Here is a 57671-nt window from a genome sequence, read left to right on the forward strand (position 1 = left end):
ATGGTACTGCAGGGGGGACCCTGTGGGAGAGTAGGACGCCGCCGAACAAATATTGAAAGGGTTGGATCCTGAACTTCGGTTCGCGGTCCAACCCTTTTTTGTTGGGCGTCACTTGAAGTTCACATTGCGCAATCACCATCCGAGCATGGGTACTGCTGCAATGCTCAGGGCCGCAGGCGTCGGACTCGGTGACGAGGTCGTCGTGCCGGCGTTCGGGAACGTGGAAGTCGCCGAGGCCGTCACTCTCGCGGGTGGGCTGCCGGTGTTCGCCGACATAGATCCGGTGACCTACTGCCTCGACGCGTCCGCTGTCGAAGCGGCCGTAACTCCGCGTACCGCGGCGATAGTTGTCGTACATCGCTTCGGTCGGTCTGCTGATGTCGCGCGGTTGCTCGGTGTCGGGCAGCGGCATGGGCTGCTGGTGCTGCAGCAGGGGGAGTCCGAGGCGCCGTACGACGAGGTGGCTCAGCGGCGGGAGCGGGCTTCCTATCTTGATGCGAAGTTGCGTGGGGTGCGGACGCCCGATGGTGGGGACGGGCACACCTACCAGCAGTACGTCGTGCGGGTGCCGGGGAACGGGCGGCCGGATCGGGATGCCTTCGCTCGGGCCGTGCGCGGTAGGGGAGTTGAGTGCCGGGTGCCGGTGAAGACTCCGGTGCATAGGCTGCCGGAATTCCGGCGGTGCGTGGCTCTGCCCGAGACCGAACGGGCTGCGGACGAGACGCTCGCGCTGCCGGTGGACGCCTCGTTGACCAAGCGGGAGATGCAGCGGATCGTGTCCGCGTGCAACGCGCTCGGGGGACTGTTGCAGCCCGCTTTCTGACCGAGTCGGAGTCGGGCTGCGGTGGTTGGGCGCACGGGCCTGTTCGGGGTATGATTCTTTTCGTCGCCGCGAGGGAAACCTTGGGAAAGCGACAGGCCCTCTTAGCTCAGTCGGTAGAGCGTCTCCATGGTAAGGAGAAGGTCAACGGTTCGATTCCGTTAGAGGGCTCCAGTAGTTGAAAGGCCCCGCCCAATTGGGCGGGGCCTTTCGCGTGTTCGGGGTCAGTCCTTCTGGAGGCCCGGGACCCGCATGGCGAGGATGGCCATGTCGTCGGACGGGGCGTCCGACGCGAATCGTTCGACCGCGCGCATGATGCGGGCCGCGACTGCGCCGGCCGTCAGGCCCGTGCAGGTGGTGAGGACGTCGGTGAGGCCGTCGTCGCCCAACATGCGGGTGCCTTCGCGGCGTTCCGTGACGCCGTCCGTGACGCACAGGAGGACGTCGCCGGGGTCGAGGGTGACTGTCTGCTCGTAGAGCTCCAGGTCGTCCATGACGCCGAGGAGGGGCTGGGGTTCGGCGGCCGGTTCGACTGTGCCGTCCTGGCGTAGGCGGAGCGGGAGGGGGTGGCCGGCGCAGACGACCTTCAGCTTGGCGCTGCCGTCCTCCTGGGGCCACAACTCGCCGTAGAGGAGGGTCAGGAAGCGGCTGCGGGCGCCCTCGTCGAGGATCGCGGAGTTGAGGCGCTCCAGGACGGCGGGGCCGCCGAAACCCTCTCTGGCGAGCAGGCGGAGGGCGTGGCGGGCCAGGCCGGTGACCGCCGCTGCCTCGGGGCCGGTGCCGCAGACGTCGCCGATGGCGAAGCCGTAGACGCCGTCGCGGATGGGGAACAAGTCGTAGAAGTCGCCGCCGACTTCGTTGCCCTCGCCGGCCGCGCGGTAGATGACCTCGACCTCTACGCCCTCGATGTGCGGGAGGTCGGGGGGCAGGAGGCTGCGCTGGAGGGACTGGCTGATGGCCGTGCGCTCCGAGTACAGGCGGGCGTTGTCGAGGGCGAGGGCGGCTCGGCGGCTCAAGTCCTCGGCCAGTTCCAGGATTTCCTGGCGGAAGTGTTCGTCGGTGGGCTTGCCGAGGGTCAGCATGCCGATGACGCGGTTGCGGGCGACCAGGGGGAGGACCACTGTTTCGCCGCCGACTGCCGAGGCAGTGGCGAGAGTTGGGCCGATGCCCGAGCTGACGCGGCGGGTCGGTTCGCCGAGGCCGAGGCTGCGCATGGAGGTGCGCAGGGCCGCCTGGTGGGCGGCCTCGGCGGGGGCGGCCCAGACGCGGGCGCCGGGGGTGGGTACCGGGTCCGGAGGCGCGATCTTCGAGAGCAACGACTTGATGCCGTCGATGAGTTCCTCGTCCTCGTGCAGGACGTACGAGAGGTACGGGTCCGAGGCCTGGTCGGCGATCGTGTAGACCGCGCACCAGGTGGCCAGGGTCGGGACCGTCATCTGGGCCATCAGGGCCAGGGTTTGATCGCGATCCAGGGTGCCGGCGAGGAGGTCGGAGGCCTCGACCAGGAAGCTGAGTGAGCCGCGGCGCAGGCGTTCCAGTTCGCCCAGGCGGGCCGACTCGACCGCCAACGCGATGCGGTCGGCGGCGAATTGGAGCCGTAGCGCTTCTTCGTTCGAATACTTGTTGGGGCCTTCGGCGGCGACTCCCAGGGAGCCGGTGAGGCGGCCTTCCACCTTCAGGGGGACGGTGACGACCGAGCGCATTCCGGTGCCGCTGAGGAGCGGTACGGCGCCCGGGACGGCCTGGAGGTCCTCGTGGACGGCCGGCATGCGGGCTGAGCCGTAGCGGCCGGGGCCCGCTTCGACGGGCACGCGCGCGAAGCGTTGGCGTGCGGAGGGCAGGCCGGTGGAGGCGCGGACCTCCAACTCCGTTTCGTCGTCGGTCGCGAGGAGGAGGAAGGCGGAGTCTCCGTCGAGCATGTCGCGGGCGCGCTCGACCGTGCGCTGGAGGAGGCCGTCGAGGTCGTCCGGCGCGGGGGAGCCGATGAACACCTCGAAGGGGTCGGTGTTCTGGCCGTCCGGGGTGGACGCCGCGTCGGGGGCGGGGCCGCGCAACGGGGTCTGCAGAACCGCGCGTTCGTGGTCCCTCACCAGAAGGCACACGGTTGACGGCTCGCCGCCGGTGTCGCGGACGCGGAGGTGGGAGGCGTACACGGGGATCACGCGGCCGTCGGCGCCGCGGATGCCGTAACTGCCCTCCCATCGGGAGAGACGCAGTGCCTCGGCGATGCCGGTGCTGGTGCCCGGGGTGTGCGGCCAGGCCGCGAGGTCGGTCAGGGGCTTGCCGGTAACCTGCTCGGGGGCGTAGCCGAAGAGTTCCTCGGCGTCCTCGTTCCAGGACGCGATGGAGCCCGTACGGTCGATCTGGACGACCGCGACGCGGACCCTGCCGTCGGCGAGCGGGAGGAGGGCGGCCGGCAGGGACGGGCCGGCCGCGCGGGTGCCCACCGGGCGGGCGGGGAGGTCGAGTTGGAACCAGACCAGTTTCTGCGTGGGGGTGTAGTCGACGCCCCAGCGGCTGGCCAGGGCCGCGCACAGCTGGAGGCCTCGGCCGCCCTCGCGGTCCGGGCTGCTCATGGTGATCGCGGCCCCCTGGAGGGGGATCTCGCGCTCCGGATAGTGGTCGGCGACCTCGATCCGCACACCGTCGTCACTCCGTAGGCACAGAACATCCGCAGCTGTGCCCGCGTGGACCACGGCGTTGGTCACCAGCTCGCTGGTGAGGACCACGGCGTCGTCGACGATGTCGGCGAAGCCCCAGCCCTGCAGGGTGTCGCGGACGAACGACCGCGCGGTGGCGACCGATCGTCCGGCGGGCTCGAAGCTGGCTGCCGCGCGCGCGGTGATCACAGAACTCCTCGGCCTGTTGTCGGCGGGCAGGGGCCCATGGCCGATCGGCGCCTGCCGGGGCAACGGCTGGTTCCCGGTCGGCGGGGGATCCTGGGGCGTTCCTCCAGGATGCAGTCCGGTGGTCATGGTGCGGTGCCCCTCCGATGCCTGCCCGCTCGTGCTCGTGCCACCGCCCAGGCCGGACGGAACCGGCGCGGCTGGACAGCCGCATGCAAGGTTACTTACCTTCACCGTCCATGCGGATGCCGGTCCGCAGTGTTTCCGTCCTCAGGGTGTGCGGACCGTGTGCGAAGCTGCCGAACTGTTATGGCCTGGTTCAGGCAGGGTGAAACACTGGGCAGGATTCTGGTGACGGTCCGGGCAGGCCGGGTGTCTTCTGTGTACTGCGGGCAGCAGGCCTTGTTGAAGGCCGGTAAACCGGGCAGAGATACGCGGCAGTGACTGATACGCCGAGCAGTAGCACCCAGCACAGCAGTAGCAGCAACGGTCGACCCCTGCGGGAGGGACACAGTGGAGTCTGGCGCAGCGACGCGGGCCACCAGGACGCGCGCGAAAGGCGGACAGTCCCTGAAGGACCAGCGCAAACCGCGCAATGGGACCACGGAAGTGGACGCGGCCTCCTTGGACCGGCTGCTGACCGCTCTGGTCGCCATGCGGGACGGGAACTTCCGCAAGCGGCTCACGGTGTCCGGCGACGGCGTGATGTCGGAGATCGCCGCCGTGTTCAACGAGGTGGCCGACCGTAATCTGCACCTCACGGGTGAGCTGTCGCGGGTGCGGCGCATGGTGGGACGTGAGGGAAAGCTCACGGAGCGGCTGGAGGCGGGCGCCTACGAGGGTTCCTGGGCGACCGCCATCGACGCCTCCAACGCGCTCGTGGACGACCTCGTACGGCCCGTCTCAGAGGTCGGACGGGTGCTCTCCGCGGTGGCGGAGGGTGATCTGTCGCCGCGCATGGAGCTGCGGACGCAGGCGCAGGACGACGGGAACGGGCATCCGCTGCGCGGGGAGTTCCTGAAGGTCGGGCGGACGGTCAACAATCTGGTCGACCAGCTGTCGACGTTCACCGACGAGGTCACCCGCGTGGCCAGTGAGGTGGGCACCGAGGGCAAGCTGGGCGGGCAGGCACGCGTGCGTGGCATGTCCGGCTCCTGGAAGGACCTCACGGAGTCCGTCAACACGATGGCGTATCGGCTGACGGCCCAGGTGCGGGACATCGCGCTGGTGACCACGGCGGTTGCCAAGGGTGACCTGTCGCGGAAGGTCACCGTCCATGTCGCCGGCGAGATGCTGGAGTTGAAGAACACCGTCAACACGATGGTGGACCAGCTGTCGTCGTTCTCCTCCGAGGTGACGCGAGTCGCCCGCGAGGTGGGCACCGAGGGCGAGTTGGGCGGCCAGGCGCAGGTGCCGGGTGTGGCCGGGGTGTGGAAGGACCTCACCGACTCGGTCAACATCATGGCCGGCAACCTGACGGCCCAGGTGCGCGGGATCGCCCAGGTGACGACGGCTGTCGCCAACGGTGACCTGTCGCAGAAGGTGACCGTGTCGGCGCGGGGCGAGGTCGCCCAGCTCGCCGAGACGATCAACCAGATGACCGAGACGCTGCGCACCTTCGCGGACGAGGTCACGCGCGTGGCCAACGAGGTCGGCGCCGAGGGGCAGCTCGGCGGGCAGGCGAACGTGCCGGGTGCGGCGGGGACGTGGAAGGACCTCACCGACTCGGTGAACACGGTCTTCCGGAACCTGACGATCCAGGTGCGGGACATCGCCGCCGTGACGACCGCCGTGGCCAGTGGTGACCTGTCCCAGAAGGTCACCGTGAACGTGGCCGGCGAGATGCTGGAGCTGAAGAACACCGTCAACGGGATGGTTGATCAACTGTCCTCGTTCGGTGCCGAGGTCACGCGCGTGGCGCGCGAGATCGGTGTCGAGGGCGAGTTGGGCGGCCAGGCGCAGGTGCCGGGCGCGGCCGGTACATGGAAGGACTTGACCGACTCGGTCAACACTGCATTCCGCAACCTCACCGGCCAGGTGCGCAACATCGCCCAGGTGACGACGGCCGTGGCCAACGGCGATCTGTCGCAGAAGGTCACCGTCGATGTCTCCGGCGAGATGCTTCAGTTGAAAAACACCGTCAACACGATGGTCGACCAACTGTCGTCGTTCGCCGACCAGGTGACCCGCATGGCCCGTGACGTGGGCACCGAGGGCCGGCTCGGCGGCCAGGCGCGCGTGGACGGCGTCTCGGGCACCTGGAAGGAACTCACCGACTCCGTCAACTCGATGGCCGGGAACCTGACCTCCCAGGTGCGCAACATCGCCCAGGTGACGACGGCGGTGGCCCAGGGCGACCTGTCCCAGAAGATCGACGTGGACGCGCGCGGGGAGATCCTGGAGCTGAAGAACACCATCAACACGATGGTTGATCAACTCTCCGCGTTCGCCGACCAGGTGACCCGGGTGGCCCGCGATGTGGGCACGGAGGGCCGGCTCGGCGGACAGGCGCAGGTGCCCGGTGTCGCCGGTGTGTGGCGCGACCTGACCGACTCGGTGAACGGCATGGCCGGCAACCTCACCGCCCAGGTGCGCAACATCGCGCAGGTCGCGACCGCGGTGGCCCGGGGTGACCTGTCCCAGAAGATCACCGTGGACGCGCGCGGCGAGATCCTGGAGCTGAAGAACACCCTGAACACGATGGTGGACCAGCTGTCCTCGTTCGCCGAGGAGGTCACGCGCGTGGCCCGCGAGGTGGGCACCGAGGGGCAGTTGGGCGGTCAGGCCGAGGTGCAGGGTGTCTCCGGCACCTGGAAGGACCTCACCCAGTCGGTGAACTTCATGGCGAACAACCTGACCATCCAGGTGCGCCAGATCGCCGAGGTCACGACCGCCGTCGCCAAGGGCGACCTGTCCAAGAAGATCACTGTTGACGCGAAGGGCGAGATCCTTGAGCTCGTCACGACGGTCAACACCATGGTTGATCAACTCTCGTCGTTCGCCGAGCAGGTGACCCGGGTGGCCCGTGAGGTGGGCACCGAGGGCATCCTTGGCGGCCAGGCGCACGTACCGGGCATCACCGGCATCTGGAAGGACCTCAGCGGCAACGTCAACCTGATGGCCAACAACCTGACCATGCAGGTGCGGAACATCTCCCAGGTCGCGGCGGCCGTCGCCAACGGCGACCTGACCCGGACGGTGACGATCGAGGCGCGCGGCGAGGTCCAGCAGCTCGCCGACACCTTCAACACCATGGTGAAGACGCTGAGTTCGTTCGCCGACCAGGTCACCAAGGTGGCCCGCGAGGTGGGCACGGACGGCATCCTGGGCGGCCAGGCGCATGTGCCGGGGGTGGCGGGTACCTGGAAGGACCTCACCGACTCGGTGAACGGCATGGCGTCCAACCTGACCGGCCAGGTGCGCAACATCGCGATGGTCACCACGGCCATCGCCAAGGGTGACTTGACCAAGAAGATCGACATTGACGCCCGCGGCGAGATCCTGGAACTCAAGACGACGATCAACACCATGGTTGATCAGCTGTCCAGTTTCGCCGAGGAGGTCACCCGCGTGGCCCGCGAGGTGGGCACGGAGGGCCAGCTCGGCGGCCAGGCACGCGTGCGTGACGTCGACGGCACCTGGCGCGACCTCACCGAGTCGGTGAACGAGATGGCCGGGAACCTGACCCGCCAGGTGCGTGCCATCGCGCGCGTGGCGACCGCGGTGACCCGGGGCGACCTGAACCTGAAGATCGACGTGGACGCGTCCGGGGAGATCCAGGAACTCCAGGACTACATCAACAAGATGATCGCCAACCTGCGCGACACCACGATCGCCAACAAGGAGCAGGACTGGCTCAAGGGCAACCTCGCCCGCATCTCGGCGCTGATGCAGGGCCGCCGCGACCTGGACGACGTCGCCTCGCTGATCATGAGCGAACTGACACCGGTGGTCTCCGCACAGCACGGCGCGTTCTTCCTCGCGCTGCCCCTGGCGGACGCGGAGGGCGAGGAGGCGTACGAACTGCGCATGCTCGGGTCCTACGGCTACTCCATGGGCTCCATGCCGACGTCGTTCAGGCCCGGTGAGGCGCTCATCGGGACGGCCGCCCAGGAGCGGCGCACGATCCTCGTGGAGAACGCGCCCAGCGGCTATCTGAAGATCTCCTCGGGGCTCGGAGAAGCACCGCCCGCGCAGGTGATCGTGCTGCCGGTGCTGTTCGAGGGGAAGGTGCTCGGCGTCATCGAGCTGGCCTCCTTCACGCCCTTCACCCAGATCCAGAAGGACTTCCTCAACCAGATCGCCGAGATGATCGCGACCAGCGTCAACACCATCTCCGTCAACACCAAGACGGAGCTGCTGCTGAAACAGTCCCAGGAGCTGACCGAGCAACTCCAGGAGCGGTCGGACGAGTTGGAGAACCGGCAGAAGGCACTCCAGTCGTCCAACGCCGAACTGGAGGAGAAGGCCGAGCTGTTGGCCCAGCAGAACCGGGACATCGAGGTCAAGAACACCGAGATCGAGGAGGCCCGGCAGGTCCTGGAGGAGCGCGCCGAGCAGCTCGCCGTATCGATGCGCTACAAGAGCGAGTTCCTCGCCAACATGTCGCACGAGCTGCGCACACCGCTCAACTCGCTGCTGATCCTGGCCAAGTTGCTCGCCGACAACGCGGAGGGGAACCTCTCCCCGAAGCAGGTCGAGTTCGCCGAGACGATCCACGGCGCGGGGTCCGACCTGCTCCAGCTGATCAACGACATCCTCGACCTGTCGAAGGTCGAGGCAGGCAAGATGGACGTCTCACCGACGCGCATCGCGCTCGTCCAACTCGTCGACTACGTAGAGGCCACTTTCCGTCCGCTGACCGCGGAGAAGGGCCTCGACCTGTCCGTACGGGTGTCGCCGGAACTCCCCGCCACGCTCCACACCGACGAGCAGCGGCTGCTCCAGGTGCTGCGCAACCTGCTGTCCAACGCGGTGAAGTTCACCGACTCCGGAGCGGTCGAACTGGTCATCCGGCCGGCCGGCGCGGATGTGCCGGTGGCGATCCGGGAGCAGCTCCTGGAGGCCGGTTCGCTGCGTGACGCGGACGCCGACCTGATCGCGTTCTCGGTGACCGACACCGGGATCGGGATCGCGGGCAGCAAGATGCGGGTCATCTTCGAGGCGTTCAAGCAGGCGGACGGTACGACCAGTCGCAAGTACGGCGGTACCGGCCTCGGGTTGTCGATCTCCCGGGAGATCGCGCAGCTGCTCGGCGGTGAGATCTTCGCGCAGAGCGAACCGGGACGGGGTTCGACGTTCACGCTGTATTTGCCGCTGCACCCGAGCGAACTGCCCCCGCAGGGCTACCAGCAGCTGCCCGCACTGGAGGCGGGCGATCTCGTGGCGTCGTCCGCAGCGGAACTCGCCGAGCTGTCGGAGCGGAGCGAGGTGGACATCGAGACGCCGGCCGAGGTGAAGTCGTACCACGAGACGCAGAACGGTGCCGCCGCGCTCTTCAGGAGGCGTCGTAGGGCCGTCGAGCAGTCCGCCCTGCTGGGGCAGACCGTACGGGACCAGTGGGCGTCCGAGGAGGCTGCGCCCCCATCGCGCCAGGGGATCCGGTTCAACGGGGAGAAGGTGCTGATCGTCGACGACGACATCCGCAACGTCTTCGCGCTGACGAGTGTCCTGGAGCAGCACGGGCTGTCCGTGCTGTACGCGGAGAACGGCCGTGAGGGCATCGAAGTCCTGGAGCAGCACGACGATGTGACGGTCGTTCTGATGGACATCATGATGCCCGAGATGGACGGATACGCGACGACGACGGCGGTCCGCAGGATGCCGCAGTTCGCCGGGCTGCCGATCATCGCGCTGACCGCGAAGGCGATGAAGGGCGACCGGGAGAAGGCGATCGAGTCCGGCGCCTCGGACTACGTCACCAAGCCGGTCGATCCCGATCACCTGTTGTCGGTGATGGAGCAGTGGATGCGTCCGGAGTGACGGAAACGACCGGACCTGACGGGAAAGCAGTGGGAACGGTGCGGGGAACGTTCGGCGTGCACGGGGAGTTGCTGACTCACTGTGTCCGAAGCCGTGTAGAAGCACGGGATTCGGGGAACCTTCTGGTCTCCCGCTACGTTTCTGCTTCGTGCACAGTGACATCGCGGTGACAGGGTGTGGCGACAGGCGGGGTGCGGCTACCATGACCGGCACAAGGACGGGCGGCGCAAGAGAGTCGTCCTCTGGGGCGGCGCCCGGTGCACATCCGGGGCGAGGAGGGCGGGCCATGGTGCAGAAGGCCAAGATCCTCCTGGTCGATGACCGGCCGGAGAATCTGCTGGCGCTGGAGGCCATCCTCTCTGCGCTCGATCAGACACTGGTTCGGGCATCGTCCGGGGAGGAAGCGCTCAAAGCACTGCTCACGGACGACTTCGCGGTCATTCTGCTGGACGTCCAGATGCCAGGCATGGACGGTTTCGAAACCGCCGCGCACATCAAGCGACGGGAGCGGACCCGGGACATCCCGATCATCTTCCTCACCGCGATCAACCACGGCCCGCACCACACCTTCCGGGGTTACGCGGCGGGCGCGGTCGACTACATCTCCAAGCCGTTCGATCCGTGGGTGCTGCGCGCGAAGGTCTCGGTCTTCGTCGAGCTGTACATGAAGAACTGCCAACTGCGGGAGCAGGCAGCCCTGTTGCGGCTCCAGTTGGAGGGCGGGGGCAAGCCCGCGGTCGGTGCGGCCAAGGAACCGGCCGGACTGCTCGCCGAGCTGTCGGCGCGGCTCGCGGCCGTCGAGGAGCAGGCGGAGGCGCTGTCCAAGCAACTCGACGACGAGTCGGCGGACGCGGCGGCCGTGGCCACCGCGGCCCATCTCGAACGCAAACTCACCGGGCTGCGCCGGGCACTCGACGCCCTGGAGCCGGGCACCGGCACCGGAGCACCTTCGCTCCCGTCGCAGAACTGACGTCCGCCGCGGGCGCAGTTGTGCGTGAGTGGGCGTCAGTTCCCCGTCCCGTACGGGCGACACGAACGGGTGAAGCAGTGGGCACACGTGTCCCCTGCGCTCTCCACAGGTAACCTCACACCTATGGCCTCACGTCCCTCCGCAGCCAAGAAGCAGCCCGCCAAGAGGGCTGCTCCGGCGAAGGCTCCGGCGAAGAAGGCCGCCGCGAAAAGGGCTCCGGCGAAGAAGGCGGTCGCCAAGAAGACCGCCCGCCCGGCGCCCAAGCCCGCGCCCAGCCCGACCGGTGGCATCGTCAAACTCGTGCGCGCCATCTGGCTGGGCACCGCGCACGCCGTCGGCGCCGTGTTCCGCGGCATAGGGCAGGGTGCGAAGAACTTGGACCCGGCCCACCGCAAGGACGGCGTCGCGCTGCTCCTGTTCGGCCTCGCGCTGATCGTCGCCGCCGGCACCTGGGCCGACCTGCGCGGCCCGGTCGGCGACCTCGTCGAGATCCTGGTGACGGGCGCCTTCGGCCGGCTCGACCTGCTCGTGCCGATACTGCTCGCGGTGATCGCCGTGCGCTTCATCCGGCACCCGGAGAAGCCCGAGGCCAACGGCCGCATCGTGATCGGCCTCTCCGCGCTCGTCATCGGCGTCCTCGGTCAGGTCCACATCGCCTGCGGCGCGCCCGCCCGCAGCGACGGCATGCAGGCGATAAGGGACGCCGGCGGCCTGATCGGCTGGGGCGTGGCGACCCCGCTGACGTACACGATGGGCGAGGTGCTCGCCGTACCCCTGCTCGTGCTGCTCACGATCTTCGGGCTGCTGGTCGTCACGGCCACGCCCGTCAACGCCATCCCGCAGCGCCTGCGGCTGCTCGGGGTGAAGCTGGGCATCGTCCACGACCCCGAGGACGAGGACGAGTTCGGCGAGGACGACGAGCGCTACGACGAGCAGTGGCGCGAGGCCCTGCCCGCGCGCCCCCGCAGGCGCGGGAGCGACCCCGAGGCGTACGACCCCGACAGCGCGGAGCAGGAGGCCCTCACCAGGCGCCGGAGCCGCCCCCGGCGTTCCGCGGTGCCCCAGCCCGACATGCACCGCCCCATGGACGCCGTGGACGTCGCAGCGGCCGCCGCAGCCGCGCTCGACGGGGCCGTCCTGCACGGCATGCCGCCCTCGCCGATCGTCGCCGACCTCACCCAGGGCGTACGGGTGGGAGGCGACCGCGAGGACACCACCCCGACGCCCGTCCCGGCCCCCGCCGCGCGCCCCAAGCAGGAGAAGCTCAAAGGCGAGGTCATGGACCTCACGAAGGCGCCCCCGGAGGAGGTCCGCGACCTCCCGCCGCGCGCCGAACAGCTCCAGCTCTCCGGCGACATCACATACTCGCTGCCCTCACTCGACCTCCTCACGCGCGGAGGCCCCGGCAAGGCACGCAGCGCCGCGAACGACGCCGTGGTCGCCTCCCTGACGAACGTCTTCTCCGAGTTCAAGGTCGACGCCGCCGTCACCGGCTTCACGCGCGGGCCCACGGTCACGCGCTACGAGGTCGAACTCGGCCCGGCCGTCAAGGTGGAGCGGATCACCGCTCTCACGAAGAACATCGCCTACGCCGTCGCCAGCCCCGATGTGCGGATCATCAGCCCGATCCCCGGCAAGTCCGCGGTCGGCATCGAGATCCCGAACACGGACCGGGAGATGGTCAACGTAGGAGATGTCCTGCGCCTCGCGGACGCCGCCGAGGACGACCACCCGATGCTCGTGGCGCTCGGCAAGGACGTCGAGGGCGGCTACGTCATGGCCAACATGGCGAAGATGCCGCACATCCTGGTGGCCGGTGCCACCGGCTCCGGCAAGTCGTCCTGCATCAACTGCCTGATCACGTCGATCATGTGCCGCGCGACCCCCGAGGACGTCCGCATGGTCCTCGTCGACCCCAAGCGCGTCGAACTGACCGCCTACGAAGGCATCCCGCACCTGATCACGCCCATCATCACCAACCCGAAGCGGGCCGCCGAGGCGCTCCAGTGGGTCGTACGCGAGATGGACCTCAGGTATGACGACCTCGCTGCCTTCGGGTACCGGCACATCGACGACTTCAACCAGGCGATCCGCGACGGAAAGCTGAAGACTCCGGACGGCAGTGAGCGGGAGCTCAAGACCTATCCGTACCTCCTGGTGATCGTCGACGAGCTCGCCGACCTGATGATGGTCGCGCCGAGGGACGTCGAGGACTCGATCGTGCGCATCACGCAGCTCGCGCGTGCGGCCGGCATCCACCTGGTGCTCGCGACACAGCGCCCCTCCGTGGACGTCGTCACCGGTCTGATCAAGGCGAACGTGCCCTCCAGGCTCGCGTTCGCCACCTCCTCGCTCGCCGACTCCCGGGTCATCCTCGACCAGCCCGGCGCGGAGAAACTGATCGGCAAGGGCGACGGGCTCTACCTGCCGATGGGTCAGAACAAGCCCACCCGTATGCAGGGCGCCTTCGTCACCGAGGACGAGATCCACGCCGTCGTACAGCACTGCAAGGACCAGATGACCCCGGTCTTCCGGGAGGACGTCACCGTCGGCACCAAGCAGAAGAAGGAGATCGACGAGGACATCGGCGACGACCTCGATCTGCTGTGCCAGGCGGCCGAGCTGGTCGTGTCCACGCAGTTCGGGTCCACCTCGATGCTCCAGCGCAAGCTGCGCGTCGGCTTCGCCAAGGCCGGGCGGCTCATGGACCTCATGGAGTCCCGGGGCATCGTCGGACCCAGTGAGGGGTCCAAGGCCCGAGACGTCCTTGTGAAGGGCGACGAGCTGGACGGCGTGCTCGCGGTGATCCGCGGGGAGTCCGAGGGCTAGGAGCGGGTAGGCGGTTCCCCGAGGGGGTGCGACCGGCCGTGACTCACCCGTTAGAGATCGTCGGGCAACCGTTTCCCTTTGCCGTACGTCAAGTTGAGCGAGAGGACAGATGGGGCTCCCACCATGGGGTCCGTGTCTGGCCCGCCATCGGCCTGTCCGGCCATACCGATGGCGTACAAAGTCCCACCGCCCGGTTGCCCCACCCTTTCATACCCCCCCTAGACTGAACCTCCAGCACAGGCGGCTACACGCTCGAAAGGCGCCCCCGTGTCCATCGGCAACTCCCCTCAAGACGAGCGTCCGTTCGAAGACGGTCGCTCCGAAGACGGTCATGAGGAAGCAGCCCGCCCTTCCGTCGGCCGAGCCCTGCAGCAGGCACGTATCGCCGCCGGGCTGACCGTCGACGACGTCAGCAGTGTCACCCGCGTCCGCATCGCCATCGTGCACGCCATCGAAGCCGACGACTTCACGCCCTGCGGCGGTGACGTCTACGCCCGCGGGCACATCCGGACCCTCGCCAGGGCCGTACACATCGATCCCGCCCCGCTCCTCGCGCGCTACGACGACGATCACGGCGGACGCCCGGCCCCGACGCCGGCGGCACCTCTCTTCGAGGCGGAACGTATCCGTCCGGAGCGGCGGGGCCCCAACTGGACCGCGGCCATGGTCGCCGCGATCGTCGCCGTGGTCGGCTTCGTCGGATTCACCGCCTTCAAGGGCGGCGACAGCGACACCGACGCCAAGTCGCAGGTCGCCCAGGGAGCTTCGCCCAGCGCCAGCAAACCCGCCAAGCCGACGCCCTCGAACACCGATTCCGCCGCCCCCAAGTCCGACCCCTCCGACAGTGCCATCGCCGCCGCGCCGCAGGACAAGGTGACGGTCCAGGTGACCGCGGTCGACGGCCGCAGCTGGATCTCCGCCAAGAACCACAACGGCCGGATGCTCTTCGACGGACTCCTCAAGAAGGGCGAGTCCAAGACCTTCCAGGACAGCTCGAAGGTCAACCTGATCCTCGGCGACGCCGGCGCGATCCAGCTCTACGTCAACGGCAAGAAGATCGAGGACGACTTCCAGCCCGGAGCAGTGGAGCGTCTCACGTACACGAAGGGCGACCCCGAGGTCGGATGAGCGGACCGGTAAACGGTCCTACGGGGTGACTGTTCAAGGGGTTGGCCAAGATCGGCCAACCCCTTCGACGTGGGGTGTCAGTGGGACGAAGTAGTCTTGAGCCCATGCCTGAACGCCGTACCGTCGCACTCGTCACTCTTGGCTGCGCCCGTAACGAGGTGGACTCGGAGGAGCTCGCAGGCCGCTTGGAGGCGGACGGCTGGCAACTCGTGGAGGACGCCGAGGACGCGGACGTCGCCGTCGTCAACACCTGTGGCTTCGTCGAGGCCGCCAAGAAGGACTCCGTGGACGCCCTCCTGGAGGCCAACGACCTCAAGGGTCACGGCAGAACGCAGGCCGTCGTGGCGGTGGGCTGCATGGCCGAGCGATACGGCAAGGAACTCGCCGAGGCGCTCCCCGAGGCCGACGGAGTGCTCGGCTTCGACGACTACGCCGACATCTCCGACCGCCTGCAGACCATCCTGAACGGCGGCATCCACGCCTCGCACACCCCGCGCGACCGCCGCAAACTGCTGCCGATCAGCCCCGCCGAGCGGCAGGAGTCCGCCGCCGACGTCGCGCTGCCCGGCCACGGCCCGGTCGACCTCCCGGACGGCCTCGCGCCCGCCTCGGGCCCCCGCGCGCCCCTGCGCCGCCGCCTGGACGGCTCCCCGGTCGCCTCGGTGAAGCTCGCCTCCGGCTGCGACCGGCGCTGCTCCTTCTGCGCCATCCCGTCCTTCCGCGGTTCCTTCATCTCCCGCCGTCCGAGCGACGTCCTGAACGAGACGCGCTGGCTGGCCGAGCAGGGCGTCAAGGAGGTCATGCTGGTCTCCGAGAACAACACGTCCTACGGCAAGGACCTGGGCGACATCCGCCTCCTGGAGACGCTGCTGCCCGAGCTGGCGGACATCGACGGCCTGGAGCGCGTGCGCGTGAGCTACCTCCAGCCGGCCGAGATGCGCCCCGGCCTCATCGACGTGCTCACCTCCACGCCTAAGGTCGCGCCCTACTTCGACCTGTCCTTCCAGCACTCCGCGCCCGATGTGCTGCGCTCCATGCGCCGCTTCGGCGACACCGACCGCTTCCTCGAACTGCTCGACACCATCCGCTCCAAGGCCCCGCAGGCCGGCGTGCGCTCGAACTTCATCGTCGGCTTCCCCGGCGAGACCGAGGCCGACCTCGCCGAACTGGAGCGCTTCCTGAACGGCGCCCGCCTGGACGCCATCGGCGTCTTCGGCTACTCCGACGAGGAGGGCACGGAGGCGGCGACGTACGACAAGAAGCTCGACCAGGACGTCGTCGACGCGCGGCTCGCGCACATCTCGCGGCTCGCCGAGGAACTCGTCTCGCAGCGCGCCGAGGAGCGCGTCGGCGAGACCGTGCACGTGCTGGTGGAGTCGGTGGACTCCGAGGACGGCGCCTACGGCCGCGGCGAGCACCAGGCGCCGGAGACGGACGGCCAGGTGCTCCTCACGAGCGGCGAAGGCCTGAGCGTCGGCCGTATGGTCGAGGCGAAGGTGGTCGGTACGGAAGGTGTCGACCTGGTGGCCGAGCCGCTCCTGGGCTCGCTCGCGTGTAGTGAGGAGGCGGGCAGATGACCGGAGTCCCGGCATCGGCGGCGGGCGGCACCTCCAGCGCGAACGGCGCGCCCGCAAGCGCGGGTTCCGGTGCGGCCTCCGGTGGCGCCCCTTCCGGCGCGATGTCGGGCAGTGTCTCGGGTGGCACCCCGTCCGGTGCTGTCCCGGCCGGCGCCTCCGGTGTGCCCGGTGGCCCGAGGCCGGCGCGCGGTGCGAAGGTCGTCGCCGCCGCCGTCAACCAGGCGAGCGTCTGGAACATCGCCAACCTGCTGACCATGCTCCGGCTGTTGCTCGTCCCCGGCTTCGTCGCCCTGATGCTGGCCGACGGCGGGTACGACCCGGCGATGCGCTCGTTCGCCTGGGCGGCGTTCGCCATCGCCATGATCACTGACCTGTTCGACGGCCATCTGGCGCGCACCTACGATCTCGTCACCGACTTCGGGAAGATCGCCGACCCCATCGCCGACAAGGCGATCATGGGTGCGGCGCTGATCTGTCTGTCCTCGCTCGGCGATCTCCCGTGGTGGGTGACCGTCGTCATCCTCGGCCGGGAACTCGGGATCACGCTGCTGCGTTTTCTTGTCATCCGGTACGGCGTCATTCCCGCGTCGCGCGGCGGCAAGTTGAAGACGCTCACGCAGGGCATCGCCGTAGGGATGTATGTGCTGGCGCTCACGGGATGGCTGGCGACCCTGAGGTTCTGGGTGATGGCGGCGGCGGTCATTTTGACCGTGCTGACCGGGCTCGACTATGTGAGACAGGCCATTGTGTTGCGCAGGCAGGGAATCGCCGAGCGCAGGGCGGCGTCGGAGGAGACGGAAGCGTGAGTTCCACGGCCACTGAAGTGGTGCGACTACTGACCGTGAGCGGTGCGACGCTCGCTGTCGCCGAGTCGCTCACCGGTGGTCTGGTTGCGGCGGAGATCACATCGGTGCCCGGGGCCTCCAAGGCCTTCCGCGGTTCGGTCACCGCCTATGCCACCGAGTTGAAGCATCAGCTGCTTGGTGTCGATGCTGCCCTGCTGGCCGAGCGGGGTGCCGTAGATGCGCAGGTCGCGGCCCAGATGGCGGCCGGTGTGCGGAAGGCGCTGGGTGCCGATTGGGGCATCGCGACGACCGGCGTGGCGGGCCCGGAGCCGCAGGACGGGCAGCCCGTGGGCACCGTTTTCGTGGCCGTGGACGGCCCCTTTGGACCGGATTCGGATGCCGCCGGTGGCGGGAAAGTGGCCGCGCTGCGGTTGAACGGCGGCCGGGCGGAAATTCGTATGGAGAGTGTACGGAGCGTACTCGCGCTGCTTTTGGAGCGGCTCGTGAGCGAACAGACCGGGAATGAGCGGGCACAGGATACGGAACAGAACGGGGGGTTTTGATGTTTGCAGCCCTGAGTGAACACGACATCGCTCCCCGCACGGCCGCGGCGCAAGGCGGTACGGTGGGGCGAGAAGGATGCGGCTACGCGGTCCGAGGAGGGAGCCACCGATGATTCTGCTCCGTCGCCTGCTGGGTGACGTGCTGCGTCGGCAGCGCCAGCGCCAGGGCCGTACTCTGCGCGAAGTCTCCTCGTCCGCCCGAGTCTCACTCGGCTATCTCTCCGAGGTGGAGCGGGGGCAGAAGGAGGCTTCCTCTGAACTGCTCTCCGCCATCTGCGACGCGTTGGACGTACGGATGTCCGAGCTCATGCGGGAAGTGAGCGACGAGCTCGCTCTCGCCGAGCTGGCCCAGTCTGCTGCGGCCACCGGTTCTGTGCCCACGTCGGTACGTCCGATGCTGGGTTCCGTGTCGGTGACCGGTGTGCCACCGGAACGGGTGACCATCAAGGCCCCCGCCGAGGCGGTGGACGTGGTCGCCGCGTGAGGCTCACGCTGGTGTAGTCCGATGGGACGCCGACCGGCGTCGAGAATGTGTGCGAGCCCCGACCGGGGCCTTTCCGGGAAGACCTGGAGAGGTGCGGTCGGGGTTTTTCGCGTCTCGGGCGCCTGGTGAGTGGGGGAGCGGTCCGTTTGCCGGTGTGGTCCGGTGCGGTCATGGTTGAGGCGGGTGGTGCGTCCGTGTGCCGTCGATGCGCCCTCCTCGCGGGTGACCGCGGTGGCTTAGCGTCCGGCTGGAGGTGGTGGCGGCCATGGCGGGGCGGATAGCGCGCTGGGGGGCTGCGCTGGGACTCGGGGCGCTGTGGTGGTGGGCCGTGCTGCGGCTCGCCCTGGCGCCGCACGCGGGCGCTCTGGAGGGGGCGGTCGCGGCCGGGGGATGGGGGCTGAGTCTGCTCCCGGTGCACTGCATGCCCAAGGCGCGGGCGGCGGGAGCCGTGGCCGCGGGGCGGTGGAGGGAAGCCTGGCGGACGTCGGCCGCTGGGGAGGTGTCCGTCACCAGGGCATCGCCACGCCCCCGTTCGGACGGAGGATCTGACCCGTCGTGAACGACGACGCGTCGGACGCCAGATACAGCACGGCGTGCGCGATGTCCTCCGGCTCACCTACCCGGCCCAGCGGCGACAGCCGGGCCATCATCGCCTCGGTACGGGCCTGCGCCTCGCCCTCGTGGTGATCGGTCATGGGTGTACGTATCCAGCCCGGCGCTACGGCGTTGACGCGGATGCCGTGCCGGCCGACCTCCGTCGCCAGCGTCTTCGTCAACTGCACGACGGCCGCCTTCGCGGCGCTGTAGCACAGCAGCCCGGACCCGCCGGTGTCGATCGCGCCCGAGGCCATGGTGACGATGCTGCCGCTGGTGCCGCGGTCGAGCATCAGCCGGGCCGCCTCCTGGCAGGCGTACAGCACTCCCTTGAAGTTGACGTTCAGCACCCGGTCGAGATCCTCCTCGCGAGTCTCCAGCACTGTGCTGCTGTGCATGATCCCGGCGACCGCGGCCATCACATGCAGCTCCTCGCAGGACTCGACGGCCTGCCGGAGCTGCGCGCGATCGGTGACGTCGAGGTGGTGGGTGCGGGCGGTGCCGCCCTTGTCCTTGATCAGGGTCGCCGTCTCGTGCAGGCCCTGCGGGTCACGGTCGGCGCAGTGCACGGTGGCACCCGCCTCGGCGAGCAGCACGGCGGACGCGCGGCCGATGCCGCTGGCGGCGCCGGTGACGAAAGCGGTGCGTCCGGTGAGGTCGTACGCCTTGACGGGCATGAAGCGACGGTACGAGGGTTTCTGACGGGTCGTCAATTAGTCGTACGGTGCTGACTTCCGCGAGGTGGGGAGGCGCCCGGCGCCGGTCCCACCTGGCAGGTCGGGCACCAGTAGGTGGGGCGCTCGCGGGAGCCGTCGCCCTGGTCCGCCGTGCGGATCGGGGTGCCGCAGCGCAGGCAGGGGCGGGGTGCGCGGCCGTAGACGAACAGGTCGGGGGTGTGGGGGCCGCCTGTGGGGCGGTTCGTGGAACCGTTCGCGATGTTGCTTGTGGTGTTGCGGACGGGGCGGTCGCGGTTGGCTTCCAGGAGTCGCTTGGCGATGGCGGGGAGCTTCGTGGCGCGGTCGGCGGGGAGGGCGCCGATGGGGAGCCAGGGGGTGGCGCCGAGGAGGAAGCAGAGTTCGCTTTTGTAGATGTTGCCGATACCGGCCAGGTTGCGCTGGTCGAGCAGGGCCTCGCCGAGGGGGCGGGAAGGATCGGCGAGGAGGTTTGCCAACGCCTGCTCGGGGTTCCAGTCGGGGCCCAGGAGGTCGGGGCCTAGGTGACCCACGGCGCGGTGTTCGTCGGAGGTGCGGAGGAGTTCCAGGACGGGGAGGCGGTAGCCGACGGCCGTGCGGTCGGCGGTGCCGAGGATCGCGCGGATCTGGTGGGCCGGGCCGCCACCGCTCCAGCGTCGGCCGTTGGCGTACACCCGCCAAGTGCCGTCCATGCGCAGGTGGGAGTGGAGGGTGAGGCCGCCCTCGATACGGGTCAGCAGGTGCTTGCCCCGAGCTGTCACGTCCAGGACAGTGCGGCCGGTGAGGTCGGCCGTGGCGTACTTGGGGACCCTGAGGTCGCTACGGGTCAGCACCTTGCCCGCGAGGGCCGTGTGGAGGCGTTTCGCGGTCTGCCAGACGGTGTCGCCTTCAGGCATGGGGCAAGGGTGGCATGGGGTGGTGGGGGTCGGTTCGGTTCATGCGCGCAGGCGCAGGCCGCGCGGTGTCGCGATGAAGCCCGCTCCTTCCAGCAGGGTGCCGATGGGGGAGGTCAGGGCCGAGGCGCCGTTGACGCGTTCCACCGTGACAGTGCCGAGCGAACCGGCTCGGGCCGCTGCCGCGAGGGCTTCGGCGGCCCCTTGTAGGCGTGGGTCCTCGGTGGCCGTGGTGTCCGGCGCGGAGGGCCAGGCGAGCAGGGTCTTGCCGCCGCGCTCCATGTACAGGGTCAGTTCACCGTCGACGAGTACGACGAGCGACCCGGCCTTCCGCCCCGGTTTGTGCCCGGCGTCGGTCGGCGGCTCGGGCCAGGGGAGGGCGGCGCCGTACGCGTTCGCCGGGTCGGCGGCGGCCAGGACCACGGCCCGGGTGGAGAGGGACGGGCGGCGGGGGTGGTGGCTGGCGTAGGGGGAAGTGGTGTTGCTGCGCGGGGCCGGGGTGGGGAAGTCGCGGGGTGAGATGTAGTCGCCCGGAGACGGGGGGTGGGAGGAGGGGGAGCCCTGGAGGCGTGAGGTGGGCCCGGCCGGTGTGCCTGTGTCGTCGAGGTCGTCGAGGTCGTCGAAGTCGGTGAACGGGCCGAAGGCGTCGGCGAAGTCGTGGACTCCGGAGGGGGTGGGTGCGTGCGCGTCGGATGCGGTGTGCCGACCGCGGTTGTTGGGGGAGTCGTAGGTGGTCGGGGTTGATGTGAAGCGGTCGGTGGAAGCGGAGGGCGGCGTGGGTGAGCGGTCGAGGGCCCCGAAACCGTAGGGGTCGTTGTCCATGGCATCCGGTGTGGGCAGGTCGTCGCCCCGGTCGCGGGCGTTGGCGACCGCGCGGAGGCGGTCCACCGCGCCGTCCATCGCGAACTGGGCGGCGCCGAGCCCCTCCACGACATAGCCGCGCCGCGCCTGACCGCTCTCCTCGAAGACTGACAGGACGCGGTACGTCGCCGAGAAGCCGCCCTCCACGCCCTCCGCGGCGACCGCGCCCCGGGTCACCACTCCGTGTCGGTCGAGCAGGGTGCGGGCCAGTGCGTGGGCGCGCACGGTCGGGTCCGGTTCATGGGCGGGGAGCAGGGACCAGCGGCCCGCCACGGTCGGTGGGCCGGTGCGGGAGGCGGGGCGGGCGGCGGCGGTGAGGGAGCCGTAGCGCCCGCGCGGGACCGTGCGTTTCGCGCGGTGGGCCGTGGAGCCTGCCGTACGGCCGGAGCCCAGCAGGGAGCGCATGGGGGCGAGCGTGTCGTTCGTGAGCCGACCGGACCAGGCCAGGTCCCAGATGGCGTCGGCCAGTTGGGGGTCGGTGGCGTCGGGGTGGGTGGTCGCGCGGACCTGGTCGGCGATCTGGCGGAAGAAGAGGCCGTAGCCGCCGGAGAGGGTGTCCAGGACAGACTGGTGCAGTGCCGTGAGTTCGAGCGGGTGCGGGGGCGGGAGGAGCAGGGGTGCCGCGTCCGCCAAGTAGAGGGAGATCCAGCCGTCCTTGCCGGGGAGGGAGCCCGCGCCAGCCCACACCAGCTCGCCGGCGGAGGTGAGTTCGTCGAGCATGGCGGGAGCGTAGTTCGCCACGCGGGACGGCAGGACGAGCTTCTCCAGGGCGGACGCGGGCACGGAGGCACCCTGCAACTGCTCGACGGCGCGCACCAGTCCGTCGATGCCGCGCAGTCCGTGGCCCTTGCCGATGTGCTGCCACTGGGGGAGGAACTGTGCGAGTGCCGTCGGCGGCACCGGCTCCAGCTCGTGCCGCAGCGCGGCCAGGGAGCGGCGGCGCAGGCGCCGCAGCACCGTCGCGTCGCACCACTCCTGACCGATGCCGGCCGGGTGGAACTCCCCTTGTACGACACGGCCGTTGGCCGCGAGCCGCTGCAACGCGCCGTCGGTGACCGCCACGCCCAGTCCGAAGCGGGCTGCTGCCGTGGCCGACGTGAACGGGCCGTGGGTGCGGGCGTGACGTGCGAGGAGATCGCCGAGCGGGTCCTTGACCGGTTCGGTGAACGCCTCGGGGACACCGACCGGCAACGCCGTGCCGAGCGCGTCGCGCAGTCGGCCCGCGTCCTCGATCGCCGCCCAGTGGTCGGCACCGGCGATACGGACCCGGATCGCGCGGCGGGCGGAGGCCAGGTCGTGGGCCCACTCCGGTGCGGCGCCCCGCTCGGCCAACTCGGCGTCGGTGAGCGGGCCGAGCATCCGCAGCAGGTCGGCGACGCCTTCGACGTCCTTGATGCGGCGGTCCTCGGTGAGCCACTGGAGCTCCCGCTCCAGCTCGGTGAGTACTTCGGCGTCGAGGAGTTCGCGCAGCTCCGCCTGGCCGAGCAGCTCGGCCAGCAGCCGGGAGTCCAGGGACAGGGCGGCGGCGCGGCGCTCGGCGAGCGGTGAGTCTCCCTCGTAGAGGAACTGGGCGACGTACCCGAAGAGGAGGGAGCGGGCGAAGGGGGACGGCTCGGGAGTGGTGACCTCGACGAGGCGGACCTTGCGGGACTCCAGGTCGCCCATCAGCTCGGTGAGGCCCGGGACGTCGAAGACGTCCTGGAGGCATTCGCGGACCGCCTCCAGGACGATCGGGAACGAGCCGAACTCGCTTGCCACCTGGAGCAGTTGGGCCGCCCGCTGGCGCTGCTGCCACAGCGGCGTGCGCTTGCCGGGGTTGCGGCGCGGCAGCAGCAGCGCGCGGGCGGCGCACTCGCGGAAGCGGGCCGCGAACAGGGCCGAGCCGCCGACCTGGTCGGTGACGATCTGATTGACCTCGCCCTTGTCGAAGGCGACGTCCGCCGCGCCCACGGGGGCCTGGTCGGCGTCGTACTCCGTGCCGGCCTTCATCGGCTCCTGGTCGAGCAGGTCCAGGCCCATCAGGTCGGCGTCGGGCAGCCTCAGGACGATGCCGTCGTCGGCGTGCATCACCTGGGCGTCCATGCCGTAGCGCTCGGAGAGGCGGGCGCCGAGGGCGAGCGCCCAGGGCGCGTGGACCTGGGCGCCGAAGGGGGAGTGGATGACCACGCGCCAGTCGCCGAGTTCGTCGCGGAAGCGCTCCACGACGATCGTGCGGTCGTCCGGGATGTGGCCGCAGGCCTCGCGCTGTTCGGCCAGGTACGACAGCACGTTCTCCGCGGCCCAGGTGTCGAGGCCCGCGGCAAGGAGGCGCAGCCGCGCGTCCTCCTTGGGCTGGGAGCCGACCTCGCGCAGGAACGCGCCCACCGCGCGGCCCAGTTCGAGCGGGCGGCCCAGCTGGTCGCCCTTCCAGAAGGGGAGCCGGCCCGGGACACCCGGCGCGGGGGAGACCAGGACGCGGTCGCGGGTGATGTCCTCGATCCGCCAGGAACTGGTGCCGAGCGTGAAGACGTCGCCCACCCGGGACTCGTAGACCATCTCCTCGTCCAGCTCGCCGACCCGGCCGCCGCCCTTCTTGGGGTCGGCGCCCGCCAGGAAGACACCGAAGAGACCGCGGTCGGGGATCGTGCCCCCGGAGGTGACCGCGAGACGCTGCGCGCCGGGGCGGCCGGCGATCGTGCCCGCGATGCGGTCCCACACCACGCGCGGACGCAACTCGGCGAACGCGTCGGACGGATAGCGGCCCGCGAGCATGTCCAGCACCGCCGTGAACGCCGACTCCGGGAGCGAGGCGAAGGGCGCGGCGCGGCGGACCGTGGCGAGCAGGTCGTCGACCTGCCAGGTGTCCAGCGCCGTCATCGCGACGAGCTGCTGGGCCAGCACGTCCAGGGGGTTGGCGGGGACCCTCAGGGACTCGATGGAGCCCGTGCGCATCCGCTCGGTGACCACGGCCGCCTGGACGAGGTCGCCCCGGTACTTCGGGAAGACCACGCCCGTGGAGACCGCGCCGACCTGGTGTCCCGCGCGGCCCACGCGCTGGAGGCCGGAGGCCACGGAGGGCGGGGACTCCACCTGGATGACGAGATCGACGGCTCCCATGTCGATGCCCAGCTCCAGGCTGGACGTGGCCACCACGGCGGGCAGTCGGCCCGCCTTGAGATCCTCCTCGACCTGGGCGCGCTGCTCCTTGGAGACCGAGCCGTGGTGGGCGCGGGCGATGACCGGGGGCGCGCCCTGGGCCGCGCCGGAACCGCCCATCAGCTCGGCCGGTGCGTGGTGCTCGTCCAGGGGCTCGCCGGTCGCGCGCTCGTAGGCGATCTCGTTGAGCCGGTTGCACAGACGCTCGGCCAGGCGGCGGGAGTTGGCGAACACGATTGTTGAACGATGGGACTGGACGAGGTCGGTGATGCGCTCCTCGACATGCGGCCAGATCGACGGTTTCTCCGCGCCCTCGCTGCCGTCGGCCACCGGGGAGCCGCCCAACTCGCCCAGGTCCTCGACCGGGACGACCACGGAGAGGTCGAACTCCTTGCCCGACTTGGGCTGGACGATCTCCACCTTGCCGCGCGGGGAGAGATAACGGGCGACCTCGTCGACCGGACGCACCGTCGCCGACAGGCCGATACGGCGGGCCGGCCTCGGCAGCAGCTCGTCCAGCCGCTCCAGGGACAGCGCGAGATGCGCACCCCGCTTGGTCCCCGCGACCGCGTGCACCTCGTCCAGGATCACCGTCTCGATGCCGGTCAGCGCGTCACGCGTGGCCGACGTCAGCATGAGGAACAGGGACTCCGGGGTGGTGATCAGGATGTCCGGCGGGCGCGTGGACAGCGCTCGGCGCTCGGCGGGCGGTGTGTCGCCGGAGCGGATGCCGACCTTCACCTCGGGCTCGGGCAGGCCCAGGCGGACGGATTCCTGACGGATGCCCGTGAGCGGGGAGCGGAGGTTACGCTCCACGTCGACCGCGAGGGCCTTCAGCGGAGACACGTACAGGACGCGGCAGCGCTTCTTCGGGTCGGCGGGCGGGGGAGCCGCGGCGAGCTGGTCCAACGCGGCGAGGAACGCGGCCAGGGTCTTGCCGGAGCCGGTCGGGGCGACCACCAGCACGTCCGAGCCCTCGCCGATGGCCCGCCACGCGCCCGCCTGGGCCGCGGTGGGCGCGGAGAAGGCCCCCGTGAACCAGCCGCGGGTCGCGGGGGAGAAGCCGTCGAGGGCTCGATGCGCGGAGCTGACCATGCGTCCATCCTGCACCCGACCACTGACAATGCGTCTGACCTGCGGGAATTCTCCGGCGACGGTTTGCAGGACGGTTTCTGTGCCTGCTGCCCGCGTGGCGGAGAATGGTCGTATGGCAGGCACGGGCGAGCTGGCGAGGCACTGGCAGTACACGGAGCTGCCGGGGGTCGACCTGCTCCGCGCCCGGTACATCCGCAAGACGTTCGTACGGCACACGCACGAGAATTTCGTCATCGCCGCCATCGCGGACGGCGTCGAGGTGTTCCACCACGGTGGGGGCGACGTCTCCGCCGGGGCGGGGGCCCTGGCACTGGTCAATCCGGACACTCCGCACACCGGACGGGCGGGCGTGCCCGAGGGCTGGCGGTACGGCGCTGTCTATCCGTCGCCCGAGGTGGTGGCCGCGATAGCCGCCGAGACGACCTCCATCCGCGGTACTCCCGGCTTCGCCAGACCCGTGCTCGACGACCCCTACACAGTCGGGCTCATCCACCAGATCCTGCGTGCGGCCGAGGAGGGCAACGCACTCGCCGCCGACACCCTGCTGCGGGTCGCCGTCACCAGACTGCTCCGGCTGAACGGTGGATCGCTGCCGCAACGCGCCGTGCCCACGGCGGGCGGCCGGGTCGCCGCACGCGCGCGTGCCGTGCTGGAGGACCGGATGGTGGATCCGCCCACCCTGGAGCAGCTCGCCGGGGATCTGGGAACCAGCCCGTTCGCGCTGCTGCGCGCGTTCCGGGGCGCTTACGGGATGCCGCCCCACACCTGGCTGACCGACGCCCGGGTGCGCCGGGCACGCCGGCTCCTGGACGCGGGTACGGCTCCCGCTGATGCCGCCGTAGCCGTCGGGTTCACGGATCAGCCGCACCTCAACCGGCACTTCGCCCGGATCGTGGGCGTGCCCCCGGGCGCGTACCAGCGGGAGCGCAAGAACGTACAAGACGCGGGACGGCGACTCCTCCTACCGTCCGACGTGTGCCAGAACAGATCGCTTCAGACGACATACGCACCCGAGCGGGAAGAGAACCGGACACCGAGGCCGGGAGCAAGCCGGACTCCGCCGTCGTACGGGACGCCCTCGGGGTCGGGATCGCCGTAGGGCTGTCGGGGTTCGCCTTCGGGGTGACCTCGGCCGGTGGCGGGCTCACCCTGCTCCAGACCTGCGCTCTCAGCCTCCTGGTGTTCACCGGCGCCTCCCAGTTCGCGCTCGTGGGAGCGCTCGCGGCCGGCGGCAATCCACTCACCGCGGCGGCGGGAGCCTTCTTCCTCGGAGTGCGCAACACCTTCTACGGGTTGCGTCTCTCGCAGTTGCTGGCCCTCCCGCGCGCGGTGCGGCCGTTCGCCGCCCAGTGGGTCATCGACGAGACGACTGCCGTCACCCTCGCCCAGCCCACGCGGCGTGCCGCACGGATCGGGTTCACCGTCACCGGGCTCACCCTGTACGTGCTGTGGAACCTCACCACGCTGCTCGGCGCGCTGGGTGCCAAGGCCATCGGGGACACGGAGGCCTGGGGTCTCGACGCGGCAGGGCCCGCGGTCTTCCTGGCACTGCTCGCGCCCATGCTCACGACCACCACGGAGCGCGCCGTCGCCGCGCTGGCGGTCCTGCTGGGGCTGGGACTGCTGCCCGTGCTGCCGGCCGGAGTGCCGGTCCTGGCGGCGGCTCTCGCGGCGCCGATCGTCCTCTACGTAGAAGGCCGTCGGCAGGGCGGAACACGTAATGACGCACAGGAGGAAGACCGTTGACCGTCTGGATCGCGATCGCAGCGACCGCCCTCGGCTGCTACGTCGTCAAGCTCGCCGGACTCCTGGTACCCGCCGGTGCTCTGGAGCGTCCGCTCGTGAAGCGGCTGGCCGCCCTGCTGCCCGTCGCCCTCCTCGCCGCGCTCACGGCCCAGCAGACGTTCGCCGACGGGCACGCGCTCGTGCTCGACGCCCGGGCCGCGGGGCTCGCGGCGGCCGCCGTGGCGCTGGTGCTGCGGGCACCCTTCCTGCTCGTCGTCGCGGCGGCCGTGCTGGTGACGGCGGGTGTGCGGGCCATGGGCGGCTGAGGCCCCGGAGTCAGCCGACAGAGCGGCCGTACGCCTTCAGGGTGCGCAGTGCCTGGATCGTCACCATGGGGCGTGCCTCCAGGGCGATGCCCGGCGCCCACTGGCGCCAGCGGATCGGCCAGCCGCCGTCCTCCCGCTGGCCGGCCGACAGATGGTCCAGGGAGCGGGCCATCTCGTCGTCCGTGAACCACGCGCGCGCGAGGGAACTCGGCGTCTTCGCGTAGTCGTACGGGAAGTGGTGCTCGCCCGGCGCGTATCCGGGGGCGACCGGGTAGGCCTCCAGGTGGTCCGGGTCCAGGGCGGCGAGGCGATGCTCGCGCACCAGGCGGCCGAGCCGGTCGGCGGCGGCCTCCGCGCGCGGGCGGTCGGGCGCCGAGTCCAGGAAGGCGACGGCGGCCTCGATCTCGTAGGGGTGCGACTTCTCCAGGGAGTCGACGGCCTGCCAGCAGAAGTCGGTGGCCCGGAACAGCCAGGCGTGCCACACCTCGTTGCGGTGCAGGAGGCCCACCACCGGCCCGGTGGCGAGGAGTTCACTGGGCGGGTCGTCCACGATCGGCACGAACGGCGCCGTCGGATAGCCGCGCTGGCCGGGAAGGATCGCCGGCAGGGCGCCGTCGGTGGTGGAGACCGAGGTCAGATAGCGGCACACGCGCTCCACCCGCTGCCCGCCGCAGCGCCCGATGGAGTCCAGGACGCGCAGTGCGTGCCCGGTGTGCAGCGGCTGGCTCACCGGGCCGCGCAGATCGGGTTCCAGCGCGTGCCCGTAACCGCCGTCCTCGTTGCGGTAGGCATCCAGCGCGATCTCCACAGGATCGGGCTCGCCGTTGAGGAAGTGGTACGCGAAGAGGCGCTGCTCCAGCACACGCGCGGTGAGCCAGACGAAGTGCTCGCCGCGGAAGAGCGGGGAGTGCGCCGGGGGCGTCGGGGGGAGTGGGGAAGCTCCTGTTTCGGCCATGCGTCAGACCGTAGGACGGAAAGCGGTCTCGGCAGGCGGTCCCGGCCCGGGCCCACTCTCAGGGGCGGGATACTGGTGTCATGCGGTTGACGGTCTTCTGGCAGCGGATGACGGAGCACTTCGGCGCGGGGTCCGCCGAGAGCTTCGCGCGCGATCACGTGATGACGGAACTCGGCGGGCGGACGGTGCACGAGGCGCTGGACGCGGGCTGGGAGGCCAAGGACGTGTGGCGCGTGGTCTGCGCGGTCATGAACGTTCCGCAGGAAAGTCGCTGATCGGTCACGAAGATCGACGACGGTGACCGGTTGTCAGTGACGTAGGCGAGACTTGCCCCGTGGCATCCACTGACGAGAGCGGGCACGACGCCCCGCAGGCATCCCCGTTCGGTACGACGCCGCCGACCCGGCCCCCGGCCGACGGTGCCCCGTCGGGCACCGGCATGCCGCGCTGGCTGCCGCGCGCCATGGTGCTGGCGCTCGCCCTCGTCGCCGTGTTCCAGCTGGGCAGTTGGGCCTTCCACCAGCTCATCGGGTTCCTGATCAACATCCTCATCGCGTTCTTCCTGGCCCTCGCCATCGAGCCCGCGGTGAGCCGGATGTCCGCCTACGGCATGCGCCGCGGGCTGGCCACCTTCCTGGTCTTCCTCGGTCTGCTGATCGTGAGCGCCGGGTTCGTCACCCTGCTCGGCTCGATGCTCGCCGGCCAGATCATCAAGATGATCGAGGACTTCCCGAACTACCTCGACTCCGTCATCAACTGGGTCAACATGCACTTCCACACCGACCTGAGACGGGTCGACATCCAGGAGGGGCTGCTCCACTCCGACTGGCTGCGCAAGTACGTCCAGAACAGCGCCACCGGCGTGCTGGACGTGTCCACCCAGGTCCTCGGCGGCCTCTTCCAACTGTTGACGATCGGCCTGTTCTCGTTCTACTTCGCCGCCGACGGGCCGCGACTGCGGCGCGCCCTGTGCTCCGTGCTGCCGCCCGCCCGGCAGGCCGAGGTGCTGCGCGCATGGGAGATCGCCGTCGACAAGACCGGCGGCTACATATACTCCCGCGGTCTGATGGCGCTGGTCTCCGGAGTGGCGCACTACATCCTGCTGCAGGCGCTGGGCATCCCGTACGCGCCCGTGCTCGCCGTCTGGGTGGGACTGGTCTCCCAGTTCATCCCGACCATCGGCACGTATCTCGCGGGCGCCCTGCCCATGCTGATCGCCTTCACCGTGGACCCCTGGTACGCCCTGTGGGTACTGATCTTCGTCGTGGTCTACCAGCAGTTCGAGAACTACATGCTGCAGCCCAAGCTGACCGCGAAGACCGTCGACATCCACCCCGCAGTCGCCTTCGGCTCGGTCATCGCGGGCACCGCGCTCCTGGGTGCCGTGGGCGCGCTGATCTCCATTCCGGCCGTAGCCACGCTTCAGGCGTTCCTCGGGGCGTACGTGAAGCGGTACGCCGTCACGGACGACCCCCGGGTGCAGGGGCACCGGACCCGCGACTCCGGCGGACCTGGCCTGCTGGCACGGGTGGGAAGGCTGTGGGAACGGCGGCCGGGGGCGACGGAGCACACGGCGGCCGACTCCACCGGGACAGCCGGTTCCGGGGCGACCGGTTCCGAGTCAGCCGACTCCGGACCGACTGATTCCGGGGCGACCGACTCCGGGGCGACTGGCTCCGGCCCCAAGAACTCCGGGCCGACCGACCCCGACCCGAGGGACTCCGGAGAAGGCTCCTCCTGAGGGATGACCCCGCGCGAGCACCAGGGCGTCGAGATCAGTACGTGAGCGCGGCCCACACTCCGGCTCCGGCCACCGCGACGGCGTAGCAGCCGACCGCCACCGCCACGGTCCGCAGCCGTACCGTCTCGCTCCAGGACGTGCGGGACAGCAGCCAGGCCAGGGTCGGCAGGACCAGGACGGCATGCAGGCTCACCCCGTGCAACGGCTTGAGCGGGGCCGTCGACTGGTAAGCCGCCTCCTGGTGACCTGTCCGGGCGAGGACGACCCCGCGCGCGATCATTGCGGCGCCCGAGGCCAGTGCGACGAGCAGGATCGCGAACCCGGAACGCACCGCGAGCGCCATCCCCGTGGGACCCGTCGGCCGGTGCCGGAAGGACGCCACCGCGAACACGGTGAGCAGTACCACGAGGACACCGCCGCCCACTGCGAGCGTCATGGACACCGCCGTGTCGAAGGGCGTCTCCATGTCGAGGTGCGACGGCACCCGGCGCCACGCCTGAAGGGTGATACCGCCGACCTCGACCACGCAGTCGGCGGCGAACACGACGAGCAGGACGGTGCGCAACCGGGCCCCGACTCGCAGATAGGACGTCACCCAGGTGACCGCGATCAGCGTCGCCCCGAAGGAGAGCCCGAACGTGACGGGCTTGCGCCAGGAGACGGGCCCGTACCAGGCGCCGCCGTCGACCGCGAACACCACCAGGTGCACCAACCCGGAGAGGATCAGCAGGGCACCGGTCGCATGGCAGAGACGCTCGGCAGGGCGTACGTGGCTCTTCATGGCCCGAGTCATGGCCCGAGCCTCGCGGGAACTCGCCGCGCAGTCGTCGTACGACCGAAGGCACCAGCCGTACGCCGACGGAAGTAGGGCTCCCCGGGGCGTGGCTACGAGTTCCCGACGACGCGCCACCCACCGCCGGGGTGACCTTCCTGAACTGCGATGTGGCCGAGGCCGTCCGGATCGGGGTGGAGGCCGTCGGCGACGACCACTTGGCCGCGGTGAACGTGCGCTGTCGTCGGTCGCGACAGCCGGAGTTGGGTTCGGTGTGATCGGACGGCACAGATGGCGTGAGTGCCGCGTGGTGCGCTTGACACGAAAATCGAACATCCATTCTCATGGAAGCTCCGGCGAGGCCATGACGGGCATTTCGACAGGCCTTTGATGGTGAAGTGCCCGAGTTATCCACAGGCTGGACGGGCGTCGGGGCGCATTGTCAGTGGCAGGCGTTAGCGTCTTTGACGTGAAACGATCGACTCAAGCAAACCGGGTGGAACCCATGGCAGGAACCGACCGCGAGAAGGCGTTGGACGCCGCACTCGCACAGATTGAACGGCAATTCGGCAAGGGCGCGGTGATGCGCCTGGGCGAGCGGCCGAACGAGCCCATCGAGGTCATCCCCACCGGGTCGACCGCACTGGACGTCGCCCTCGGTGTCGGCGGCCTGCCGCGCGGCCGAGTGGTGGAGGTCTACGGTCCGGAGTCCTCCGGAAAGACGACCCTGACCCTGCATGCGGTGGCGAACGCCCAGCGGGCCGGCGGCCAGGTCGCGTTCGTGGACGCGGAGCACGCCCTCGACCCCGAGTACGCGAAGAAGCTCGGCGTCGACATCGACAACCTGATCCTGTCCCAGCCGGACAACGGCGAGCAGGCCCTGGAGATCGTGGACATGCTGGTCCGCTCCGGCGCCCTCGACCTCATCGTCATCGACTCCGTCGCGGCACTCGTCCCGCGCGCGGAGATCGAGGGCGAGATGGGCGACAGCCACGTCGGTCTGCAGGCCCGCCTGATGAGCCAGGCGCTCCGCAAGATCACAGGCGCGCTTCACCAGTCCGGGACCACCGCGATCTTCATCAACCAGCTCCGCGAGAAGATCGGCGTGATGTTCGGCTCCCCGGAGACCACGACCGGTGGCCGCGCGCTGAAGTTCTACGCCTCGGTGCGACTCGACATCCGCCGTATCGAGACCCTGAAGGACGGCACGGACGCGGTCGGCAACCGTACCCGCGTCAAGGTCGTCAAGAACAAGGTCGCCCCGCCCTTCAAGCAGGCCGAGTTCGACATCCTCTACGGGCACGGCATCAGCCGCGAGGGCGGCCTGATCGACATGGGCGTGGAGAACGGCTTCGTCCGCAAGGCCGGCGCCTGGTACACGTACGAGGGCGACCAGCTCGGCCAGGGCAAGGAGAACGCGCGCAACTTCCTGAAGGACAACCCCGACCTGGCCAACGAGATCGAGAAGAAGATCCTGGAGAAGCTGGGCGTGGGTGTCCGTCCGGAGAAGGAGAAGTCCACCGCCGAGCCGGTCGCGGACGCGGCGGTCTCCACCGCCACGGACGACGCCGCCAAGACGGTGCCCGCTCCGGCTGCGGCCAAGGCAACCAAGCCCAAGGCCACGGCAGCCAAGAGCTGACCCGTGACACGACGAACGGACTGGGCCGAGTACGCGTATCCCGGCGCCCCGCAGGGGCGCGGGGGAAACGGTGACGGCCCGGCCTACGGTGCGGACGGCGTACCGGAGGAGCCGTACGGCGTGGCCGGGCCGTACGGCGACGAGCCGGGCGGCGACTGGTCGTCCGGCGGCTTCGACGGTGAGACCGGTTCGCCTTTCGGCGGCTCGGAGCCCGGCGACGGTCCGGCGGGCACCGGTCGGCCTTTCAGAAGCTCGCCGCCTGGCGGCACTTTGCCCGGCGGCGAGTCCACTGACGACGACGCACCCGGCCGCGGTTCGCGCCGCAGCCGTGGAGCGCGCGGCGGAGGCGGCGGGGACGGCTCATGGGAAGGCAGCTCACGGGAGGGTGGCTCACGCGGGGGCACGGCGCGTGGTGACGGCGCACGGGGTAGGCGTGGGCGCCGTGGCCGCGACTTCGGAGAGTCGTCCGGAGAGAACGGGGGTGACTTCTCCTCGTCGAGGGCCGAGAAGGAGGAGCCGCCGGCGGACCCGGCTGAGCGGGCGCGGGGCATCTGTCTGCGCCTGCTCACCGGGAACCCGCGCACCCGCAAGCAACTCGCGGACGCCCTGCGCAAGCGGGAGATCCCGGACGAGGTCGCGGACGAGGTGCTGTCGCGGTTCGAGGAGGTCGGACTGATCAACGACGGTGCGTTCGCGGACGCCTGGGTGGAGTCCCGGCACCACGGCCGGGGACTGGCGCGACGCGCGCTCGCCCAGGAACTGCGCACCAAGGGCGTCGACTCCACGCTGATCGACGAGGCCGTCTCCCAGCTCGACTCCGAGCAGGAAGAGGCGACGGCACGCGAACTGGTGGACCGCAAACTGCGGTCCACCCGGGGCCTCGACCGCGACAAGAGGCTACGGCGCCTCGCGGGCATGCTGGCCCGCAAGGGCTACTCCCAGGGCATGGCCCTGAGGGTGGTCCGCCAGGCGCTGGAAGAAGAGGGCGAGGACACGGAGTTCCTCGGGGACGAGGGGTACTGATCCGAGTTCCTGTCCGGGTTTCCATCCGGGTTCCTGCCCGGTTCCGGCTTCTCGGTGGTGCACACGGCCTGAACACGGTGGACGCGCGGGGGCGCCGACCGCGTTCAGGCGGGCACCGGCCGATGCCTCAGGTAGGGCTAACCCCCCGTTGAAGACGCCGGATTGCCGCAGTGCACAGACACCTGTGCACAAACGACTGTGTACGCATGGCACAGGAACCCCGCACACCTGGCGCGGAGACACCCACCGAGCAGACCTCGTCGACACCCGCGCCGGTCGAGCTCTCCGACCTCGCCACGCTGAAGGCGCTCGCACAGCCCCGTCGACAGCGCATGCTCCAGCACCTCACCCTGCACGGCCCCGCGACCTCGGCCACACTCGCCCGCGCACTGGGCCTGAACACCGGCTCCACCAGCTACCACCTGCGTGAACTCGCCCGCTACGGCTTCGTCGAGGAGACGGTGGCGGTGGCTGGGGCTGGGGCAGACGCGGAATTGGCGGCGGGACCGGAAGGGGAGACGGCGCGCGCACCCGGTCACAGTCACGGTCGCGAGCGCTGGTGGCGGGCTGTTCCCGGTGACCGGCGCTTTCCGCCGCGCAGTCGCCAGAGTGCCGAGATGCGGCACGTCATGGACGAGCTCAACCACCATGCGTACGCCGCCGATCTGGAGCTCTTCGAGCAGTTCCAGCGGGACGCCACCGAGACCGGGCCGTGGGCGGACGCCTTCCCTTACTCGCGCGGCACCATCCGGCTGACGCTGCCCGAACTCGGGGCGTTCTTCGAGGAGTACATCGCCCTCCTCAACCGCTACAAGCGGCCCGAAGCCGAGACGCCGGCCGACGCCCGCACCGTACTCACCCGATTCCTCGCCTTCCCGGCACCCCTCGCCGAAGCCGAGCCCGAAGCTGACCCGGCGTGCAACGGAAAAGAGACCGAGCCCTCATGATGCTGCGCTACGCCTTCCGGTCCGTCCGCGCCCGCAAGGCCGGTTTCCTCGGAGCCTTTCTCTCCCTGATGTGCGCGGCTGCCCTCATCACGGCCTGCGGCACTCTCCTCGACACCGGCCTGCGTGGCACCATCCGCACCGAGCGCTACGCGGCGAGCCCCGTCGTGGTCTCCGCCGATCAGAACGTCCACCGGACCACCGTCAAACACAAGAAGGGCAAGACCAAGGTCAAGCACAAGGCGAAACCGATCGCCGAGCGCGCCTGGCTCCCCGAGAACCTGGAAACCACGCTCGCACGCACCCCGGGCGTTGCCCGTGTCATCCCCGAACTGACCTTCCTGGCCCAGCCGTTGACACCCGCCGGCACCGGCGGCCGGACCGCCTACGGACACGCTTGGGACTCCGCCGCGGTGACGCCGTACCGGCTCGTCACCGGCAGCGCCCCGCGAGCCGCCACCGATCTCGTCATCGACCGCGACTTCGCCGGGCGGGCCCGGCTCCGGCCCGGCGACCGGCTCACCGTCCAGTCCACACAGGCCCCGCGCGTCTACCGGATCACCGGAATCGCCGCTCCCGCCACGGCCGTACGCCATCAGACGTCGCTGTTCTTCTCCGCAGAAGAGGCCCGCCGTCTGGCCGCGCACCCCGGGCAGGTCACCGCGTTCGGAGTGCTCCCGGCCAAGGGCACAAGCGTGGATCGGCTGCGGCAGGCCGTCACCACAGCCCTCCGCCGAACCACCACGCCCCCCTCACCCCCGGACACTGCAACCTCGCCCAGCCCCACCGTTCAAGTCACCGCCGGCGACGCCCGCGGCCCCGTCGAGTTCCTGGACGCCGCCACCGCCAGGACCAGGCTGGTCAGTATCGGGGGTGCGATGGGCGGCACCTCGTTGCTCGTGGCGGTTCTCGTGGTTGTCGGCACCTTCGTGCTCTCCGTCCAGCAGCGTCATCGCGAATTCGCCCTGCTCCGCGCCGTGGCCGCCACCTCCGGCCAGATCCGCCGACTCCTCGGCCGCGAGGCCCTGATCGTCGGCACGGTCGCCGGTGTCGCGGGCGCTCTGCTCGGGCTTCCGCTGGGCGCTTGGCTCTACGACAGGTTCGTCGCCCTGGGGGCCGTCCCGGCCACCCTCCAGCACACCACTGGTGTTGTCCCGCCGCTGGCCGCCCTCGTCGCGACCGCTCTCGGTGCCTGGACCGCCGCCCGGGTCGCCTCCCGCCGTATCTCCCGGATCCGCCCGGCCCAGGCACTGGCCGAAGCGGAAACGGGAGCAGGAGCAGGAACCGAAGCCGAGGCCAAGTCCGCGCGCACCCGCCTCACGGCACGCGCCGGACTCACACGCGGTCGTCTCCTCGCCGGGCTCGTCCTTCTCGCGGGCGGTGTCGTGCTGGTCGCCGTGCTCAGCAAGCTGCGTACCGAGCCCGCCTCAACACCCGTGACCTTCCTGGCCGTTGTGGTCCTGTCCACCTCCGTAGCCCTTCTCGGGCCGCTCCTCGTCAAGGCAGCCGTCCTTGTCCTGCGCGGTCCCCTCCGGCGCAGCGGTCCGAGCGGTCGGCTGGCCACCGCCAACCTCCGAGGCAACGCCGCTCGCATGGCCTCCGTTGTCACCCCCCTCACCCTGCTGATCGGCATGACCTGCACCGTCCTGTTCGTCCAACCCACCCTCGGCGACGCCGCCCGCGCCCAGGCCCGTGAAGGTGTCCGTGCCGACTGGGTCGTCGCCTCCCAAGGACCCGGTGTCCCGGCCGAGGCCGCACGCCGACTCCGCGCGCGGCACGACATCGTCACCGAGGTCGTCCGTACGACCGTCCGTGTGGGCCTCGACAAATACGCGGCCCAAGGCGTCACACCCGCCGGGCTCACCCGCACCTGGGACCCCGACGTCACCGCCGGATCGCTCGACGGACTCACCGAGCACACCGCGGCCGTAAGCGAACTGGCCGCGGACCAGCTCCACTTGAAGCCCGGTGGCATCCTGAAGCTCACACTCGGCGACGGCACGCCCGCCGCGCTCACCGTCGTCGCCGTCTACGCCAGGGGTCTCGGCTTCGGCGATCTCACCCTCGCGCACGATCTCGTCGCCCGGCATGTCGACAACCCGCTCGCCTCCTCCGTCCTCGTCAGCACGCCCCGTACACAGACACAACTCGCGACTACCCTCCGTGAGTTCCCGGGCATCCGTGTTCTCGCGCCGGCCGCCGCCGACTCGCTCCAGGCGCAGCGGCAGCAGGCGAACGCCGAGGTCAACTACCTGGCCATGGGCCTCGTCCTGGCCTTCACGGCCATCGCCGTGGTCAACACGCTCGCCATGTCGGTCGCCGAGCGGATCCGGGAGTTCGCGCTGCTGCGTCTCGCGGGCGCCACCCGCCGTCAGGTGCTGCGGATGCTGCGGATCGAGACGCTGTCGGTTGCGCTGCTCGCCACGGCGCTCGGCAGCGGTGTCGCCCTCGCCGTCCTGACCGCGTTCAGCATCGGGATGACCGGCCGGGCCGCGCCGTCGGTCACCCCTCTCGTGTACGTCACGGTGGTGACGGTCGGCGCGGCGCTCGCGCTCGTCGCCACGGCCCTGCCGGGGCGGGCGGCGCTTCGGGTGCGGGCGGTGACGGTGGCGACGGCGAGGGAGTAGCCACTGGGTGCGACTCACTGTTTCCCGGTCGCCGGGGGTACGTGTTGCGCATGCTTAGTGTGCGGTCCGTGAAGGGTTCGCATGTTTGGTGCGGGAGTAGCTTCTGCTGCCGTCACTCCCCGGCCCTCCCGCCTGCTGAGCCGCAATCAGGCCCGCCTGAGCGTCTTCAGGCCGTTCCATCGGCCGATCCTTCGCATGTCATGAAAGGCGGCCCCCTTGTTCCCGCCCGCGCACCACCGAAGATCGCTGGTGGCCTCCCTGGTCGGTGTCGGCCTCTCACTGAGTGGCTGCGGTCTCGAATCGAGTGCCACGCCCGCCGACGACGGGCCGATCACGCTCGGGTTCGTCAACGGCGGCAGTACCGAGTTCCACACCTGTCTGCAGGAGTCGATCGCGAACACGGCCAAGAGCAACTTCGCGAAGCTCGTCACGGCCAACTCACATCAGGACGCCGCGCAGGAACTCTCCAACATCCAGACCATGATCGCGCGCCATGTCGACGCGATCATCGTGCAGACCGTCAACACCGACGCGCTCAAGAGCGACATCGCCAAGGCCAAGAGGGCGCACATTCCGATCTTCCTGACCTCGGTCAGTGCCGATCCGTCCGACATCCTCGGAGCCGTCGTCGTCGACCTGAAGGCGGTGGGCAAGCTCGACGCCGACTGGATCGAGGACGACGCCGCCGGTCGTCAGGTGCAGGTGGCGGTCATCGCGGGTGCGCCGGGCGCCGCCTCCGACCTGCTCGTCGGCGGATTCACCAAGGGGCTGCCGGCGAACGTGAAGGTGGTCGCGAACCAGCCCGCCATGTTCGTCGCCGCGAAGGCGAAGACTGTCGCCGAGAGCATGATCAAGGCGCATCCCGGTCTGGACTACGCCTTCGTCGCCAACGAGGAGATGGCGTTCGCCGCCCGCAAGGCGTTCGACGCGGCCGGCGCCAAGGGCGTGAGGATCGTGACGGTCAACGGCACCGACGAGGCCCTCGCCGCCCTCAAGGACGGCCGCTTCGCCGCCACGGTCTCCAACTCGGCCAAGGACACCGGCGAACTGGCTGTCACCAACGCCATCAGCCTTCTCCGTAAGGAGAAGGTGGAGAAGATCGCCACGACCCCGGCCCGCCTGGTCACGAAGGCCAACGCGGACACCGCCCCGCTCTACTGCCCCTCCGACGGACTGTGAGCCGAGGCGGGAGCCGGACTGTCACGTGGTAGACACTGTGTCTACGACGTGACAGGCAGTCCCGCTGCCTTCCAGGCCTGGAAGCCGCCGACCAGGTCCGTCGCGCGGTGCAGGCCCAGTCGGTGCAGGGACGCGGCGGCCAGGGTGGACGCGTAGCCCTCGTTGCAGATCACCACGACGCGCAGGTCGTGGCCGGTGGCCTCGGGGGAGCGGTGGCTGCCCTGGGGGTCGAGGCGCCACTCCAGTTCGTTGCGCTCGACGACCAGGGCGCCCGGGATGAGACCGTCCCGCTCGCGCAGGGCCGCGTAGCGGATGTCGACCAGGAGAGCCGTGCCGTCGCGGGCGGCGTCGTAAGCCGCCCGGGCCTCGATCCGCTGATAGTCCGCGCGAACCCCCTCCAGCAACTCGTCTATGCCGGGCGGCTGTTCGCGTACGGCACTCACTGCCAGTCCTCCGGGCGCTCGACCTGCTCCAGGCGCAGCACCGGGCCGGTGCGGCTGTAGCGGCGGATCTGCGGCAGCGGCGGGTAGTAGGCGTGGACGGAGATCGCGTGCTCTTCGGCGGACTCGTTGAGCACCTCGTGGACGTGGTGATGGCCGAAGGCGCGGCCCTTGCCGGTCGGCAGCCGCCGCTCGCGGTCCACACCCTCCTCCAGTTCGAGGGTCTTCCAGCCGTGGCTCGGGAGCCGGGCGGCGAGCGAGTTCTCCTTGAGCTCGCCGGCGGCGGTGAGGAAGGCGCCCACCGAGTCGGCGTGGTCGTGCCAGCCCGTTCCGCTGCCGGGCGGCCAGCCGATCAGCCAGGCCTCGCTGCCGCCGGGCCCTTCGAGCCGCACCCAGGTACGACCCTCGGGGTCGAGGGGGAGCGAGGCGATGAGCTCGGTGTCGGCGGCCGTACGCCGTACGAAGTCGAGCAGGTCCGCCTGTGTCGGAGCCGGGGCGGGCGCGGCGGGGGACGCTGAGGCAGAGGAGGAGACAGACACGTGCACCGTCCTGATGAGTGTTCGCGAGGGCACGCGCGGACCCACAGAAAGGGCGCGCGCGAGTGAGAGAGATGCGAATTCAGCAGGAGACGTGACAGACACAGCCCACGTAGCGGACGAGGTCCAGATGGACCTTCCGCCAGAGGTGGACAGAGGTGTCGGTCATGATCCGGAGTACAGCACGACGGTGCATGCGGGTCAACTCAGCGTCACTATGTGGACAGTTAACGTACGGAGGCCTCAGCGTGAGCCGGCCGTGGCCTCCGTCTTCGCCGGGCCGCCCAGGGTCGCTTCGGCCGCCGCGTACAGATCGGCCGGCCGCACCCCGCTCAGGGCGGTGACCAGATGTCCGTCGGGCCGTACGAGCAGGACCGTGTGGGCGGCGGCGCCCGGGTAGCTCTCGGCGACCAGCAGCTCGGCCGGGTGCGGCAGCGCCGTCACCGCGGCTGCCAGGCGTGGCATGACCCCGGCGGTCACCCAGTGCTTGCGCTCCCACACGCCCGTGCCCGGTGCGACCAGGACGACCAGCAGGGCACCCCGCCCGAGGCGGTCCCGCAGCCGTACGAAGGAGCCGTCCTCCGCGGTGACCCGGACATCGATGACCGGCGCACCGGGCGGGGTGTCGACGGGGACCTCGCCCTCGATGTGCCGGGGCGCGAGCGGCGAGTCGGCGTACGCCCCAGGCGCACCGAGCGCCCCGCGCCCCAAGTGACCGTCCGTGAGCAGCGAGTCGTGGCCACGGGCCGAGCCGGGCACGACCGCGCGCAGCCCTGCACCGCCGCGCACCAAGGGCAGCGCCTGGTCGGCGGCGCGCAGCCGGGCCGCGACGACCGCCCGCCGCTCCGCCTGATAGCTGTCGAGCAACGCCTCGTGCGGCCCGTGGTGCCAGGACAGCGCCAGCTTCCAGGCGAGGTTGTCGGCGTCCCGCAGCCCCTCGTCCAGCCCCTGCGTACCGAGCGCCCCCAGCAGATGCGCCGCGTCCCCCGCGAGAAACACCCGCCCCACCCGCCACCGGCGCGCGAGCCGGTGGTGCACGGTGTGCACGCCGGTGTCGAGCAGTTCGTACGGCGGTGTCGGCCCCTCGGTCCAGCCCGCGAGGGTCTCCCGGATACGGGTGAGCAGCAGCTCGGGCGTGACCAGGTCCTTGCCCGGCGGCAGCAGCCAGTCCAGGCGCCACACGCCGTCCGGGAGGGGGCGTCCGGTGACCTCCCCGGCCGAGGGCCCGGTCGTCCGCCACGGCGGCACCCGGTGCAACAACGCCTGGTCGGGCCACGGAAGTTCCGTGCGCAGCGCGGCCACGGCGTGTCGTTCCACCGCCGTACGGCCGGGAAAGCGGATGTCCAGGAGCTTGCGCACGGTGGAGCGCGGGCCGTCGCAGCCGACCAGGTAACTGCCGCGCCACCAGGTGCCCTTGGGGCCGCGGGTGTGGGCGGTGACGCCCGAGGATTCCTGTTCGACCGCGTCGAGGCGGTTGTCCACGGCGAGTTTCACCAGCCGCTCGCCCGCGAGGGCCTGGCGCAGGGCACCGGTCAGCACGTGCTGGGCGATGTGCAGGGGGGCGGCGATCCCTTCCTGGCCATCGGGGCCCGCCGCACCGGTGGCGCCCTCCGCGTCGTCACCCTGGGCGTCGAACCTGACCTCGCGCATCACCTGCTTGCGCCGCATCGACCGCCATCCGGCCCAACGGAAACCGGCTTCGGAGAGCGGGAAACCCGTCAGGCGTTCGATGAGCGCGGCGGTGTCCTCGCGCAGTACCACCGTCCGCGCGAGCCGCTGTTCGTCCTTGCCCGGCCCCTCGTCGAGGATCACGGAGGGGACCTCCTGGCGGGCCAGCGCAAGGGCGAGCGTGAGTCCCACGGGCCCTGATCCGACGATGATCACCGGGTCCATGGCGCGCTGCCCCCTGCCCGCAGTGGTGTCCTGAGGGACGTATGGAAACGGGCAGTTGGAGCGGGGTGCACGATCACAGAACGTATGCAACCCATTGCCGGTGCTTGCGTCAAGTGACGGAGGCGATGGCGGCCACCCCGCGCTGTTTCGCGGTCGATCCGGGTCGTGGGCCTACGCCGCGCAGGCCGTCATGCCGCGAGCGAGCCAAGCGACGTGAGCGGCGTGAACACGATTGGCGACATTGAGTTTGGAGCGGATGGACCGGACGTGATCTTTTACGGTTTCGGCGCTGATGGAGAGGCTGGTTGCGATCTCCCGGTTCGACATTCCGTGACCGAGGAGCTGCAGGACCCCCTGTTCTCTGCTGCTCAGGCGGTTGACATTTTCCCGGGCGGATTTCTCCCGCGGTGTCATGGACGCGGAGTCGAGGTATTCGCCGATCATCGATTCGGAGATTTCCGGTGACAATGCGCGGCAGCCGCTCAGGACTGCCGGAATGGCCCATGAGGCATGTCGACGTTCTCGGCGGCGGGTACAAGTGGCACTACTCGGACAAGCAGTACCGCAGCCTCATGATGAGCAACACCCGGAACCACTACATTCACGTGACCTGCAAGGGATGCAAGAAATGGTGGGTGCGTGTTTCCGCCCCGCACCCCGAAGGCGGGAACACGGACGACTCCACGACCGTGGAGGCTGATCGACCAAGAATGCTTCAGTGAACGGACGAGGGGTGGTGCGACATACACGCACCACCCCTCGCGGGAAACCCGGTAATTCCCTGGACCTTATGCCTAGTCCTTGCCGCCCGGCTCGACCGGCGGAGCGTGGCCCACGGTCTCGAGATCCTCGAGCATTTCCACACCGACCACGGCGCCCGTGCTCTTCTTGCTGCGCCGGAGCCTGCCCTCCAGCCAGCTTGCGAAGGTCGTGAGGGAGAAGTTGATCAGGATGAAGATCACGGCCACCACCGTGAAGCTGGCGATGGTGTTGCCGTAGTAGCCGATCATCGTGTTGGCCGATGCGAGCAGTTCGGAGAACGTGAGCACCGCGCCGCCGAGGGCGGTGTCCTTCACGATCACGACGAGCTGGCTGACGAGGGCCGGGAGCATCACGGTGACCGACTGCGGCAGCAGGATCAGCCGCATCACCTGGCCCTTGCGCAGACCGACCGCCATCGCCGCCTCGGTCTGGCCCTTCGGCAGGGCCAGAATGCCGGCCCGGACGATCTCCGCGAGGACCGAGGCGTTGTACAGCACGAGTCCCGTGACGACCGCGTACAGTGGACGGTCGTCCGAACCGACGTTTGTGTACTTGGCGAACAGAGCGAGCCCGAAGATCATCAGAACCAGCACCGGGATGGCGCGGAAGAACTCCACGACGATCGAGGCCGGTACGCGGACCCAGACGTGGTCCGAGAGCCGGGCGATGCCGAGGACGGCGCCGAGCGGCAGCGCGATGACCATACTGAGCGCCGCGGCCTTCAGGGTGTTCTGCAGCCCGGGCCAGATGTACGTGGACCAGGCCTCGGTGCTGGAGAAGAACGGCTTCCACAGCACCCAGTCGAGTTGGCCCTTGTCGTCGAGCTTGGTGTACACCCACCACAGCACCGCTGCCAGAGCGGCGAGGAAGACCGCTGTGTAGAGGACGTTCCGCCGCTTGGCGCTCGGCCCCTGGGCATCGTAGAGAACGGAAGTCATCGCTTCACCGCCACCTTCTTGCCCACCCAGCCGAGGATCAGGCCGGTCGGCAGCGTGAGGATCACGAAGCCCAGCGCGAAGATCGAGGCGATCGGGATGAGCTGGGCCTCCTTCTCGACCATCGTCTTCATCAGGGCCGCCGCCTCGGCGACGCCGATCGCGGCGGCCACCGTGGTGTTCTTGGTGAGCGCGATCAGAACGTTCGTCAGCGGGCCGACCGCCGAGCGGAACGCCTGCGGCAGCACGACGAGCCGGAGCACCTGGGTGAAGCTGAGGCCGATCGCACGGGCCGCCTCCGCCTGTCCGACCGGCACCGTGTTGATGCCGGCCCGCAGTGCCTCGCACACGAAGGCCGAGGTGTAGGCGGTCAGACCGAGCACGGCGAGCCGGAAGTTGATCGACTCGAACCTCTCCGCACCGAGGTTGATCCCCAGGGTCTGGCTCAGTCCCAGTGAGGTGAACAGGATGATCACGGTCAAAGGGATGTTCCGCACGATGTTCACGTAGGCGGTGGCGAAACCGCGCATCAGAGGTACCGGGCCGACGCGCATGGCGGTCAGCAGGGTTCCCCACACCAGGGAGCCGACGCCGGCGAGCAGGGTGAGCTGCACCGTCGTCCAGAAGGCACCTAGCAGGTCGTAACCATCAAGAAAGTCGAACACGATTTCCCGCGCTTCCGCGTGTAGGGATGCCTCGGCGCGCCGCCCCCCGTGGGCGGCGCACCCGTCAGGCGTTGCTTCAGCTCTTGATGTCGCCGATCTTCGGCGCGGCCTCGTTCTTGTAGCCCGCCGGGCCGAAGTTCTTGTCGACGGCCTTCTGCCAGGAACCGTCGGACACCATCGACTCCAGGGCCGTGTTGATCTTGGCCTTGAGGGCGCTGCCCTTCTTGACGCCGATGCCGTAGTTCTCGTTGGTCATCTTGAAGCCGCCGAGCTTGAACTTGCCCTTGAACTGGGACTGCGAGGCGTAGCCGGCCAGGATGGAGTCGTCCGTGGTCAGCGCGTCGATGGCGCCGCTCTGCAGACCGGTGAGGCATGCCGAGTACGTCGGGTACACCTGCAGGTTGGCCTTGGGGGCCAGCTTGTCCTTGACGTTCTGCGCCGACGTCGAGCCGGTCACCGAACACAGCTTCTTGCTGTTGAGGTCCGACGGCGACTTGATCGAGCTGTCGTCGGCGCGGACCAGGACGTCCTGGTGGGCCAGCAGATACGGGCCGGCGAAGTCGACCGACTTCTGGCGCTCCGGGGTGATCGAGTACGAAGCGGCGATGAACTCGACGTCCCCGCGCTGCAGCATGGTCTCGCGGTCGGCGCTCTTCGACTCCTTCCACTCGATCTGGTCCGCGCTGTAGCCGAGCTTCTTGGCGATGTACGTCGCGACGTCGACGTCGAAACCGGCGTAACCCTGCGGCGTCTTCTGGCCGATGCCCGGCTGATCGAACTTGATGCCGACGGTGATCTTCTTACTGCCGCCCGAGGAGCTGCCGCCGCTGTCCTTGTCATTGTCGTTGCTGGAGCCGCAAGCCGTGGCGGCGAGCGCGAGGGCGAGTACGGCGGCCGAGGCGGCGGTGACCTTGCGGAGCTTCATGGGGAACATCCTTTGAGTGGTGAAGACATGCAGGTCTTCAGTGATGAACGTCAGTAACGAAGAAGTTCAGGACGTCAGTGGTGGAGGATCTTCGACAGGAAGTCCTTGGCCCGGTCGCTGCGCGGGTTGCTGAAGAACTGGTCCGGCACGGCCTCTTCGACGATGCGGCCGTCGGCCATGAACACGACTCGGTTCGCAGCCGAGCGAGCGAACCCCATTTCATGGGTGACGACGATCATCGTCATCCCGTCCCGGGCCAGCTGCTGCATGACCTCAAGGACCTCGTTGATCATCTCCGGGTCGAGCGCCGACGTCGGCTCGTCGAAGAGCATGACCTTGGGGTCCATGGCCAGCGCCCGCGCGATGGCGACACGCTGCTGCTGGCCGCCGGAGAGCTGGGCGGGGTACTTGTCCGCCTGGGTGGTCACGCCGACCCGGTCGAGCAGCGCACGCGCCTTCTCCTCGGCCTGCGCCTTGTCGGCCTTGCGGACCTTGATCTGACCCAGCATCACGTTCTCGAGCACCGTCTTGTGCGCGAAGAGGTTGAAGGACTGGAAGACCATGCCCACGTCGGCCCGCAGCCGCGCGAGGGCCTTGCCCTCCGCGGGCAGCGGCTTGCCGTCGATCGTGATGTCGCCCGAATCGATCGTCTCCAGGCGGTTGATGGTGCGACACAGAGTGGACTTCCCGGACCCGGAAGGTCCGATCACCACGACGACCTCGCCGCGGGCGATCGTCAGATCGATGTCCTGGAGCACGTGCAACGCGCCGAAGTGCTTGTTGACGCTCTTCAGGACGACGAGTTCGCCGGTCGCGGCCACATCTTCCTTGGCCACCGATACTTCGGTCATCGCTTGCTGGCTCCGTCCTCGTCGGTTGCGGAGGACAGTAGTGAGGCCTTACGACCAGCGTCATCACATCTGAGCGAGATCTGAGCATCACGATCGGATAGCAATCGGACACGTGTTGTAGCACTTGCCGTGAGGACGCGTACCGGCTGCGTAACGGAAACCGCGCGCAACCGGAACCCCCTTGACGGCGTCTTCGTCCATCAGCGTGACTGCCTGGGTGCACGCGCGCGTGAGACGTGCTTTCGTACAGGCCGAGACCATACGAACGATGAACCGGAGGGGGCCGGGATGAGACTGCTCCTCGTCGAGGACGACAACCATGTCGCCGCCGCTCTGTCCGCGGTCCTGGCGCGGCACGGCTTCGACGTCACCCATGCCCGCAGCGGCGAGGAGGCCCTCCAGGCACTCGTCCCCGAGGGCGATGTCTTCGGAGTCGTCCTCCTCGACCTCGGCCTGCCCGACCAGGACGGCTACGAGGTCTGCGGCAAGATCCGCAAGCGCACCAGCACCCCGGTGATCATGGTGACCGCGCGGTCCGACGTACGCTCCCGCATCCACGGCCTCAACCTCGGAGCCGACGACTACGTGGTGAAGCCGTACGACACCGGGGAGCTGTTGGCCCGCATCCACGCAGTCAGCCGGCGCAGTGTTCACGAGGACGCGGCCGGGGGCGGCGACACCGCGCTGCGGCTCGGCCCGGTGCGCATCGAACTGCCCACCCGCCAGGTCAGCGTGGACGGTTCGGTCGTCCAACTGACCCGCAAGGAGTTCGACCTGCTGGCCCTGCTGGCACAGCGTCCCGGGGTGGTGTTCCGGCGGGAGCAGATCATCAGCGAGGTGTGGCGCACCAGTTGGGAGGGCACGGGACGCACCCTGGAGGTTCACGTCGCGTCCCTGCGCGCCAAACTGCGGATGCCCGCGCTCATCGAGACCGTACGAGGCGTCGGCTACCGGCTCGTCGCCCCGGCCACGTAGCGGGCCCGGGTGCGCACACGTCTCCTCCCGCTGCTCATCGTCCTGATGGCGGCCGTTCTGCTCGCCCTCGGTGTCCCGCTCGCCATCAGCGTCGCCGCGGCCCAGCAGCAGAAGGTGATCGTCGACCGGATCGACGACACCGCGCGGTTTGCGGCGCTCGCCCAGTTCGTCACCGACGCCCCCACGGGCAGCCGCCCCGCCGACATGGTCCCGGACGAACGCCAGCAGACCCTGGACCGCGAACTCGCCAGCTACTACGAGGTCTACGGCATCCGCGCGGGCGTCTTCTACCGCACCGACACCTCCATGGCGAACGCGCCGGACGACTTCCTGCTCCCCAAGGTCGGCGAGGTCCGCGAAGCCTTCGACGAGGCCCTGCTCAGCCGCCGCAGCCACGACCCGCAGCAGGTCTGGCCCTGGCAGCGACACCGCCTGGTCGTCGCCTCGCCGGTCATCCGGGACGGCGACGTCATCGCGGTCGTGGTCACCGACTCGCCCACCGGGCCGATGCGTTCGCGGACCCTGCGCGGCTGGCTGACGATCGGCGCGGGGGAGATCGGCGCCATGCTGCTGGCCGTGGGCGCCGCCCTGCGGCTGACCGGCTGGGTCCTGCGGCCCGTACGCGTGCTCGACGCCACCACCCACGACATCGCCACCGGACGCCTCAAGTCCCGGGTCGCCGCGGCCGGCGGGCCGCCGGAACTCCGGCGCCTGGCCCGTTCGTTCAACGAGATGGCGGACAACGTCGAGGACGTGCTGGAGCAGCAGCGCGCCTTCGTCGCCGACGCCTCGCACCAGTTGCGCAACCCGCTCTCGGCGCTGCTGCTGCGCATCGAACTGCTCGCACTCGAACTGCCGGAGGACAACGACGAGATCGCCTCGGTCCGCACCGAGGGCAAACGCCTGACCCAGGTCCTGGACGACCTGCTCGACCTGGCCCTGGCCGAACACGCGGAAGCGGACCTCAGGATCACCGACATCGGCGCGCTCACCGCCGAGCGTGTCGCCGCCTGGTCCCCGACGGCCGAGGCCAAGGGCGTGCGCCTGGTGGGCAGTTGTCCGCCCACTACCGCCTGGGCCGACCCGGTCACGCTGTCCAGCGCCCTGGACGCGGTGATCGACAACGCGGTGAAGTTCACGCCCGAGGACCAGTGCGTCGAGGTGACCGTCGCGTCGAACGGCGAGACCTCCACGGTCGTCGTCACGGACCACGGCCCGGGTCTCACCGAGGAGGAACTCGCCCGCGTAGGTGACCGCTTCTGGCGCAGCGGCCGGCACCAGAACATCAAGGGCTCCGGCCTCGGCCTGTCCATCTCCCAGGTCCTGCTGGCCGCGGGCGGCGGATCCCTGTCGTACGGCCACCACGAGCCGCACGGGCTCAAGGTGACCGTGTCGGTGCCCAGGAGCGGGCCGACGGCCTGAGCGGGCGCCAACGGCCCCTGTGCGCCTACGGCTTGACGGAGCGGTAGTAGCGCCGGGCGCCCTCGTGCAGGACCAGGGGGTCGGTGTAGATCGCCGTACGCAGGTCCACGAGCTGCGCGGAGTGCACATGCGCGCCGATACCGTCGCGGCTCTTGATCACGGTCCTGGTGATCCACTCGGTGAGCCTGGGGTTCAGGTCCTTGCGGGTCATCAGCAGGTTGGAGACGGCGATGGTGGGCACCGTGGCCCCCCGCTGGATGTCGGGGTAGGCCGACTCCGGCATGTTGGTGGCACGGTAGTAGCGGGTGGCGTCGCTCTCCTCGTGCATCTTCGCCACGAGGGTGGCGTCTATCGGCACGAACCGGAACGCGTAGTGGGCGGCCAGGTCCTTCAGGCCGTCCGTCGGCAGCCCGCCGGACCAGAAGAAGGCGTCGAGCTTGCCCTGCTTGAGCAGGTCCGGCCCGGTGTCGATGCCGGCCGCCACCGGCTTGACGCCCTTCTTCGGGTCGATGCCGGCCGCCGCGAGCACCCGGTTCGCGATCAGTCGCACGCCTGAGCGGTTCGGCCCTATGGCCACCCGCTTGTTCCGCAGATCGGCGACCGAGTTGATGTCCGAGTCGCGCGGGACGATGAGCTGGACGTAGTCGTCGTACAGCCGAGCGATCCCGCGCAGCCCGGCGGCACCGGGCTTCCCGTCCGCCTCGTACGTCTCCACCGCGTCGGCCGCGGCGATGGTGAAGTCGGCGTGGCCGGTCGCCACGCGCGCGACGTTCTCCTGCGACCCGTCGCTGTTCACCAGCTTCACCGTGAGGCCCGGCATGTCCTTGTCGAGCTCGGCGCGCAGCAGCTTGCCGTACTTCTGGTAGACCCCGAGCGGTGTCCCGGTACTGAAGGTGATCGTCCCGGTCGGCGGCTCGTCGCCCAGGGGAAGCAGCCACCACAGCAGCAGCCCGAACACGACGAAACCGGCCGCCGCGCCCTGCAGCGCCCGGCGCCTGCTGATACGGGAGAACACCTTGAGCATGCGCGCGATCCTGCCAGCCCTTGACCGGTACTGACCAGGGCCGGGCTCGCCGGCCGGTGGTGTCAGTGGCAGCGGTTAGGGTCGTGGCATGAGTTCTTCGCCCGCCGACCTGGTCCGCGAATTCCACCGCGCCTTCGGGCTCGACGCCCGCAGCACACCCACCGAGGTCGCCCCCGACCTCGCCGCCCACCGAGGTGAACTGCTCGCCGAGGAGGCCGCGGAGGTTGCCGAGGTCTCGGTGAGCGGCCCTCTCGACCGACTGGCGCACGAACTGGCCGACGTCGTCTACGTCGCCTACGGCACGGCCCTCGTCCACGGCGTGGACCTCGACGCGGTGATCGCCGAGGTCCACCGCTCCAACATGACCAAGATCGGCCCGGCCGGCGAGATCGTCCGCCGGGCCGACGGCAAGGTCCTCAAGGGCGAGCACTATGAGGTGCCGGATGTGCATGGGGTGCTGCGCAAGCAGGGGTGGGACGGTGGCCACCGCGCCGGAACTCCGGATTCCGGCCGTGGCTCCGAGTGATGTGAGCCACCGCGGTTCTCAGCCGCAGAAGGAGTCACTCCCGGCACCGCCTACCCTTGTCGCATGAGCAGCGGTGACCGGAGCGAGGCAGTGGACGTCAAAACGTACGAAGTGCGCACCTATGGGTGCCAGATGAACGTCCACGATTCCGAACGGCTCTCCGGTCTCCTGGAGGGTGCCGGTTACGTGCGCGCTCCCGAGGGGTCGGACGGTGACGCCGACGTCGTCGTCTTCAACACCTGCGCCGTGCGCGAGAACGCCGACAACCGGCTCTACGGCAACCTCGGGCGGCTCGCCCCGATGAAGACCAAGCGTCCCGGGATGCAGATCGCGGTCGGCGGCTGCCTCGCGCAGAAGGACCGCGACACCATCGTGAAGAAGGCGCCCTGGGTGGACGTCGTCTTCGGCACGCACAACATCGGCAAACTGCCCGTCCTGCTGGAACGCGCGCGGGTGCAGGAAGAGGCGCAGGTCGAGATCGCGGAGTCCCTGGAGGCCTTCCCCTCGACGCTCCCGACCCGGCGCGAGAGCGCCTACGCGGCCTGGGTGTCGATCTCCGTCGGCTGCAACAACACGTGCACCTTCTGCATCGTCCCGGCGCTGCGCGGCAAGGAGAAGGACCGCCGCACCGGCGACATCCTCGCCGAGATCGAGGCCCTGGTCGGCGAGGGTGTCTCCGAGATCACCCTGCTCGGCCAGAACGTCAACGCCTACGGCTCCGACATCGGCGACCGCGAGGCCTTCAGCAAGCTGCTGCGGGCCTGCGGGACCATCGACGGCCTGGAGCGCGTCCGCTTCACGTCCCCGCACCCGCGTGACTTCACCGACGACGTCATCGCCGCGATGGCCGAGACGCCGAACGTGATGCCGCAGCTGCACATGCCCATGCAGTCCGGTTCCGACCCGATCCTGAAGGCCATGCGCCGGTCCTACCGCCAGGAGCGGTACCTGGGGATCATCGAGAAGGTCCGCGTGGCCATCCCGCACGCAGCCATCACCACCGACATCATCGTCGGCTTCCCCGGGGAGACCGAGGAGGACTTCGAGCAGACGATGCACGCGGTCCGCGAGGCCCGCTTCGCGCAAGCGTTTACGTTCCAGTACTCCAAGCGGCCCGGCACCCCGGCCGCGACCATGGAGAACCAGATCCCCAAGGAGGTCGTCCAGGAGCGCTACATGCGTCTCGTCGCCCTCCAGGAGGAGATCTCCTGGGACGAGAACAAGAAGCAGGTCGGCCGCACCCTGGAGCTGATGGTCGCCGAGGGCGAGGGCCGCAAGGACGGCGCCACCCACCGCCTCTCCGGCCGAGCCCCCGACAACCGCCTCGTCCACTTCACCAAGCCGGACCAGGAGGTCCGCCCCGGTGACGTGGTGACGGTCGAGATCACCTACGCCGCCCCGCACCACCTCCTTGCCGAGGGTCCCACCCTGAACGTGCGTCCCACGCGCGCGGGCGACGCCTGGGAGAAGCGGAACGCGGCCGAGGCCGCCAAGCCGGCCGGTGTGATGCTGGGCCTGCCGAAGATCGGCGCCCCCGCACCGCTGCCGGTCGCCACGGGGAGCGGTTGCGGCTGCGACTGAGCCGAGGTGCGGGGGCGGGGCTCCCCGCGCCGCACGACTGTCCCCACGCCTGACGGCGGTACGTGCCCGACGGCGTGGCCGGGGCGACTGTCGGTGCTCCTTGTTAGTGTTCCGGCCATGCTCGTAGCCGCCGCCGTCTGCCCCTGCCCTCCGCTTCTCGTCCCCGACGTCGCCGCCGGTGCCGCGTCCGAGCTGGACGCCGCGCGGGCCGCGTGCTCCGACGCGCTCGGCGTGCTCGCCGCCGCCCGGCCCGACCGTCTGGTGGTTGTCGGGCCCGCCGAGCAGAGCGGGCGCGGGCCGCATCCCGAGGGCACCCGGGGTTCGTTCCGCGGCTTCGGAGTGGACCTCGACGTACGGCTCGGGAGGGACAGGGCCGCCGTGCCGGAGCGGGTACTTCCCCCCTCGCTCGCCGTCGCCGCGTGGCTGCTGGAGCGGACCGGTTGGTCCGACGCCCCGATCGAGGGACTCGGTGTGGGCGAACCGCTCCCGGCCAAGCGGTGCATCGAGGTCGGCAAGGACATCGTCGCGCAGGCCGAGCGGGTGGCCCTGCTGGTGATGGGCGACGCCAGCGCGTGCCGGACCCTGAAGGCGCCGGGCTATCTCGACGAGCGCGCCGCACCCTTCGACGCTGAGGTCGCGCGAGCGCTGGGAGCAGCGGACGTGCCGGCCCTCAAGGCGCTGGACGCCGAGCTGGCGTACGAGCTGAAGGCCTCCGGCCGCGCCCCCTGGCAGGTTCTCGCGGGCGCGGCGGAGGGCGCGGACCTCGGCGGCGCGCTGCTGTACGAGGACGCGCCGTACGGGGTCGGATACCTGGTCGCGACCTGGTCGTAGACGCGGTGCGGCTGTGAACGTGGTGCAGCCGCGAAACGGCGGACGGCCGGGGAGGCGAGCGCTCCGCGGCCGTCCGCCGATCGATGTGCGGGTGTCGGTCAGGTGGTCGGCGGGGGCGAGTCCGGCGGTGTGGTCGTGCCGCCGCGCTCCGTCCCCGTGCCTCCCGCGCTTCCCGTGTCGTCCTTGTGCGCGAGTCGGTCCATGGCGTCCTTGGCCTTGCCCGTGCCCGTCTGGATCTTGTCGCTGTACTTGCCCTTGGTCTTCTCGTCGACCATTTTCGCGGCCTTGTCGAGGCCGTTCTCGATCTTGCCTCCGTGCTGCTGCGCGAGGCCCGAGACCTTGTCCTTCGCCGGGGCGAGTTTGGCCTTCAAACTGTCCATCAGACCCATGGTTCACCTTCCACGCGGGGCGGTTATGTGCGGGCGCCTTCACCGGCCTCGTTGTCGGCGGCCTCTTCGGCGGACTGCTGCTTGGGGATCTCGACGCAGTCCGCGGCCCCGACGGCCTCCGTCGCCGTCGTCTCCGCCGCTTCCTGAACGCCTGCCCCCGCCTCGGTCTCCGACACCTCGTCCGCCGCTTCGGCAGTGAGGTCCTCGACCGTCTCCGCGCCGGCCTGCGCTTCGGAGGTCGACGTCTCCTCCGTAGCCTTCGACCTCCGAAGAAGCCGGTCAAAAACGCCCATATCCACTCCATACGTTACTCGTGCGGGGGAAATCCCGCGTAGCCCGGTGCGTCCGTTTGCGTCGCCCGGGTCGCCGCCTCCGGAAACCGGCGGCGGGACATCTCGCAACGGGCAACGACCCCGTAGGGGTGCCGACACGTAACTCGTTCGAGGCGAGGTCCGACGTTTGCGAGACTGGGAACGTGAGCAGCGCACCCCCCGCCCCCCGAGTCATCGCCGTCGTCGGACCGACCGCGGCCGGAAAGTCCGATCTGGGCGTCTTCCTGGCCCAGCGTCTAGGTGGCGAGGTCGTCAACGCCGACTCCATGCAGCTGTACCGAGGGATGGACATCGGCACCGCCAAGCTGACGCCCGAGGAGCGCGGTGGCATCCCGCACCACCTCCTGGACATCTGGGACGTGACCGTCACGGCGTCCGTCGCCGAGTACCAGCGTCTCGCCCGCGAGCACATCGACGCCCTGCTCGCCGAGGGCCGCTGGCCGATCCTGGTCGGCGGCTCCGGGCTGTACGTGCGCGGGGCCGTCGACAACCTGGAGTTCCCCGGCACCGACCCCGAGGTCCGGGCCCGCCTGGAGGAAGAGCTCGCACTGCGCGGCTCCGGCGCCCTGCACGCCCGCCTGGCCGCCGCCGACCCCGAGGCCGCGCACGCGATCCTGCCCAGCAACGGCCGCCGTATCGTCCGCGCCCTGGAGGTCATCGAGATCACCGGCAAGCCCTTCACCGCCAACCTCCCGGGCCACGACTCGGTCTACGACACCGTCCAGATCGGCGTCGACGTGGCCCGCCCCGAGCTCGACGAGCGCATCGCGCGCCGGGTCGACCGGATGTGGAGCGCGGGGCTCGTCGACGAGGTGCGGGAGCTGGAGGCGCAGGGTCTGCGCGAGGGGGTCACCGCGTCCCGTGCGCTCGGCTATCAGCAGGTGCTCGCGGCGCTCGCGGGGGAGTGCACGGAACAGGAGGCGCGCGCGGAGACCGTGCGGGCCACCAAACGCTTCGCGCGCCGCCAGGATTCGTGGTTCAGACGCGATCCCCGGGTGCACTGGTTGAGTGGGGCTGCGGCCGATCTCGCAGAACTTCCGCACCTGGCACTGGCGTTGCTCGAACGACCGGTCACAGCCTGATCACGTCATGGCATCGGGACGCTCCAGCCGCGGTTGCGGCCTCCGGGGGCGTGCCATCATCGAGCTTCGATCGACCAAGTGGAGTCCGAGTTGGGAGGGCGCGTGGCGATGGAGGCCGGCCCTCGCGACACCGCAGAAGGCACTGAGCAGGTCACCGCGGACCGTGGTGAACCGGAAGAGGTCGACGGCCGACTGAGCCCGGACGGCCCGGACGAGATCCTGGGCGGCGTGACCGCAGACGGTCCCGGGCCCGACGAGATGTTCGCCGGTCCTGAGGTCGAGGTCGAGCTCCGTCCGCAACGTCGTCTGCGGATCTGGCAGCTCGCCCCCATCGTGGCCCTGGCCGCGGTCGGCTCCCTGATGTTCTCCTTCCCGCTCGCCTTCGACTTCGGCGACAGCGGGGCCGTGGTCGCCATGCTCGGCCTGCTCATCTGCTCCTGCGCGGCAGGCTGGGGCACGACGGCCGCCCGCCGCGTCGGTTACACCTGGCCCGGCTTCCCGCAGCGCGGCTCCGGGCGCCGCCCGGACTGGCGGGTCGTCATCGCCTACGCCCTGATGGTGGTCGTGGTCGTGGTTCTGGCCGTGTGGCGCGTGGCCAGGCTCCGCTAGCCGCCGAGTTCGGTCGCAGCAGCCACAGGGGCCGGTCGCGTCGGCTGTCGAGGTCGGTCGCAACTGGTCGTCGGGATGTCGTAGCCACGCCGTACGATCGAGGAATGAGCACGCGGATCGCCTTCCTCAAGGGGCACGGCACCGAGAACGACTTCGTGATCGTCCCGGACCCCGAGAACGCCATCGACCTCTCCCCGGCCGCCGTGGCCGCCCTGTGCGACCGCCGCGCGGGCATCGGCGGGGACGGACTGCTGCATGTCGTGCGGTCCGCCGCGCACCCCGAGGCGCGGGACATGGCGTCCGAGGCGGAGTGGTTCATGGACTACCGCAACGGCGACGGCTCGGTCTCCGAGATGTGCGGCAACGGAGTGCGTGTGTTCGCGCGCTATCTCCAGCGTGCCGGACATGTGGCCGCAGGGGACATCGCGGTCGCCACGCGCGGGGGAGTCAAGACCGTCCACCTCGCCAAGGACGGTGACGTCACGGTCGGCATGGGCAAGGCGCTTCTCCCCGAAGGGGATGTCACGGTGAGCGTCGGCGAGCGCAGCTGGCCCGCGCGGAACGTGAACATGGGCAACCCGCACGCGGTCGCCTTCGTCGACGACCTCGCGCACGCCGGAGACCTGTACTCCCCGCCGCCCTTCAGCCCGGCCGGCGCCTACCCGCAGGGTGTGAACGTCGAGTTCGTGGTCGACCGGGGCCCCGGCCACGTGGCCATGCGCGTGCACGAGCGCGGTGCGGGCGAGACCCGCTCGTGCGGCACGGGCGCGTGCGCGGTCGCCGTGGCCGCCGCCCGGCGCGACGGCGCCGACCCGGCCGTCACCGGAACGCGGGCGACCTACACCGTCGACGTACCCGGGGGAACACTCGTGATCACCGAGTGGCCCGACGGCCGGATCGAGATGACCGGTCCCGCGGTGATCGTCGCCGAGGGCGAGATCGATGTCGAGTGGCTGGAAAGCGCCATCCGCTGAACGGGTGATTCGCAGTCCTGGCCGCCCCGGACACCCTGATCCGAAGTCTCCGGCGTCCGGCTCGGCTTGAAAGCACGGTCGGCCCGGCAGAGTGTGGCGGAAAACCGTAAACCTTCTGACCTTCGCTCGAATGGGTGATCCGTTTCACGCTCGGCGAGAGGCGGTCAGTCGCACGTGGTGGGCTCGGTAGCATCAAGCACCGGCCCGGACGGGGGATCGTCACCATCCCCTGAGCCGAGTCCGCCATGGGGCACCCGTCCGCCGGTCAAGCAGCCGGAGGTGCCCATGAGTGCGGAGGCCACGAACCCTGCGAGCCCAGGCCCTGTGACCAACACAGTGCCCCGCAGGAAGGCCCGCCCCCGGATCGACCTGCGCCGGCTCGGCCGGGCCGCCCTGCTCGGTCCCACCGCCCGCGACCGGCTGCCCGACGCCATCGGCCATGTCGCCGAGGCCCATCGCGCCCACTACCCCGACGCCGACCTCGAACCGCTGCGCCGCGCCTGGGTCCTGGCCGAGTCCTCGCACCGCGGCCAGATGCGCAAGAGCGGCGAGCCGTACATCACACACCCCCTCGCCGTGACCCTGATTCTCGCCGAACTCGGCGCCGAGACCACGACGTTGACGGCCTCTCTGCTCCACGACACCGTCGAGGACACGGAGGTGACACTCGATCAGGTCGGCGAGGAGTTCGGCGCCGAGGTGCGCTATCTCGTCGACGGCGTAACGAAGTTGGAGAAGGTCGACTACGGCGCCGCGGCCGAGCCCGAGACCTTCCGTAAAATGCTCGTCGCCACCGGCAGCGACGTCCGCGTGATGTCGATCAAACTCGCCGACCGGCTGCACAACATGCGCACCCTGGGCGTGATGCGCCCCGAGAAGCAGGCCCGTATCGCCAAGGTCACCCGGGACGTCCTCATCCCGCTCGCCGAACGGCTCGGCGTCCAGGCACTCAAGACCGAACTGGAAGACCTGGTCTTCGCGATCCTGCACCCCGAGGAGTACGACCACACACGCGAGTTGATCGTCGACAACGCCTCCCGCGCGGACGACCCGCTCGCCGAGGTCACCGACGAGGTGCGCACCGTCCTGCGCGACGCCGACATCCAGGCCGAAGTCCTCATCCGGCCACGGCACTTCGTCTCCGTGCACCGCGTCGCCCGCAAGCGCGGCAGGCTGCGCGGCGCCGACTTCGGCCGCCTCCTGGTGCTCGTCAACGAGGACGCGGACTGCTACGGCGTCCTCGGCGAACTGCACACCTGCCTGAAACCCGTCGTCTCGGAGTTCAAGGACTTCATCGCCGTACCGAAGTTCAACCTTTACCAGTCGCTGCACACCGCCGTCGCCCACACCGACGGCCAGGTCGTCGAAGTCCTCATCCGCACCCACCAGATGCACAAGGTCGCCGAGGCCGGCGTCATCGCGCTCGGCAATCCCTACGCTCCTCCTTCGGAGGAGCAACAGGCCACGAGTGACGGGGAACGCGCCGACCCCACCCGGCCCGGCTGGCTCTCCCGCCTCCTCGACTGGCAGGAGGGCGCGCCCGACCCCGACACCTTCTGGTCGACGCTCCGCGAGGACCTCGCCCAGGACCGCGAGATCACCGTGTTCCGGCCCGACGGCGGCACGCTGGGCCTGCCCGAGGGCGCGACCTGTGTGGACGCCGCGTACGCGCAGTACGGCGAGGACGCCCACGCCTGCATCGGCGCCCGCGTCAACGGCCGTCTGGCGACCCTCAGCACGGTTCTGCGGGACGGCGACACCGTCCAGCCCCTCATGGGCCAGGACCCGGCCTCCGAGCCCTCCAGGGAGTGGCTGGAGCACGCGCACACGCCCGCCGCCCGGATCGCCATCCAACGATGGCTCGCGGCGCACCCGGGCAGCGGCGACGCAGAGGGCACCGAGCCGGACACGGCGGCCCAGGACACGCAGACCGTGCGATCGGCGCCCCCCGCCGCCGAAGACGCCCCCACCAGCAACCCCGCCACCCCTGTCGTCGACCAGCCCGGCGCGACCGTACGGCTCGCCGGCTGCTGCACGCCCGTACCGCCCGACGAGGTCACCGGATTCTCGGTGCGCGGCGGGGTCGTGACCGTCCACCGCGTCGAGTGCAGCGCGGTGACGCACATGAAGAGCGTGGGGCGCGCGGAGGTCGGTGTGCGCTGGGGCGACACCACCGAGTGCCGGGTCACGCTGGTAGCCGAATCGTTCGGCCGCCCCCATCTGCTGGCCGACCTCACCGAGGCCATGGCCCTGGAGGGGGCCGAGATCGTCTCGGCGACGGTCGAACCCCCGAGCCAGCAGCGCGTCCGCCACACCTACACCCTCCAACTCCCGGACGCTGCGCACCTCCCGGCCCTCATGCGGGCGATGCGCAATGTGCCGGGCGTCTACGACGTGAGCCGCGCGCAGCACCACACGACGGCCTTCTGACACCGGCTCAGGTCCGCGACTCCGCGTTCCCTCGGGGCACGCGCCCGCTTGCGCGCTCCGGCGTGCCCGGCGCCCCGTGGGCCCTCGGAAGACCTCGTTCGAGTGGGCCGGGCGCGAGTCGTCGACGTGCGGTACGCGCGCGCTGGTAGCGGTGGTCCATGCTGCTCACCCCCCGCACCGCCACCCCTGGGGCCGGTACCAGGGCTCCCCGACGGCTGAAGGCGGCCCTGCTCGCCTCCGCCGTGTCCGTCTGCCTCGTCGCCGCGAGCGCTCCGCCCACGCCCCTGGGCGTCGGTGACCGCCT

Annotated in this window: 48 protein-coding genes and 1 tRNA gene (1 of these 49 running past the window's edge); 32 read left to right on the plus strand and 17 right to left on the minus strand. The window is 70.0% G+C overall.

Translation table 11 applies throughout. The features are described 5' to 3' along the window. Positions 1–160 precede the first annotated feature (160 nt). Both OC490_RS36815 and OC490_RS36820 read left to right on the plus strand, forming a co-directional pair. On the plus strand, positions 161–823 hold the full coding sequence (locus OC490_RS36815; protein WP_200717767.1) for a DegT/DnrJ/EryC1/StrS family aminotransferase: 663 nt from the start codon (positions 161–163) through the stop codon (positions 821–823). A 95-nt stretch (positions 824–918) separates the two neighbouring features. After that, positions 919–994 (plus strand) — tRNA-Thr (locus tag OC490_RS36820). A 50-nt stretch (positions 995–1044) separates the two neighbouring features. Here OC490_RS36820 and OC490_RS36825 read toward each other — a convergent pair. After that, a complete protein-coding gene (locus OC490_RS36825; protein ID WP_201048126.1) occupies positions 1045–3795 on the minus strand; it encodes a SpoIIE family protein phosphatase in 2751 nt (916 codons plus the stop codon). A gap of 384 nt (positions 3796–4179) precedes the next feature. On the opposite strand from OC490_RS36825, the gene OC490_RS36830 reads away from it, so the two are divergent. From OC490_RS36830 to OC490_RS36870, 9 genes are all read left to right on the plus strand, one after another. After that, positions 4180–9648, plus strand: coding sequence for a HAMP domain-containing protein (locus OC490_RS36830; RefSeq protein ID WP_262062397.1), 5469 nt, complete (start codon positions 4180–4182; stop codon positions 9646–9648). 286 nt (positions 9649–9934) lie between these two features. Continuing rightward, entirely contained in the window at positions 9935–10618 is a 684-nt protein-coding gene (locus OC490_RS36835) for a two-component system response regulator (RefSeq protein WP_200714639.1), read from the plus strand. A 123-nt stretch (positions 10619–10741) separates the two neighbouring features. Beyond that, a complete protein-coding gene (locus OC490_RS36840) occupies positions 10742–13447 on the plus strand; it encodes a DNA translocase FtsK (protein ID WP_262062398.1) in 2706 nt (901 codons plus the stop codon). Positions 13448–13714: 267 nt separating this feature from the next. Further along, complete coding sequence (locus OC490_RS36845) at positions 13715–14575, plus strand: helix-turn-helix domain-containing protein (protein ID WP_262062399.1); 861 nt, start codon at positions 13715–13717, stop codon at positions 14573–14575. 104 nt (positions 14576–14679) lie between these two features. Continuing rightward, the gene (gene rimO, locus OC490_RS36850) at positions 14680–16152 is read left to right on the plus strand and encodes a 30S ribosomal protein S12 methylthiotransferase RimO (protein ID WP_262062400.1); all 1473 of its coding nucleotides are present in this window, start codon (positions 14680–14682) and stop codon (positions 16150–16152) included. Next, entirely contained in the window at positions 16149–16958 is an 810-nt protein-coding gene (gene pgsA, locus OC490_RS36855; RefSeq protein WP_262062401.1) for a CDP-diacylglycerol--glycerol-3-phosphate 3-phosphatidyltransferase, read from the plus strand. The genes rimO and pgsA overlap by 4 nt, the downstream gene beginning before the upstream one ends. Beyond that, positions 16955–17500, plus strand: coding sequence for a CinA family protein (locus OC490_RS36860; RefSeq protein WP_200714644.1), 546 nt, complete (start codon positions 16955–16957; stop codon positions 17498–17500). Before pgsA ends, OC490_RS36860 begins: the two co-directional genes overlap by 4 nt. A 109-nt stretch (positions 17501–17609) precedes the next feature. Beyond that, positions 17610–17984 carry a helix-turn-helix domain-containing protein gene (locus OC490_RS36865; protein ID WP_019060943.1) on the plus strand — a complete coding sequence of 125 codons (375 nt, stop codon included), beginning with the start codon at positions 17610–17612 and terminating at the stop codon, positions 17982–17984. Between the two features lie 265 nt (positions 17985–18249). Next, complete coding sequence (locus OC490_RS36870; protein WP_262062402.1) at positions 18250–18543, plus strand: hypothetical protein; 294 nt, start codon at positions 18250–18252, stop codon at positions 18541–18543. Here the strand turns inward: OC490_RS36870 and OC490_RS36875 are convergent. From OC490_RS36875 to OC490_RS36885, 3 genes are read right to left on the minus strand one after another with little or no spacing between them, the layout of a single operon-like run. Then, positions 18491–19255: an SDR family NAD(P)-dependent oxidoreductase gene (locus OC490_RS36875; RefSeq protein WP_262062403.1), complete on the minus strand. Its 765-nt coding sequence runs from the start codon at positions 19253–19255 to the stop codon at positions 18491–18493. The genes OC490_RS36870 and OC490_RS36875 overlap by 53 nt on opposite strands. Before the next feature lie 32 nt (positions 19256–19287). Further along, a complete protein-coding gene (locus tag OC490_RS36880) occupies positions 19288–20166 on the minus strand; it encodes an Fpg/Nei family DNA glycosylase (protein WP_262062404.1) in 879 nt (292 codons plus the stop codon). Positions 20167–20205: 39 nt separating this feature from the next. Next, the gene (locus OC490_RS36885) at positions 20206–25254 is read right to left on the minus strand and encodes an ATP-dependent helicase (protein WP_262062405.1); all 5049 of its coding nucleotides are present in this window, start codon (positions 25252–25254) and stop codon (positions 20206–20208) included. A gap of 112 nt (positions 25255–25366) precedes the next feature. On the opposite strand from OC490_RS36885, the gene OC490_RS36890 reads away from it, so the two are divergent. From OC490_RS36890 to OC490_RS36900, 3 genes are read left to right on the plus strand one after another with little or no spacing between them, the layout of a single operon-like run. Further along, the gene (locus tag OC490_RS36890) at positions 25367–26353 is read left to right on the plus strand and encodes an AraC family transcriptional regulator (RefSeq protein ID WP_262062406.1); all 987 of its coding nucleotides are present in this window, start codon (positions 25367–25369) and stop codon (positions 26351–26353) included. After that, positions 26257–27000, plus strand: a complete 744-nt coding sequence (locus OC490_RS36895; RefSeq protein WP_262062489.1) for an AzlC family ABC transporter permease — start codon at positions 26257–26259, stop codon at positions 26998–27000. Before OC490_RS36890 ends, OC490_RS36895 begins: the two co-directional genes overlap by 97 nt. Beyond that, positions 26997–27305, plus strand: coding sequence for an AzlD domain-containing protein (locus tag OC490_RS36900; protein ID WP_262062407.1), 309 nt, complete (start codon positions 26997–26999; stop codon positions 27303–27305). The genes OC490_RS36895 and OC490_RS36900 overlap by 4 nt, the downstream gene beginning before the upstream one ends. Before the next feature lie 10 nt (positions 27306–27315). Here the strand turns inward: OC490_RS36900 and OC490_RS36905 are convergent, their stop codons facing one another. Beyond that, a complete protein-coding gene (locus tag OC490_RS36905; RefSeq protein ID WP_262062408.1) occupies positions 27316–28260 on the minus strand; it encodes a hypothetical protein in 945 nt (314 codons plus the stop codon). An 80-nt stretch (positions 28261–28340) separates the two neighbouring features. Here OC490_RS36905 and OC490_RS36910 point away from each other — a divergent pair, with 80 nt between their 5' ends. Then, on the plus strand, positions 28341–28535 hold the full coding sequence (locus OC490_RS36910) for a DUF3046 domain-containing protein (protein ID WP_262062409.1): 195 nt from the start codon (positions 28341–28343) through the stop codon (positions 28533–28535). Positions 28536–28594: 59 nt separating this feature from the next. Beyond that, positions 28595–30001 (plus strand): AI-2E family transporter, encoded by a 1407-nt coding sequence (locus OC490_RS36915; protein ID WP_262062410.1) that lies wholly within the window; start codon positions 28595–28597, stop codon positions 29999–30001. 34 nt (positions 30002–30035) lie between these two features. On the opposite strand, the gene OC490_RS36920 is transcribed toward OC490_RS36915, so the two are convergent. Continuing rightward, a complete protein-coding gene (locus OC490_RS36920; protein WP_410099217.1) occupies positions 30036–30794 on the minus strand; it encodes a hypothetical protein in 759 nt (252 codons plus the stop codon). Positions 30795–30922: 128 nt separating this feature from the next. Between OC490_RS36920 and OC490_RS36925 the strand changes: the two genes are divergently transcribed. The 6 genes from OC490_RS36925 (at position 30923) to OC490_RS36950 (ending at position 38185) form a co-directional block, all read left to right on the plus strand. Continuing rightward, the gene (locus tag OC490_RS36925) at positions 30923–31051 is read left to right on the plus strand and encodes a hypothetical protein (protein WP_262062412.1); all 129 of its coding nucleotides are present in this window, start codon (positions 30923–30925) and stop codon (positions 31049–31051) included. A 227-nt stretch (positions 31052–31278) separates the two neighbouring features. Beyond that, positions 31279–32412, plus strand: a complete 1134-nt coding sequence (gene recA / locus OC490_RS36930) for a recombinase RecA (protein WP_262062413.1) — start codon at positions 31279–31281, stop codon at positions 32410–32412. A gap of 3 nt (positions 32413–32415) precedes the next feature. Further along, positions 32416–33435, plus strand: a complete 1020-nt coding sequence (recX, locus tag OC490_RS36935) for a recombination regulator RecX (protein WP_262062414.1) — start codon at positions 32416–32418, stop codon at positions 33433–33435. A gap of 206 nt (positions 33436–33641) precedes the next feature. After that, positions 33642–34382: a winged helix-turn-helix domain-containing protein gene (locus OC490_RS36940; protein ID WP_262062415.1), complete on the plus strand. Its 741-nt coding sequence runs from the start codon at positions 33642–33644 to the stop codon at positions 34380–34382. Continuing rightward, positions 34379–37006 (plus strand): ABC transporter permease, encoded by a 2628-nt coding sequence (locus OC490_RS36945; RefSeq protein WP_262062416.1) that lies wholly within the window; start codon positions 34379–34381, stop codon positions 37004–37006. The genes OC490_RS36940 and OC490_RS36945 overlap by 4 nt, the downstream gene beginning before the upstream one ends. 249 nt (positions 37007–37255) lie before the next feature. Then, positions 37256–38185 carry a sugar ABC transporter substrate-binding protein gene (locus OC490_RS36950; RefSeq protein WP_262062417.1) on the plus strand — a complete coding sequence of 310 codons (930 nt, stop codon included), beginning with the start codon at positions 37256–37258 and terminating at the stop codon, positions 38183–38185. A 41-nt stretch (positions 38186–38226) separates the two neighbouring features. Here the strand turns inward: OC490_RS36950 and OC490_RS36955 are convergent, their stop codons facing one another. The 8 genes from OC490_RS36955 to OC490_RS36990 form a co-directional block, all read right to left on the minus strand. Further along, positions 38227–38628, minus strand: a complete 402-nt coding sequence (locus OC490_RS36955; protein ID WP_262062418.1) for a rhodanese-like domain-containing protein — start codon at positions 38626–38628, stop codon at positions 38227–38229. Continuing rightward, the gene (locus OC490_RS36960) at positions 38625–39164 is read right to left on the minus strand and encodes a cysteine dioxygenase (protein WP_410099218.1); all 540 of its coding nucleotides are present in this window, start codon (positions 39162–39164) and stop codon (positions 38625–38627) included. The genes OC490_RS36955 and OC490_RS36960 overlap by 4 nt, the downstream gene beginning before the upstream one ends. 240 nt (positions 39165–39404) lie before the next feature. Beyond that, positions 39405–41054, minus strand: a complete 1650-nt coding sequence (locus OC490_RS36965; RefSeq protein ID WP_262062420.1) for an FAD-dependent monooxygenase — start codon at positions 41052–41054, stop codon at positions 39405–39407. 171 nt (positions 41055–41225) lie between these two features. Further along, complete coding sequence (locus tag OC490_RS36970) at positions 41226–41498, minus strand: response regulator transcription factor (protein WP_262062421.1); 273 nt, start codon at positions 41496–41498, stop codon at positions 41226–41228. A 350-nt stretch (positions 41499–41848) separates the two neighbouring features. Then, positions 41849–42754, minus strand: a complete 906-nt coding sequence (locus OC490_RS36975) for an amino acid ABC transporter permease (protein WP_262062422.1) — start codon at positions 42752–42754, stop codon at positions 41849–41851. Then, the gene (locus OC490_RS36980) at positions 42751–43416 is read right to left on the minus strand and encodes an amino acid ABC transporter permease (protein WP_200709676.1); all 666 of its coding nucleotides are present in this window, start codon (positions 43414–43416) and stop codon (positions 42751–42753) included. The genes OC490_RS36975 and OC490_RS36980 overlap by 4 nt, the downstream gene beginning before the upstream one ends. Positions 43417–43492: 76 nt before the next feature. Further along, positions 43493–44341 (minus strand): glutamate ABC transporter substrate-binding protein, encoded by an 849-nt coding sequence (locus OC490_RS36985; protein WP_262062423.1) that lies wholly within the window; start codon positions 44339–44341, stop codon positions 43493–43495. A gap of 74 nt (positions 44342–44415) precedes the next feature. Then, entirely contained in the window at positions 44416–45192 is a 777-nt protein-coding gene (locus OC490_RS36990) for an amino acid ABC transporter ATP-binding protein (protein ID WP_200709678.1), read from the minus strand. Positions 45193–45480: 288 nt separating this feature from the next. Between OC490_RS36990 and OC490_RS36995 the strand changes: the two genes are divergently transcribed. Then, positions 45481–46167 (plus strand): response regulator transcription factor, encoded by a 687-nt coding sequence (locus tag OC490_RS36995; protein WP_200709679.1) that lies wholly within the window; start codon positions 45481–45483, stop codon positions 46165–46167. Between the two features lie 9 nt (positions 46168–46176). Beyond that, positions 46177–47589: a sensor histidine kinase gene (locus OC490_RS37000; RefSeq protein ID WP_262062424.1), complete on the plus strand. Its 1413-nt coding sequence runs from the start codon at positions 46177–46179 to the stop codon at positions 47587–47589. Between the two features lie 25 nt (positions 47590–47614). On the opposite strand, the gene OC490_RS37005 is transcribed toward OC490_RS37000, so the two are convergent. Further along, positions 47615–48613: a TAXI family TRAP transporter solute-binding subunit gene (locus OC490_RS37005; RefSeq protein WP_262062425.1), complete on the minus strand. Its 999-nt coding sequence runs from the start codon at positions 48611–48613 to the stop codon at positions 47615–47617. Between the two features lie 88 nt (positions 48614–48701). Here OC490_RS37005 and OC490_RS37010 point away from each other — a divergent pair, with 88 nt between their 5' ends. The 3 genes from OC490_RS37010 to OC490_RS37020 all read left to right on the plus strand — a co-directional run bounded on the left by OC490_RS37010 (position 48702) and on the right by OC490_RS37020 (position 51551). After that, complete coding sequence (locus tag OC490_RS37010; protein ID WP_262062426.1) at positions 48702–49139, plus strand: MazG nucleotide pyrophosphohydrolase domain-containing protein; 438 nt, start codon at positions 48702–48704, stop codon at positions 49137–49139. Positions 49140–49202: 63 nt separating this feature from the next. Continuing rightward, positions 49203–50720, plus strand: a complete 1518-nt coding sequence (gene miaB, locus OC490_RS37015; RefSeq protein WP_262062427.1) for a tRNA (N6-isopentenyl adenosine(37)-C2)-methylthiotransferase MiaB — start codon at positions 49203–49205, stop codon at positions 50718–50720. Between the two features lie 117 nt (positions 50721–50837). Continuing rightward, positions 50838–51551, plus strand: coding sequence for a class III extradiol dioxygenase subunit B-like domain-containing protein (locus tag OC490_RS37020; protein ID WP_262062428.1), 714 nt, complete (start codon positions 50838–50840; stop codon positions 51549–51551). Between the two features lie 98 nt (positions 51552–51649). Here OC490_RS37020 and OC490_RS37025 read toward each other — a convergent pair whose 3' ends face one another. After that, on the minus strand, positions 51650–51940 hold the full coding sequence (locus tag OC490_RS37025) for an antitoxin (protein ID WP_262062429.1): 291 nt from the start codon (positions 51938–51940) through the stop codon (positions 51650–51652). Positions 51941–51963: 23 nt separating this feature from the next. Then, complete coding sequence (locus tag OC490_RS37030) at positions 51964–52233, minus strand: hypothetical protein (protein WP_262062430.1); 270 nt, start codon at positions 52231–52233, stop codon at positions 51964–51966. Positions 52234–52415: 182 nt separating this feature from the next. Between OC490_RS37030 and miaA the strand changes: the two genes are divergently transcribed. The 5 genes from miaA to OC490_RS37055 form a co-directional block, all read left to right on the plus strand. Beyond that, positions 52416–53354 carry a tRNA (adenosine(37)-N6)-dimethylallyltransferase MiaA gene (gene miaA / locus OC490_RS37035; RefSeq protein ID WP_262062431.1) on the plus strand — a complete coding sequence of 313 codons (939 nt, stop codon included), beginning with the start codon at positions 52416–52418 and terminating at the stop codon, positions 53352–53354. Between the two features lie 108 nt (positions 53355–53462). Beyond that, positions 53463–53963: a hypothetical protein gene (locus OC490_RS37040; protein WP_262062490.1), complete on the plus strand. Its 501-nt coding sequence runs from the start codon at positions 53463–53465 to the stop codon at positions 53961–53963. A gap of 104 nt (positions 53964–54067) precedes the next feature. After that, the gene (gene dapF, locus OC490_RS37045) at positions 54068–54937 is read left to right on the plus strand and encodes a diaminopimelate epimerase (protein ID WP_262062432.1); all 870 of its coding nucleotides are present in this window, start codon (positions 54068–54070) and stop codon (positions 54935–54937) included. A gap of 285 nt (positions 54938–55222) precedes the next feature. After that, positions 55223–57367: a RelA/SpoT family protein gene (locus OC490_RS37050; RefSeq protein ID WP_262062433.1), complete on the plus strand. Its 2145-nt coding sequence runs from the start codon at positions 55223–55225 to the stop codon at positions 57365–57367. Between the two features lie 158 nt (positions 57368–57525). After that, positions 57526–57671, plus strand: partial view of a M1 family metallopeptidase gene (locus OC490_RS37055; protein ID WP_262062434.1) — the 5' end (the start) only. Its footprint extends 1342 nt past the window's final position; the window shows 146 of its 1488 coding nt (coding positions 1–146); its start codon is at positions 57526–57528; the stop codon falls past the right edge of the window.

This window comes from Streptomyces sp. STR69, from assembly GCF_024519455.1.
Classification (GTDB): Bacteria; Actinomycetota; Actinomycetes; order Streptomycetales; family Streptomycetaceae; genus Streptomyces.

Coding starts and splice junctions, on each gene's coding strand:
- OC490_RS36815 (WP_200717767.1), top strand. CDS start 161: ATGCTCAGGGCCGCAGGCGTCGGACTCGGTGACGAGGTCGTCGTGCCG.
- OC490_RS36825 (WP_201048126.1), bottom strand. CDS start 3,795: ATGACCACCGGACTGCATCCTGGAGGAACGCCCCAGGATCCCCCGCCG.
- OC490_RS36835 (WP_200714639.1), top strand. CDS start 9,935: ATGGTGCAGAAGGCCAAGATCCTCCTGGTCGATGACCGGCCGGAGAAT.
- OC490_RS36840 (WP_262062398.1), top strand. CDS start 10,742: ATGGCCTCACGTCCCTCCGCAGCCAAGAAGCAGCCCGCCAAGAGGGCT.
- rimO (WP_262062400.1), top strand. CDS start 14,680: ATGCCTGAACGCCGTACCGTCGCACTCGTCACTCTTGGCTGCGCCCGT.
- pgsA (WP_262062401.1), top strand. CDS start 16,149: ATGACCGGAGTCCCGGCATCGGCGGCGGGCGGCACCTCCAGCGCGAAC.
- OC490_RS36865 (WP_019060943.1), top strand. CDS start 17,610: ATGATTCTGCTCCGTCGCCTGCTGGGTGACGTGCTGCGTCGGCAGCGC.
- OC490_RS36870 (WP_262062402.1), top strand. CDS start 18,250: ATGGCGGGGCGGATAGCGCGCTGGGGGGCTGCGCTGGGACTCGGGGCG.
- OC490_RS36875 (WP_262062403.1), bottom strand. CDS start 19,255: ATGCCCGTCAAGGCGTACGACCTCACCGGACGCACCGCTTTCGTCACC.
- OC490_RS36880 (WP_262062404.1), bottom strand. CDS start 20,166: ATGCCTGAAGGCGACACCGTCTGGCAGACCGCGAAACGCCTCCACACG.
- OC490_RS36885 (WP_262062405.1), bottom strand. CDS start 25,254: ATGGTCAGCTCCGCGCATCGAGCCCTCGACGGCTTCTCCCCCGCGACC.
- OC490_RS36890 (WP_262062406.1), top strand. CDS start 25,367: ATGGCAGGCACGGGCGAGCTGGCGAGGCACTGGCAGTACACGGAGCTG.
- OC490_RS36905 (WP_262062408.1), bottom strand. CDS start 28,260: ATGGCCGAAACAGGAGCTTCCCCACTCCCCCCGACGCCCCCGGCGCAC.
- OC490_RS36910 (WP_262062409.1), top strand. CDS start 28,341: ATGCGGTTGACGGTCTTCTGGCAGCGGATGACGGAGCACTTCGGCGCG.
- OC490_RS36920 (WP_410099217.1), bottom strand. CDS start 30,794: ATGACTCGGGCCATGAAGAGCCACGTACGCCCTGCCGAGCGTCTCTGC.
- recA (WP_262062413.1), top strand. CDS start 31,279: ATGGCAGGAACCGACCGCGAGAAGGCGTTGGACGCCGCACTCGCACAG.
- OC490_RS36940 (WP_262062415.1), top strand. CDS start 33,642: ATGGCACAGGAACCCCGCACACCTGGCGCGGAGACACCCACCGAGCAG.
- OC490_RS36945 (WP_262062416.1), top strand. CDS start 34,379: ATGATGCTGCGCTACGCCTTCCGGTCCGTCCGCGCCCGCAAGGCCGGT.
- OC490_RS36965 (WP_262062420.1), bottom strand. CDS start 41,054: ATGGACCCGGTGATCATCGTCGGATCAGGGCCCGTGGGACTCACGCTC.
- OC490_RS36970 (WP_262062421.1), bottom strand. CDS start 41,498: ATGATCGGCGAATACCTCGACTCCGCGTCCATGACACCGCGGGAGAAA.
- OC490_RS36975 (WP_262062422.1), bottom strand. CDS start 42,754: ATGACTTCCGTTCTCTACGATGCCCAGGGGCCGAGCGCCAAGCGGCGG.
- OC490_RS36985 (WP_262062423.1), bottom strand. CDS start 44,341: ATGAAGCTCCGCAAGGTCACCGCCGCCTCGGCCGCCGTACTCGCCCTC.
- OC490_RS36990 (WP_200709678.1), bottom strand. CDS start 45,192: ATGACCGAAGTATCGGTGGCCAAGGAAGATGTGGCCGCGACCGGCGAA.
- OC490_RS36995 (WP_200709679.1), top strand. CDS start 45,481: ATGAGACTGCTCCTCGTCGAGGACGACAACCATGTCGCCGCCGCTCTG.
- OC490_RS37005 (WP_262062425.1), bottom strand. CDS start 48,613: ATGCTCAAGGTGTTCTCCCGTATCAGCAGGCGCCGGGCGCTGCAGGGC.
- OC490_RS37010 (WP_262062426.1), top strand. CDS start 48,702: ATGAGTTCTTCGCCCGCCGACCTGGTCCGCGAATTCCACCGCGCCTTC.
- miaB (WP_262062427.1), top strand. CDS start 49,203: ATGAGCAGCGGTGACCGGAGCGAGGCAGTGGACGTCAAAACGTACGAA.
- OC490_RS37020 (WP_262062428.1), top strand. CDS start 50,838: ATGCTCGTAGCCGCCGCCGTCTGCCCCTGCCCTCCGCTTCTCGTCCCC.
- OC490_RS37025 (WP_262062429.1), bottom strand. CDS start 51,940: ATGGGTCTGATGGACAGTTTGAAGGCCAAACTCGCCCCGGCGAAGGAC.
- OC490_RS37030 (WP_262062430.1), bottom strand. CDS start 52,233: ATGGGCGTTTTTGACCGGCTTCTTCGGAGGTCGAAGGCTACGGAGGAG.
- OC490_RS37040 (WP_262062490.1), top strand. CDS start 53,463: ATGGAGGCCGGCCCTCGCGACACCGCAGAAGGCACTGAGCAGGTCACC.
- dapF (WP_262062432.1), top strand. CDS start 54,068: ATGAGCACGCGGATCGCCTTCCTCAAGGGGCACGGCACCGAGAACGAC.
- OC490_RS37050 (WP_262062433.1), top strand. CDS start 55,223: ATGAGTGCGGAGGCCACGAACCCTGCGAGCCCAGGCCCTGTGACCAAC.